At 39.7% G+C, this 57,671-nt stretch carries 45 protein-coding genes and 1 riboswitch (2 of these 46 only partly in view); of the genes, 21 read left to right on the top strand and 24 right to left on the bottom strand.

All coding sequences use genetic code 11. The features are described 5' to 3' along the window. Positions 1 to 2,007, bottom strand: partial view of a glycosyl hydrolase family 95 catalytic domain-containing protein gene (locus tag L1283_RS02850; protein ID WP_145327172.1) — the 5' portion only. It extends 135 nt beyond the left edge of the window; only the first 2,007 of its 2,142 coding nucleotides appear in the window; the start codon lies at positions 2,005 to 2,007; its stop codon lies off the left edge, out of view. A 383-nt stretch (positions 2,008 to 2,390) separates the two neighbouring features. Here L1283_RS02850 and L1283_RS02845 point away from each other — a divergent pair, with 383 nt between their 5' ends. The 3 genes from L1283_RS02845 (at position 2,391) to L1283_RS02835 (ending at position 8,475) form a co-directional block, all read left to right on the top strand. After that, positions 2,391 to 3,659 carry a Gfo/Idh/MocA family oxidoreductase gene (locus tag L1283_RS02845; RefSeq protein ID WP_088160080.1) on the top strand — a complete coding sequence of 423 codons (1,269 nt, stop codon included), beginning with the start codon at positions 2,391 to 2,393 and terminating at the stop codon, positions 3,657 to 3,659. A gap of 12 nt (positions 3,660 to 3,671) precedes the next feature. Then, positions 3,672 to 7,073, top strand: coding sequence for a DUF1080 domain-containing protein (locus L1283_RS02840; protein ID WP_429625736.1), 3,402 nt, complete (start codon positions 3,672 to 3,674; stop codon positions 7,071 to 7,073). 151 nt (positions 7,074 to 7,224) lie between these two features. After that, positions 7,225 to 8,475, top strand: a complete 1,251-nt coding sequence (locus tag L1283_RS02835; RefSeq protein WP_075990861.1) for an ROK family transcriptional regulator — start codon at positions 7,225 to 7,227, stop codon at positions 8,473 to 8,475. On the opposite strand, the gene L1283_RS02830 is transcribed toward L1283_RS02835, so the two are convergent. The 8 genes from L1283_RS02830 to L1283_RS02795 all read right to left on the bottom strand — a co-directional run bounded on the left by L1283_RS02830 (position 8,472) and on the right by L1283_RS02795 (position 17,182). Further along, positions 8,472 to 8,831 carry a CoA-binding protein gene (locus L1283_RS02830; protein ID WP_145327175.1) on the bottom strand — a complete coding sequence of 120 codons (360 nt, stop codon included), beginning with the start codon at positions 8,829 to 8,831 and terminating at the stop codon, positions 8,472 to 8,474. The genes L1283_RS02835 and L1283_RS02830 overlap by 4 nt on opposite strands. A 128-nt stretch (positions 8,832 to 8,959) precedes the next feature. Further along, the gene (locus L1283_RS02825; protein ID WP_075990859.1) at positions 8,960 to 10,150 is read right to left on the bottom strand and encodes a serine hydrolase domain-containing protein; all 1,191 of its coding nucleotides are present in this window, start codon (positions 10,148 to 10,150) and stop codon (positions 8,960 to 8,962) included. 382 nt (positions 10,151 to 10,532) lie between these two features. Next, a complete protein-coding gene (locus L1283_RS02820) occupies positions 10,533 to 12,164 on the bottom strand; it encodes a pyruvate dehydrogenase complex dihydrolipoamide acetyltransferase (RefSeq protein WP_286732338.1) in 1,632 nt (543 codons plus the stop codon). A 29-nt stretch (positions 12,165 to 12,193) separates the two neighbouring features. Next, positions 12,194 to 13,189, bottom strand: a complete 996-nt coding sequence (gene pdhA / locus L1283_RS02815) for a pyruvate dehydrogenase (acetyl-transferring) E1 component subunit alpha (protein ID WP_046674850.1) — start codon at positions 13,187 to 13,189, stop codon at positions 12,194 to 12,196. A gap of 243 nt (positions 13,190 to 13,432) precedes the next feature. Beyond that, positions 13,433 to 14,815: a histidine--tRNA ligase gene (hisS, locus tag L1283_RS02810; RefSeq protein WP_313235952.1), complete on the bottom strand. Its 1,383-nt coding sequence runs from the start codon at positions 14,813 to 14,815 to the stop codon at positions 13,433 to 13,435. A 24-nt stretch (positions 14,816 to 14,839) separates the two neighbouring features. Then, on the bottom strand, positions 14,840 to 15,580 hold the full coding sequence (rnc, locus tag L1283_RS02805; protein WP_088160073.1) for a ribonuclease III: 741 nt from the start codon (positions 15,578 to 15,580) through the stop codon (positions 14,840 to 14,842). Between the two features lie 84 nt (positions 15,581 to 15,664). Then, complete coding sequence (fabF, locus tag L1283_RS02800) at positions 15,665 to 16,918, bottom strand: beta-ketoacyl-ACP synthase II (RefSeq protein WP_120333106.1); 1,254 nt, start codon at positions 16,916 to 16,918, stop codon at positions 15,665 to 15,667. 27 nt (positions 16,919 to 16,945) lie between these two features. After that, positions 16,946 to 17,182, bottom strand: a complete 237-nt coding sequence (locus L1283_RS02795) for an acyl carrier protein (protein ID WP_028070665.1) — start codon at positions 17,180 to 17,182, stop codon at positions 16,946 to 16,948. Positions 17,183 to 17,469: 287 nt separating this feature from the next. Here L1283_RS02795 and L1283_RS02790 point away from each other — a divergent pair, with 287 nt between their 5' ends. Beyond that, complete coding sequence (locus L1283_RS02790) at positions 17,470 to 17,964, top strand: IPExxxVDY family protein (protein ID WP_232475665.1); 495 nt, start codon at positions 17,470 to 17,472, stop codon at positions 17,962 to 17,964. Positions 17,965 to 18,098: 134 nt separating this feature from the next. Then, a complete protein-coding gene (gene pyk, locus L1283_RS02785) occupies positions 18,099 to 19,526 on the top strand; it encodes a pyruvate kinase (protein ID WP_075990855.1) in 1,428 nt (475 codons plus the stop codon). A gap of 48 nt (positions 19,527 to 19,574) precedes the next feature. Here the strand turns inward: pyk and L1283_RS02780 are convergent, their stop codons facing one another. Then, the gene (locus tag L1283_RS02780) at positions 19,575 to 19,904 is read right to left on the bottom strand and encodes a hypothetical protein (protein WP_075990854.1); all 330 of its coding nucleotides are present in this window, start codon (positions 19,902 to 19,904) and stop codon (positions 19,575 to 19,577) included. Positions 19,905 to 20,283: 379 nt separating this feature from the next. On the opposite strand from L1283_RS02780, the gene L1283_RS02775 reads away from it, so the two are divergent. From L1283_RS02775 to metE, 3 genes are all read left to right on the top strand, one after another. Further along, entirely contained in the window at positions 20,284 to 22,116 is a 1,833-nt protein-coding gene (locus L1283_RS02775) for a sensor histidine kinase (protein WP_075990853.1), read from the top strand. Between the two features lie 102 nt (positions 22,117 to 22,218). Continuing rightward, positions 22,219 to 22,908 carry a response regulator transcription factor gene (locus L1283_RS02770; RefSeq protein ID WP_172840643.1) on the top strand — a complete coding sequence of 230 codons (690 nt, stop codon included), beginning with the start codon at positions 22,219 to 22,221 and terminating at the stop codon, positions 22,906 to 22,908. 186 nt (positions 22,909 to 23,094) lie between these two features. After that, positions 23,095 to 23,198: riboswitch (SAM riboswitch) on the top strand. A gap of 78 nt (positions 23,199 to 23,276) precedes the next feature. After that, positions 23,277 to 25,589: a 5-methyltetrahydropteroyltriglutamate--homocysteine S-methyltransferase gene (metE, locus tag L1283_RS02765; protein WP_088160068.1), complete on the top strand. Its 2,313-nt coding sequence runs from the start codon at positions 23,277 to 23,279 to the stop codon at positions 25,587 to 25,589. A gap of 100 nt (positions 25,590 to 25,689) precedes the next feature. Here the strand turns inward: metE and L1283_RS02760 are convergent, their stop codons facing one another. Continuing rightward, the gene (locus L1283_RS02760) at positions 25,690 to 26,220 is read right to left on the bottom strand and encodes a hypothetical protein (protein ID WP_313238872.1); all 531 of its coding nucleotides are present in this window, start codon (positions 26,218 to 26,220) and stop codon (positions 25,690 to 25,692) included. Between the two features lie 422 nt (positions 26,221 to 26,642). On the opposite strand from L1283_RS02760, the gene L1283_RS02755 reads away from it, so the two are divergent. Further along, positions 26,643 to 27,233 (top strand): helix-turn-helix domain-containing protein, encoded by a 591-nt coding sequence (locus L1283_RS02755; protein ID WP_088160067.1) that lies wholly within the window; start codon positions 26,643 to 26,645, stop codon positions 27,231 to 27,233. Positions 27,234 to 27,264: 31 nt separating this feature from the next. Here L1283_RS02755 and L1283_RS02750 read toward each other — a convergent pair whose 3' ends face one another. Next, positions 27,265 to 27,630, bottom strand: a complete 366-nt coding sequence (locus tag L1283_RS02750) for a hypothetical protein (RefSeq protein ID WP_088160066.1) — start codon at positions 27,628 to 27,630, stop codon at positions 27,265 to 27,267. 174 nt (positions 27,631 to 27,804) lie between these two features. Between L1283_RS02750 and L1283_RS02745 the strand changes: the two genes are divergently transcribed. After that, on the top strand, positions 27,805 to 28,200 hold the full coding sequence (locus L1283_RS02745; RefSeq protein ID WP_075990849.1) for a single-stranded DNA-binding protein: 396 nt from the start codon (positions 27,805 to 27,807) through the stop codon (positions 28,198 to 28,200). A 53-nt stretch (positions 28,201 to 28,253) separates the two neighbouring features. Here the strand turns inward: L1283_RS02745 and L1283_RS02740 are convergent, their stop codons facing one another. Continuing rightward, positions 28,254 to 28,661 carry a hypothetical protein gene (locus tag L1283_RS02740; protein WP_145327181.1) on the bottom strand — a complete coding sequence of 136 codons (408 nt, stop codon included), beginning with the start codon at positions 28,659 to 28,661 and terminating at the stop codon, positions 28,254 to 28,256. A gap of 658 nt (positions 28,662 to 29,319) precedes the next feature. Continuing rightward, entirely contained in the window at positions 29,320 to 29,979 is a 660-nt protein-coding gene (locus tag L1283_RS02735) for a helix-turn-helix domain-containing protein (protein ID WP_088160064.1), read from the bottom strand. 91 nt (positions 29,980 to 30,070) lie between these two features. Between L1283_RS02735 and L1283_RS02730 the strand changes: the two genes are divergently transcribed. The 7 genes from L1283_RS02730 (at position 30,071) to L1283_RS02700 (ending at position 40,376) form a co-directional block, all read left to right on the top strand. Beyond that, on the top strand, positions 30,071 to 30,460 hold the full coding sequence (locus L1283_RS02730) for a YbjN domain-containing protein (RefSeq protein ID WP_088163431.1): 390 nt from the start codon (positions 30,071 to 30,073) through the stop codon (positions 30,458 to 30,460). A gap of 4 nt (positions 30,461 to 30,464) precedes the next feature. Further along, entirely contained in the window at positions 30,465 to 31,172 is a 708-nt protein-coding gene (locus tag L1283_RS02725) for a PspA/IM30 family protein (protein WP_313238861.1), read from the top strand. Continuing rightward, complete coding sequence (locus L1283_RS02720) at positions 31,159 to 31,353, top strand: DUF4177 domain-containing protein (protein ID WP_145327183.1); 195 nt, start codon at positions 31,159 to 31,161, stop codon at positions 31,351 to 31,353. The genes L1283_RS02725 and L1283_RS02720 overlap by 14 nt, the downstream gene beginning before the upstream one ends. Before the next feature lie 11 nt (positions 31,354 to 31,364). After that, on the top strand, positions 31,365 to 32,090 hold the full coding sequence (locus L1283_RS02715) for an OB-fold-containig protein (protein ID WP_313238858.1): 726 nt from the start codon (positions 31,365 to 31,367) through the stop codon (positions 32,088 to 32,090). A 115-nt stretch (positions 32,091 to 32,205) separates the two neighbouring features. After that, on the top strand, positions 32,206 to 34,323 hold the full coding sequence (locus tag L1283_RS02710; RefSeq protein ID WP_313238856.1) for a flotillin family protein: 2,118 nt from the start codon (positions 32,206 to 32,208) through the stop codon (positions 34,321 to 34,323). A gap of 96 nt (positions 34,324 to 34,419) precedes the next feature. Beyond that, positions 34,420 to 39,264 (top strand): DNA repair ATPase, encoded by a 4,845-nt coding sequence (locus L1283_RS02705; protein WP_380944504.1) that lies wholly within the window; start codon positions 34,420 to 34,422, stop codon positions 39,262 to 39,264. 155 nt (positions 39,265 to 39,419) lie between these two features. Continuing rightward, positions 39,420 to 40,376 (top strand): Fic family protein, encoded by a 957-nt coding sequence (locus L1283_RS02700; RefSeq protein ID WP_313238851.1) that lies wholly within the window; start codon positions 39,420 to 39,422, stop codon positions 40,374 to 40,376. Between the two features lie 548 nt (positions 40,377 to 40,924). Here L1283_RS02700 and L1283_RS02695 read toward each other — a convergent pair. From L1283_RS02695 to L1283_RS02655, 9 genes are all read right to left on the bottom strand, one after another. Further along, positions 40,925 to 42,631, bottom strand: a complete 1,707-nt coding sequence (locus tag L1283_RS02695; protein WP_145327188.1) for a bifunctional alpha/beta hydrolase/class I SAM-dependent methyltransferase — start codon at positions 42,629 to 42,631, stop codon at positions 40,925 to 40,927. 63 nt (positions 42,632 to 42,694) lie between these two features. Continuing rightward, positions 42,695 to 44,131: a phosphatase PAP2 family protein gene (locus L1283_RS02690; RefSeq protein WP_313238850.1), complete on the bottom strand. Its 1,437-nt coding sequence runs from the start codon at positions 44,129 to 44,131 to the stop codon at positions 42,695 to 42,697. Continuing rightward, a complete protein-coding gene (locus L1283_RS02685) occupies positions 44,113 to 44,868 on the bottom strand; it encodes an SDR family NAD(P)-dependent oxidoreductase (protein ID WP_145327191.1) in 756 nt (251 codons plus the stop codon). Before L1283_RS02685 ends, L1283_RS02690 begins: the two co-directional genes overlap by 19 nt. Beyond that, the gene (locus L1283_RS02680; RefSeq protein WP_313238848.1) at positions 44,865 to 45,893 is read right to left on the bottom strand and encodes a patatin-like phospholipase family protein; all 1,029 of its coding nucleotides are present in this window, start codon (positions 45,891 to 45,893) and stop codon (positions 44,865 to 44,867) included. Before L1283_RS02680 ends, L1283_RS02685 begins: the two co-directional genes overlap by 4 nt. A 50-nt stretch (positions 45,894 to 45,943) precedes the next feature. Further along, positions 45,944 to 46,774 carry a phosphatidate cytidylyltransferase gene (locus L1283_RS02675; protein ID WP_313238846.1) on the bottom strand — a complete coding sequence of 277 codons (831 nt, stop codon included), beginning with the start codon at positions 46,772 to 46,774 and terminating at the stop codon, positions 45,944 to 45,946. Continuing rightward, positions 46,767 to 47,369, bottom strand: a complete 603-nt coding sequence (locus tag L1283_RS02670; RefSeq protein ID WP_313238843.1) for a CDP-alcohol phosphatidyltransferase family protein — start codon at positions 47,367 to 47,369, stop codon at positions 46,767 to 46,769. The genes L1283_RS02675 and L1283_RS02670 overlap by 8 nt, the downstream gene beginning before the upstream one ends. Before the next feature lie 164 nt (positions 47,370 to 47,533). Continuing rightward, complete coding sequence (locus tag L1283_RS02665; protein ID WP_313238841.1) at positions 47,534 to 49,018, bottom strand: TPM domain-containing protein; 1,485 nt, start codon at positions 49,016 to 49,018, stop codon at positions 47,534 to 47,536. Positions 49,019 to 49,198: 180 nt separating this feature from the next. Then, positions 49,199 to 50,521: a gluconate:H+ symporter gene (locus L1283_RS02660; RefSeq protein WP_286732310.1), complete on the bottom strand. Its 1,323-nt coding sequence runs from the start codon at positions 50,519 to 50,521 to the stop codon at positions 49,199 to 49,201. 16 nt (positions 50,522 to 50,537) lie between these two features. After that, a complete protein-coding gene (locus L1283_RS02655; protein ID WP_286732308.1) occupies positions 50,538 to 52,049 on the bottom strand; it encodes a gluconokinase in 1,512 nt (503 codons plus the stop codon). Between the two features lie 11 nt (positions 52,050 to 52,060). Here L1283_RS02655 and L1283_RS02650 point away from each other — a divergent pair, with 11 nt between their 5' ends. Both L1283_RS02650 and gndA read left to right on the top strand, forming a co-directional pair. Further along, complete coding sequence (locus L1283_RS02650; protein ID WP_198386027.1) at positions 52,061 to 52,243, top strand: hypothetical protein; 183 nt, start codon at positions 52,061 to 52,063, stop codon at positions 52,241 to 52,243. Beyond that, on the top strand, positions 52,230 to 53,645 hold the full coding sequence (gndA, locus tag L1283_RS02645) for an NADP-dependent phosphogluconate dehydrogenase (RefSeq protein WP_313238839.1): 1,416 nt from the start codon (positions 52,230 to 52,232) through the stop codon (positions 53,643 to 53,645). Before L1283_RS02650 ends, gndA begins: the two co-directional genes overlap by 14 nt. A 123-nt stretch (positions 53,646 to 53,768) precedes the next feature. Here gndA and L1283_RS02640 read toward each other — a convergent pair whose 3' ends face one another. Then, positions 53,769 to 55,400, bottom strand: coding sequence for an ABC-F family ATP-binding cassette domain-containing protein (locus L1283_RS02640; protein ID WP_075994613.1), 1,632 nt, complete (start codon positions 55,398 to 55,400; stop codon positions 53,769 to 53,771). 84 nt (positions 55,401 to 55,484) lie between these two features. On the opposite strand from L1283_RS02640, the gene trmD reads away from it, so the two are divergent. Together trmD and L1283_RS02630 are read left to right on the top strand one after the other, a co-directional pair. Next, positions 55,485 to 56,162 carry a tRNA (guanosine(37)-N1)-methyltransferase TrmD gene (gene trmD, locus L1283_RS02635; RefSeq protein WP_286732302.1) on the top strand — a complete coding sequence of 226 codons (678 nt, stop codon included), beginning with the start codon at positions 55,485 to 55,487 and terminating at the stop codon, positions 56,160 to 56,162. Between the two features lie 258 nt (positions 56,163 to 56,420). Beyond that, on the top strand, positions 56,421 to 57,671 hold the 5' portion of the coding sequence (locus L1283_RS02630) for an anthranilate synthase component I family protein (protein ID WP_286848172.1). Its footprint extends 153 nt past the window's final position; 1,251 of the gene's 1,404 nt are visible here — the first part of the coding sequence; the start codon lies at positions 56,421 to 56,423; the stop codon falls past the right edge of the window.

Here is a 57,671-nt window from a genome sequence, read left to right as displayed (position 1 = left end):
ACCTCCATATTGACTTTTGATCCGGATGTTGGCCGTTTTTCCATTTTTCCGCTCTGCTGATACGAGATTTCCACCATCTGTCAAAAAATTGGTAAAGGAAACATCCTTCCATTTATGAGGAATAGCAGGAAACACGCGTAATACACCATTCCAATACTGCATACACAATTCTTGAATACTGGCCATCGCTGCCAGTGGGGTTTCTATCACCGGACCGCTTTCAGCATATAGTGTATTGGCTTTAATATATTTCTGCAATAGCACATCCAGCGAAGCCAAAGCCGAGTCTCCTCTTCCCATCATGGCATACATAGAGGCAGCCCCCGTAAATGAATAGCCCTGCAACAATTGCTTTTTGCTCTGCCAATGTGCAATAGAGCGCTCAATAAGAGCTTGATTATTTACCTGATCCCAGTTTATATCGTAAAAAGGATAAATCATCATTAGGTGCGAATAGTGACGATGCGACTCGCCATACGGTAGATCTTTTGCGATCATAAAGCCATCGACATCTTTTGGATAATCAATCAAGTTGGCCAATACGTCTGTCCAGACAGCATGAAGTTTATCCTTGCCGCCTCTTTCTTGATCCAGCTCAATAAGCGTCTTGAGCCCCCATTTGAAAATAGAAAGATCATAATTTGTATCATAAGCATACCCTTTTGAATATTCTGGTGAATAGGTTTTCACACCGATATGGTATTTTCCTGCTTGATTCTTTTCCAATAAGTGCAAATGATAATTTATCGCTTCCTTCAGTAGCGGAAATAAGCGATCATATACTTCCTGCGACAGGGTCGCTCGATAATATTGATAATAACTATGCAACAGCCATACGAGATTACCTAGCTCCTTTTCACCATCGGAAGCCGCATCCAATGAAACATTTTTTGCCAGAAGAACAGGACTCCATAAGCTTGGCCCCGAGGAGCGACCTACAGCCAAACTGTTATAGCGATAAGGCTCGGGAACATTTTGTCTTAAATTATCTTTATTCCGATCAATCATCTGGATCAACGAGTTTGCAATACCGAGCTGGTTCGCTTTGAAAACAGGGGAATAAGCAAGTTGCATATTAAGATTAAGCCAGTACGCTGGCCACGGAGTTGGACTTGTCCAGGGCCCCTGTAAATCCATAGCGGGTTTATCTGACCTTGTTGCACTGGCAAGCTTATACAGTTGCATTTCATAAAACTGCTGGTAAACCGTATCTGGCAGCTCCAGTGTAGATGCTACAAAATAGTCTGTCCACCACTTGCGATGGGACGCCAGTCCCTTCGTTAACTTTTGTTCTTTAAAATTCTGAACATAATTGATCGCCTTTTTGACATAAGCGGTTCCCTGCTGGTTATAATCTACGGTAATTAAATAGGTATCCACTTCTTTGCCGGATCTGCCACAATAAGCCGTCACATACCCTCCCCCGGCTAGAAGAGGCTGATCAAAATATTTTATTTCGCCTTGGGTGCCAAAACTTCCTTTTGGATTTGTCGGATAGTTTTTCGGTTTTTGCGTATAGCTGAATCCCATCCTTGGGCTGATGGCTTCGTCGGGTTTCCATGTAAGATGGTAATTCCCGTTAAAATCTTTTTTAAATACCTCTAGCAAAATAATGTTGTCATTTGATAAGGTGGTCGTCCGAATTCTCACCATCCCTTGGTCTGTGCCGACTTTCGCCTCAGCATAGGCATCTTTTAAATGAATTTCTCCTTGTGCCTGCACAATCGGGCGTTCAAATTCTATTTCAAAATGACCTAACGACATACGCGCCTGATCAAACAATTTATCGGCCGAATTCGCTCGATGATCATAAATATCAGTTCTTCCAATATCCACACGCATCGAATTCTTACCGGCTAAGTAAGTCATCGTTCCCAGGAGACCATTTCCAGTAAACACTCCTTCATAAATCGTATGGCCCAACACTGGAATTCTAAATTGAGCTGATCCTCCAAACGGCTGGCATAGGATGCAAACGAGTAAAAACAGTATTCTTAGATTCATCATTAGGATTTAATGCTATCAGAGCGACCATAAAGATGCTGGATTATTCTCCTGAAATCAAGCCTCTTTTACGAAAACGATTGAGGAAAATCGAGATCAAGTCCTTTTCTGTCTACCACATCGAATAGCTACCACACTGAAATGTAACAATTTAGTAGATAAAACAACACAGCATAGGCAATAATGAGGTAGCTATATATGAAAGAAATGAATTCAACAGTATTCTTTTGTTATTTTTTAACAAAACACAAATAAACAATACGTAAAATTTTAGTTATCAGTTTACATTTATCAGTTTTTTATCTATTTTTAAGATTAAATATCCAATGCCGTTATTTTTAACAGCCTAATAGTGGATCAATTATAAAACAACTAATCCAACCAAAATGAAAGAACAGAATTCATCAAGGCGTGATTTCATAAAAAAATCCGTGGTCGGTGCTGCGGCATTTTCTATTGTACCACGCTTTGTACTCGGAGGACAGGGCTATCTTGCTCCGAGCGACCATCTAACCAAAGGTGTAATTGGTGTCGGCAATATGGGCCGTGGACACTTTGGCTACGCCGGAACTAAAACAGTAGCCATTTGTGATGTGGACAAAACCCATCTAGCGGCAGCACAAGCAGACTTAGGCGGTGGTGTGAAGGAATACCATGACTTTAGGGAGTTGATTAAATCTCCGGAAGTAGATATTGTGCATATTGCTACTCCGCCACATTGGCATGGACTAATGTCCATTGAAGCGGCAAAAGCAGGAAAAGATATCTGGTGTGAAAAACCAATGACACGTACTATCGGTGAGGGTAAAAAAGTGAAAGAAGCCATTGCACAACATGGCAATATCTTCCGTTTAAATACCTGGTTTCGTTTCAAGGATGATTTTTATGGAATGAATGTTCCAGTAAGCAAAATCAAAAAATTAGTTGATACTGGCATGTTAGGTTGGCCTTTGAAAGTTACAATAAGCAAACATACCGGATTTGACTGGAAGTTCTATTGGGTAGGAAAGGAAAATTTACCAGAGGAGAAAGTACCGGCTGAACTTGACTACGATTTCTGGTTAGGTCCGGCGCCATATAAGCCTTACAATAAACACCGCGTGCATACCACTTTTAGAGGATATTGGGATTATGATGGTGGCGGTCTAGGAGATATGGGGCAACATTATATGGATCCTGTTCAATACTTCTTAGGTAAAGACAACGAAAGTCCGATTACCGTCGACGTTGATGCTCCGCAGCAACATCCGGATGCCGTGGGCACATGGAGACGAATTACATTTACCTATGCCGATGGTTGTCAGATCATTTTAGACGGTGAAGCAAAAGATGAAAAGGCAGCCTATATTGAAGGTCCAAAAGGTAAATTATATCGAGGATTCCAATCAGATATACCAGATTTGGAAAGAAAACTTGCACAGTACCCTGAACCTGCACCACAGATTACTGACTTCTTGGAATCCGTTCGCACAAGAGAAAAGTTTGCACTGAATGAGATCAATGGACACCGTTCTTGTACCTTGGTCAATATGGGATTAGCAGCATTGCGACTGAACAGATCACTAAAATATGACTCTCAAAATGAGCTATTTATTAATGACGACGCCGCAAATAGATTAATTCACCAACCAATGAGAGGCCCTTGGTCTATTTAAAAAGATATCCCGATGAAAAGAATATTCAATTCGCTGACCGTATTGCTTCTTATATCTAGTGCAACCTACGCTCAGCAACCACAAAATAGAACGACTGCAACTAAAATAGCAGACGTATTGGCACAACAGCCGGCTGAAGAAAAAGAAAAGTTTTTACTTGCCATGCATGAGCTGGAAGGTTTTTCTTCTGATGACGTCGTTACGTTCCTCAAAGGACTTAAAGCACCAGGTAGCAACAATGCTCCGATAGAATTTGCGGCAAACAGCTATTCGTTCTATGTAAATCAGCCTGGTAAAGAACAACAAAAAAGAGTTTTCGTTGAAGGATTGGCAAAATCCATAGCGCAATTGAGTGAACCAACAAATCAGGTCTTTGCCCTACGCCTGTTACGTCAATGCGCCGATAATACAGCTATACCAGCTGTCGCTACTTGTTTGACAAACGATTATCTCGCCGATGCAGCAGCGAGAACCCTAGTTTCTATTCGTACCCCTGAATCGACAGCAGCCTTAGAAAAAGCTTTAGCAGCATCCACAACAGAGAAAACTGCCATTGCCCTGGTTACAGCACTCGGAGATCTAAAAGATAAAAATGCTGAAAGTGCCATTTTAGGATTAACGCAAAAATATAATTCGGATGGCTTCCAACGAACAGCATTGATCGCGCTGAGCAAAATCGGGGGCACAGCTTCTGAATCGCTATTCCAGGAAAAACTAAATGCCGCCGGCTATAGCTATGACAAATTGGATGCAGTAGGACTTGGTATCGACTATGCTCAAGCATTGATCGACAATAAACACGACCAAGATGCGGTTAAGTTCCTAAACAAGTTTTTCCAGGAATCACAAAAAGCAAAATCGATCAACGGCCAAATTGCATCGCTTAAATTATTGACAACCATCGACCCAGCGAAACAACAAAAGAATTTGTTAGCAGCTGTTAAGAGCGATAATGGTGCTTACCGTAACATTGCATTACAATTACTCGGAAAATATGGAAAAGGCGCCGACGCAAAAAGCTTGCTTGCTTTAGCAAGCAAGGGTACTCCTGAAGTGCAAGAAAGTGTATTGAACTACTTAGCCCACAATGGTTCGGCAAGCAGCTTAAAACTAATCCAGGCATTAGTAAATAAAACACAGTCTCCCGTAACTAAATTAGCTGGATTAAGTGCACTAAATACACTATCTCAGGGTAAAGAAACCAATACCTTAATCCAGGCGCTCAACGCTGATCAACAATTTAACAATTCGGTAAAAGCATTGATCCTTTCATCGAAAGATGCAAATGTCGTTACTGATGTCAACAATGCACTTGCCACTGTAGACGACGACAAAAAGATTCAATTGCTGGATATTTTAAGTAAACGTTCCAACAATGCATCATCCAAAGCTGTATTAGCCATAAAGAGTGCAAACCCTGCTGTCGAAGAAGCGATCAACAAAGCACTCCCAAATGTCGCTCAGGAATCGGACTTAGAAGAACTATTCGGTAGGTTAAACAATACAACAGACAATAAATCTGCCGTGCTATTGCAACGTGCCATTGTCAATGTGGTTCAGTCAAGCACAAATTCAAAGGGATTAACAGAACAACTAGCAGCTAATATATCGAAGTCTGCAGCGCCTAATACCGCTAAGTATTTCCCTATTTTTGCTGGGCTTGGTGACGCCCAGTCATTGAAAGCTGTAACTGCATACCTTAACAACAATAATACAGGTCTACGGTCCGCAGCAATTGAGTCTTTGGCTAGCTGGTCTACCTCCAACGCACTGCCAGAATTGGTATCTCTTTCCCGAACAGAAAAAGACGATAATCTTTTCAATACGGTATACAGTGGATTAATTAAATCAATTTCTTCTTCTTCGAATACGCCTGAACAGAAAACTTTGTTATTAAGAGATGCATTCAACGTTGCCAAAACCACAGATCAGAAAAAAGCAGCATTATCTGCGTTACAACCTACAGGAACATACCAGTCTTTAGTTTTTGCCGCTGATTTAATGAGCGACGCGCAACTTGGCGGAACTGCGGCCAATGTAGCGATGAACATTGCAATGGACAACAAGTTCTATGGCAAAAAGGTTAGAGAGGTTCTTGAACAGGTAATCGGTAAATTGTCGGGTAGTGAAAGTGGATACCTTAAGGAAGCTGTTGTTCGCTATCTCGCTGAAATGCCGATCAAAGAAGGTTATGTTTCGATGTTCAATGGTAAAGACCTAAGTGGCTGGAAAGGTTTGGTAGCAGATCCGATCAAACGCAGTAAAATGAACGAGAAAACTTTAGCAGCAGAACAAGCTAAAGCCGACGATATCATGCGCAAAGGTTGGACAGCATCCAATGGTGAAATTGCCTTCAGTGGTAAAGGCGATAATCTGGCTACCGTAAAGAAATATGGCGATTTTGAAATGCTGGTAGACTGGAAATTGGAAAACTATGGCGGTATAGAAGGTGATGCCGGTATCTACTTGAGAGGTACTCCCCAAGTACAAATTTGGGATATTGCGAATACAAGAGTCGGCGCCCAAGTTGGCTCTGGGGGATTATATAACAACCAGAAAAATGAAAGCAAACCGTTGAAGGTTGCCGACAATGCTACTGGCGAATGGAATACATTTAAAATCAAAATGGTAGACGATAAAGTCACAGTTTGGTTAAATGGACAGTTAGTAACCGATAATATTCCTCTTGAAAACTATTGGGATAGAAACCAATCAATTTTCCCTACCGAACAAATTGAGTTACAAGCGCATGGTTCAGTTGTTTATTATAGAGATCTTTTTATCAAGGAATTCCCAAGAAAACAAATCTTTAAATTGAGCGATCAAGAGAAAAAAGAAGGTTTTGAAGTACTTTTTGATGGAACAAACCTCGACAAGTGGACAGAAAACCAAGCTTATGTTGTCAACGACGAAGGTTATATCTGGGTGTATCCAAATGCAAAATTTGGTGGAAACCTTTACACAAAAGAAGAATATGCAGACTTCATTTATCGCTTCGACTTCAAATTAACGCCTGGTGCCAACAATGGTGTGGGAATACGCGCTCCTCTGGAGGGGGATGCCGCATATGAGGCCATGGAAATCCAGGTACTTGATGATGGTGCAGATGTTTATAAAGACTTAAAGCAATACCAATATCACGGTTCAATTTATGGAGTTGTTCCTGCCAAAAAAGGTCATTTAAAACCCGTAGGTGAATGGAACTCCGAGGAAATCGTGGTGAAAGGAAATCGCATCAAAGTTACACTGAATGGCGCGGTTATCGTGGATGCGGATATCGCCGAGGCAAGCAAAAATGGAACCCTGGATGGCAAACAACATCCTGGGCTTAAACGAACCTCTGGTCATATCGGGTTTCTAGGACACGGTACCGAAGTATTCTTTAAAGATATTCGAGTAAAAAAACTCAAATAGTCTAAACTTATACGTAGAGAGGGGATAAGGAATCTTATCCCCTTTTTGCTAATTAGCCCACTTGCTTGTCAAGTGAGAAAAATAACCAAATGATTCCAAAACTTTTGCTAAATTAAAGCCCTGAGGATTCTATTTCAAAATTTGACGTTTTATGACTAAAGCCGTAAACTTACTGATTAACAAAAAATTGGAGAGTAAACCTGAAAAGAAAAATCTGTTCAACAAAATCTCCATTATAAAATTAATAGCCGAATTAGGATCTGTATCGGTAAATGACATTGTAAAAAACCTCTATTTAAGCCTGCCTACGGTAAATAGCCTTATTGCAGAATTGCTGGAAGATGATTTTATCCGTCAATTTGACAAAGGAGAATCTATTGGTGGACGTAAACCCAATTTATATAAGCTATGTGATGGATTGTTTCAGGTGCTATCGATTGAACTCCAACGTTTCTCCATCACACTGAGCATAATGGACAACAACCAGAACATTATTGCTGAAACTGTTGAGCTGGATAATGAATTATCTCGAAATGGAGAAAATCTAGCCGCTATCACACAAATCGTTGATCAATATCTTATCGATAAATCAGTTGATACTGAGAACCTAACAGGGATTATTATTGGCATGCCAGGACTAATCAATGCTGAAGAAGGTACTAACGAGACTTTTTTACATGACGACAATCAATCCATAACAAACTATTTTGAGCGCATATATAAAAAACCGGTCTTCATTCTGAATGACGTTAAAGGTGCAGCTTATGCTGAATTGAAATTTGGATTGGCAAAAAACACAAAAAACAGTTTAATTATCCTAATGGATTGGGGGATAGGTTTAGGAATCGTGTCCAATGGCGAAGTCTACCTAGGCCGTGATGGCTACTCCGGCGAAGTAGGACATATGCCCTTTATCGACAACGGTGAACTTTGCTATTGTGGGAAAAGAGGCTGTTTGGAAACCGTAGCTTCCGGAATTGCTTTGGTCAACAATGCTAAACAGGAAATCCAAAAAGGAGAGCTGACTAAATTAAATGAATTACAACCCGATGAATTACAACATTTAACACCGACACATATTATTGAAGCGGCAAACAAGGGTGATCAATTTGCAATAAATCAGATTTCAAAACTAGGAACAAACCTAGGAAAAGCATTTGCATCTTTAATACAGCTACTCAATCCCGAATTGATCGTGTTGGGTGGAAAAATTGCAAAAGCAAATGAATTGATCACGATTCCGATACAACAAGCCATAAATTCCTATACCATGGCCATTTTGAAGGAACATTGTGACATCAAAGTGTCAAGTCTAAATCTCGACAGCAATACCGTGGGTCTGACAAATTATTTTATCACGAAGTACCTATCGGTTGAATTGCTTCATAAATCCAAAATCTAAAACTGCCCTGTACTCAACAAGACAAGAGTACAGGCTCTTTCTGTCTTAATACCGTGCTCCATAGCGAGCTGTTCCAATTCTGCATTCTCCGCACCAGGATTAAATATTATTCGTTTTGGCTTCGTCGCTAATATATAATCGTAATATTCTTTCTGATTAGGCTCACTAAGATACATTGTCACAGTATCAATATCTGTATGGATATCACCTTTCTTTTCAATAGGAACTCCGGCGGCTTCCCCTCCACTCAAGCCAATATTAACGATAGCATGCCCATGTTTATGCAACATATTTGCAGCTTTATTCGAATAACGTGAAGGATTGGTACTAGCACCTAAAATCAATGTTTTTTTCATCCCTTTTTATATCTTTTGTGTTTACCTGTTGCATGCATACTCAGGGCATGTAGATTATCTTCTTTGCCTTCTCGTTACAATAGGATAAAGAAGATAATCTAAATTCTCAAAGTAGCATCGCTCAAAAATTACTCATCGATGATAAAATCACCATGGTTGCTATACGCATTTTTACGCAATACTGGCATTCCCATGATTTTATAAAGCTCGTCCAATTTGACCAAGCTTCCATTTGTCATATTAGAAAGTAAAACAATAACTATGTTTCTCTTTAAATCTCTTACATAAATATGTCTAAAACCGTGCCACCAACCTGTATGGTATACGATATGATCATTACCATGCTCAAACGTACGCCAACCATAACCATAGCTAAAAATTCCCTTTTTGGCATCCGGATATCCTCGGTATGCCGAATCCAATGTTGACTGCTTTAACAATCGTCCATCTCTCAAAGCAAGATCAAAACGATAAAGGTCACGCACCGTACTATAAATTCCTTTGTCACCAAGCGGTCCATCCTGAAAATTTTGCACGACCGATCTTCGCCATACCTTGTCATGTCCAATAACGTTAGTCGGAATTTTATCATACACTGCCTTAGAAAGTGCAGCTGTATTTGTCATTCCTGCAACATTAAATACGCTGTCTTTCATATACGTAGCGTAATCTTGCTTTGATATCTTTTCAATAATGGCCCCTAAGACCATAAAGTTGGAGTTATTGTAAAAGAAACGCCCTCCTGGCGCACCATAGCGATTGGGTTTAAATTCAGTCAGCATTTTCATCACATCCTGATTCGTCATTCCTTTCTTACGATCAGGCCAATGTTCCTCGGAAAAATAAACATAATTAGGTAATCCCGAACGGTGTGTCAATAACATTTTTATGGTAATACCAGGATAAGGAAAATCCGGATAGAAGTCATTGATCGTTTGATCTAGACGTAACTTTCCTGCCTCTACTAACTTTAAAATTCCGACAGCTGTAAGCGGTTTAGAAACGGAAGCGAGTTCAAATTTGTCATCAATTTTTAGACTATCCCGTTTTAAGTAATTTGCCCAGCCGAATGTATTCTGATATAAGATTTTACCATCTTTCGCAACAAGAACATTCCCATTGAATGCAGCTTTTGAATGAAGATTTTTCATAAAAGCATCGATCTTCTGATCTGCATTATTTGGATTATAGACGAGCCTTGTGCTATCCACTTTTGCCTGCGCTATCGCTGCTTCCTTCTGTTTTTTCTCTTTTGAACTACAAGCCACTGTAGATACAAACAAAAGAGCGACCATTCCCTTTAAAAAAAATAATTTCACTATACTAAGTCTCCCGGATTTTTGTGTTTTCTGTATTGTATATCAATAAATACCCCCTATTTCCTGTGTCCTAAATAATATCAAATTATTGAAGCTCGTAATAGAAGGACCAGCATACTGATAATAATGCTAAAATGAAGATTTTAGTATAAAAAAACGAATTTTTCCCTACAATAATTGTTATTCATCGTATATGTTACCTTTTTTACGCACAGCGTCTCTTTCACTATAGAGTTGAACAACCTGTACTTCCTTCAACCAAACGGATAACGATAGAAATTATCGGTAAAAAAAGCTTTCCTGTGGAATGAGCTTAATCAATTAAGGCCATAAAAAAAGCCACTTTATTACTAAAGTGGCTTTTAATTCCTCTATTAAAGGATTATGCTAATAATCTTACTGGATTTTCAACCAAAGATTTCAATGTTTGCAAAAATGCAGCTCCAGTTGCACCATCAACCACGCGGTGATCACAACCCAAAGTCACTTTCATTACATTACCAGGAACTACAGCACCGTTTTTAACAACAGGAACTGCTTGAATAGCACCAACAGAAAGAATAGCTCCATCTGGTGAGTTGATAATGGATGTAAATTCATCAATTCCAAACATACCTAAGTTGGAAACTGTAAATGTAGATCCTTCCCAATCCGCAGGCTGTAATTTTTTAGCTTTCGCCTTTTGGGCGAAGTCTTTCACCTCTGCAGAGATATGTGACAATGATTTACCATCTGCAAAACGCACAACAGGAACTAATAAACCATCTTCAACAGCCATTGCAACACCAATGTTGGTATGCTCATTGAAACGGATTTTATCGCCTTGCCATGAAGAGTTTACAGCAGGATGTTTTTTCAAAGCAACAGCAACAGCTTTTACAACGATATCATTGAAAGAAACTTTTACTGGAGCAACCTCATTGATCTGCGCACGAGCAGCCATTGCATTGTCCATGTCAATTGATACAGTCAAATAGAAGTGTGGAGCTGTAAACAATGACTCTGCTAGACGACGCGCAATAGTTTTACGCATTTGGTTAACTGGTTTTTCAGTATAGCGCTCTTCACCAACAAATGTAGGCAAAGTGATTGCTTTTGCTTCTGTTCCAGGAGCAGCTACAGCTTTTGTCTCCGCCGGTTGTGCAGCAACAGGAACAAACGATTCAACATCTTTCTTCACAATGCGGCCACCATCTGCAGAACCTTTGATATCACTTAAATTGATACCTTTTTCTTGTGCAATTTTACGTGCTAAAGGAGAAGCTTTCACACGAGAATCATCGCTTGAAGACGATGCTACCGGTGCAGCAGTTACAGCAGCAGCTGAATCAGCTTTAGGAGCTTCAGCAGTTTCCGCCTTTGCAGGTGCAGATTTTTGATTTAACAAAGGTGTGATATCAGTTCCAGCAGGACCAACGATCGCGATGATGTCGTTTACCTTTGCAGCTTGTCCAGCTTCAAGACCAACATATAACAAGGTGCCATCAGCATAAGCTGTAACCTCCATAGTCGCTTTATCAGTTTCTACATCAGCAATAGCATCGTCAGATTTTATCGTATCACCAACTTTGAAGTTCCATTGCGCAATGACCCCCTCTTTCATGGTATCACTTAACAAAGGCATTGTAATAACAGTACATCCCAATTCTTCAGGAGTTACAGTACTAGCCGAAGATTCTGGACCAGAAACTTCTTCTGCTTTTTTTTCTTCGGTTTTTTCTGGTGCTTTTTCAGCAGCAGGTGCATCACCACTCAACAATGCTTGAAAATCTTCACCCGGTTCTCCTAAAACAGCAATAACAGCATCAATAGCTACTGCTTCGCCTTCTTTGGGACCAATATATAAAAGAGTTCCTTCTTGGTAAGACTCAAAGTCCATCGTAGCTTTATCTGTTTCAATCTCAGCTACTAAATCACCAGAATTTACTTTATCACCAACTTTTTTGTGCCATTTCGCGATGACCCCTTCGGTCATTGTATCGCTCATTTTCGGCATTCTTACTACTTCAGCCATTCTTTATTATATTATCAAGTTAAAGAGTATTAATCTAAAATAAATGGATAGTCTTGTTGTACATATACATCTTTGTACAATTCATCTGCAGTTGGATAAGGAGATTCCTCTGCAAATTTCACCGACTCCTCAACGACCTTTTTCACATCAGCCTCAACTTCTGCAAACCAAGCGTCATCTGCATAGTTGTTTTCTAAAATAGCATGTTTAGTCGACAACAATGGGTCACGGTCTTTATACGCTTCTAGTTCTTCTTTCGTACGATATTTAGCTGGATCAGACATTGAGTGTCCTTTGTAACGGTATGTACGAATTTCTAGGAATGTTGGACCTTCACCTGCACGAGCACGTTGAACAGCTTCGTCCATCGCATTGTGTACAGCAACAACATCCATTCCATCAACCGGAGCAGAAGGCATATCGAAACCTAAGCCCATTTTGTAAATATCCTGCATGTTCGTTGTACGTTGTACAGAAGTACCCATTGCATAACCGTTGTTTTCACACACGAAGATAACAGGGAGTTTCCACAACATCGCCATGTTCAATGTCTCATTGAATGCACCTTGACGCACAGCTCCATCACCCATATAACAGATATTTACATTATCTGTACCAAGATATTTTTCAGCAAATGCGATACCAGCACCTAAAGGAATCTGACCACCAACAATACCATGGCCACCCATGAATTTGTGTTCTTTGGAGAAGAAGTGCATAGAACCTCCCTTACCTTTTGAACAACCCGTGATCTTTCCATATAATTCAGCCATACAAGCATTTGCAGAAACGCCTTTAGCCAAAGCGTGGGCGTGATCACGATAAGCAGTGATTAAAGAATCTTCCGGTTTGATTACTGACATCGTTCCAGCGACTACAGCCTCTTGTCCTATGTACAAGTGACAGAAACCACGAATCTTTTGCTGTCCGTAAAGTTGACCTGCTTTTTCTTCAAACTTACGCATAAGTAACATAGACTTATACCACTCCAAATATGTCTCTTTTGTTATAGGTGTTGAACTCATTTCAAAGTTTTGATTTTCTTACTATTCTAGACTACAAATCTAATAATTTTGGACGAATTTCCTTGCCCAAAAATCAATTTTATTTATACTTTAAGACACTTCTAAGACATTTGATTTAAAGTATATAGCATTTGATTACAAATAAATGAACGGCACAATCAAATAAATCAAAAACTTATGAAAATAAAAAAGCCAAAGGACTTAATAATCATTTGGCTTAATCTATTTTATGCAAACTGTTTGCTATCGAAGTTTTTGTATCAGCTCACTTTCAGTTACCTTTACCTGTTCCCCGCTTTCCATGTCCTTTAATGACAATTGCCCTGAAGTAGCCTCTTCGTCACCCACTAATAATACGTAGGGGATTCCTTTCCCATCCGCATAACCCATTTGTTTCTTCAATTTTACAGGAGAAGCATAGAGTTCCGAAGCGATATTTTCCTTCCGAAGCTTATTGAGTAAATTCAGGGTGTAACTTTCCAGTTGTTTATCAAAATTTATAATCAGGAGTTTGGTAGAATCGGCCTTACCGATAGGAAATAAGTCCAGCTCTTCCAACACATCATAGATACGATCCGCACCAAAGGAAACACCGACTCCGGTCAGCCCCTTCAGACCAAACATACCCGTGAGATCATCGTAGCGACCACCGCCACCGATACTTCCCATGGCAACCTCATTCGTCTTGACCTCAAAAATACAACCTGTATAATAATTGAGGCCTCGAGCCAATGTAATATCCAGATCTATGATTTGATTAAGCAATTTTTCTTCAGCACCTAATTTGCCGACATAGTCAAACACTTCCTCAATCTCAGCGATACCATTTAAACCGACAGCAGAAGTTGCTAAAATCGTTTTTAAGGAAGACAGTTTCTCATCATTCGAGCCTTCCAATAAAATTATAGGTTTCAAAATAGCAAGATCTGCCTCGGTGAAACCCCTTTCCAACAACTCTTTGTTGACACCTTCCAACCCGATTTTATCCAATTTATCGATCGCGACAGTCATATCCACAATCAGTTCCGGTTTTCCGATGATTTCAGCAATACCTGAAAGAATTTTCCGGTTGTTGATTTTAATATTAAAATCTTTCAGTCCAAAACGTTCGAAGGCTTCTTGATAAATCAAAATAAACTCAGCTTCATTCAATAGACTTTCTGACCCGACCACGTCGACATCACATTGATAAAACTCACGGTATCTTCCGCGTTGCGGACGATCTGCACGCCACACAGGTTGCACCTGAAAACGCTTAAATGGTAAGGTAATATCATTTTGGTGCATCACAACATAGCGTGCAAACGGCACCGTAAGATCATATCTTAATGCTTTCTCTGATATATGAGGAATGAGCTTATTGGAATTTTTATCATGAAGCAGGTTATCTGGCGCTTTCGCCAAGTAATCACCCGAATTAAGAATCTTAAAGATCAATTTATCACCCTCGTCACCGTATTTACCGGTAAGGGTTGTCAAATTTTCAAATGAAGGGGTCTGTATTTCATTATAGCCATATTTTCTGAATACCGTTTTCAGTGTATCGAAAATATAGTTACGTTTGATCATTTCGGAAGGTGAAAAATCACGCGTTCCTTTTGCCAAAGAAGGTTTTACTGCTGCCATATTTGGCAAAGTTAATAAAATCCTTTATTCTACTTCCAGAATTTTAAGGAATTCACAGGCTTTTTCGGCTGCAGATTTCTCTGCAGATTTCTTATTAAAATCACGGCCAAGTCCACAAACAATACCATCAACGACCGCTTCAATACTAAACATTTTAGAAGACTCTCCTTCCGGATTGTCTGTTTGCCGAAATACGATCTCTTTGCCCGTATGTTGACACCACTCAATCAACCGACTCTTAAAGTTTGTTTCCGTCTGTTCCAATAGATGAATATCGACGTGCGGTTTAATAATTCGATTCAACAAAAAGCTCTTTGTAAAAACATAGCCCCTGTCCAGATAGACTGCCCCTACCAATGCCTCAAAAGCATCACCCAATAAGGATCCCTGTTTATTCGGAAAACTGATCATTCGCGCATCAAACTGGATAAGCTCATTAAAACCCAACTTTCTAGAAAGTTGATTTAGGTTTGCTCTACTGACAATTTTTGAGCGCATTTCAGTCAGGAACCCTTCATCTTTATAAGGATACTTCTTAAATAACAGCTCAGCCACAACCGAACCCAAAACAGCATCACCCAAGAATTCTAAACGTTCGTTGCTATTCTTTGCGCCCTCTTTAATTGTAACGGCAACAGACTTGTGTCTAAAAGCCATCTTGTACAGATGTACATTTCCGGGGACAAATCCAAGCAGGTTTTTTAGTTTTCTAACGTATTCCCGATCTGGCGAAAAATATAATTTATATATCCTTGCAAAAGGCATCTCTTCTAAAAATAAGGCGACAAGTCCTAGTTAAAGAACCTGTCGCTAGCTCATATTATCAAACCATGTTTGAAGGATCAAACATTAAGCTTTATATTTTTTCACAATAACGGTAGCATTATGCCCACCGAAACCGAAAGTGTTGCTCAACGCCGCATTAACTGTACGTTTTTGCGCCTTGTTGAATGTAAAATTCAAGTTGTTATCAATTTCCGGATCGTCTGTAAAGTGATTGATTGTCGGAGGGACAATATCATTTTGAACAGCCAATATAGAAGCGATAGTTTCTATAGCTCCTGCAGCACCCAAAAGGTGACCTGTCATTGATTTAGTTGAACTGATATTCAGTTTATAGGCATGTTCACCAAACAGGTCAACAATAGCCTTCGTTTCACTAATATCACCGACCGGTGTAGAAGTCCCATGAACATTGATATAATCAATATCTGAAAAATCCATCTCTGCATCATTTACAGCCATTGTCATAGCCAATTTTGCGCCCAATCCTTCAGGATGCGATGCTGTGATATGATGTGCATCAGCACTCATTCCACCCCCTGCAATCTCTGCATAGATTTTTGCTCCACGTGCTAAGGCATGCTCCAAACTTTCTAAGATCAAGGCACCTGAACCCTCTCCCGAAACAAAACCATCTCTATCTTTATCAAAAGGACGTGAGGCTGTTTTAGGGTCGTCATTTCTAGTTGACAAAGCATGCATAGCATTGAACCCACCAATTCCAGCCTCATTGACTGTAGCTTCTGATCCACCCGTAACAATCACATCTGCTTTGCCCATACGAATATAGTTAAAAGCATCTATCATTGCATTGGTAGCCGAGGCACAAGCCGATACGGCAGAAAAGTTAGGCCCACGAAGACCATGACGCATTGAAATATGTCCTGGAGCAATATCAACGAGCATCTTAGGAATGAAGAAAGGATTGAAACGAGGTGTTCCATCTCCCTTTGCAAAGTTTGCAACTTCTTCAGTGAAAGTTGTTAACCCCCCTATTCCTGAGCCCCAAATTACTCCGATACGATTTGTATCTAATTTTTCAAAATCTAAGCCAGCATCTTTAATTGCCTCATCTGTTGACGCAATTGCATACTGGACAAAAGGATCGACTTTACGAGCTTCCTTACGATCCATAAATTCATGCGGATCAAACCCCTTTACCTCACATGCAAACTGAGTCTTGAATTTTGACGCATCAAAATGCGTAATAGGAGCAGCTCCGCTTACACCATTTATTAACGCCTCCCAGTAAGCTGAGACGGTATTTCCAATTGGTGTAAGGGCGCCTAATCCTGTTACTACTACTCTTTTAAGCTCCATTTATTACGATTAGCCTAATTAAATTAGTTAGTTAACGTTTTTTTCTAAATAAGCGATTGCTTGACCAACAGTACCAATAGTCTCTGCTTGATCATCAGGAATAGCAACGTTGAATTCTTTTTCAAACTCCATGATCAACTCAACAGTGTCAAGTGAATCAGCACCTAAATCATTAGTGAATGAAGCTTCTGGTGTTACTTCGTTTTCGTCAACACCTAATTTTTCAACGATAATTGCTTTTACTCTTGAAGCGATATCTGACATGATTTTATAGTTTAATTGTTTAATAAATCTGTGCAAAGAAAAATAAATTTCATCAAAATTCAAACCTAAATTGATATTTAGATGAAAGTCACCACGTTAGGCGACCGAACTTATTCGCGTCTTATACTAGCTAACCCACTCTATATTAACTTAGTTCAAGTATAACAAAAAATATTTTGTATTCCAAACGCTCAGCTAATTAACTCAAATTTTACACAAAAAGTATATTCCAACCTTAAATTTATTAGTACCTTCGTTAGCAGAGGAGCATATATTTAAGCATTAAAGTGGTCAATAAGTTAGTAGCAAGATTAGATATGGATATGGACGAAGAGTTGGATTTTACCCTACTCGCCATTACCTGTTCTCTGAAAGATTACCGACTCTGCCATTTTATCAACAAGGAGACTAATCTGAATTTTTCCAGAGGAAAAGAAAGTAAATACGACCATGATGGTCGACAAAAAAACAAACCCGAAGAAGAACTTGAATATCATATTATCTTTGACACAAAGAAAAAAATAAGCTACCACTTCACTGCTTTTCATTACCTTATCCCCGATGCTGATACGGAATATTTTCTTATCAACAATAAGAGCATCGAAGGAACTTATTTAATTCCCGAAAACCCCCACTTTGATTTTTTTATCATTATCAAAAACTACATCTGTGAGGATGACGTGGAACATATTATCAAAAGGATCAGCAAATTACCCGAAGTCGTCATTGCAAAAGAAATATCGCCAAAAATATTGAAATCTAAAGAAAATCTCATATTTTAGCAAACTGTAGGTTAGTGTAGCAAATACACCCCAGTTTAGATCTAAATTAATTCGATTTAGTTTTGACAAAACACAACAATATAGTGAGCTATTTGTTGTGATTAATGAAGAACATTTAAAATACAAAATAACAGATGGAAAAAGTTCAAAAAAGGACTAAAATTGTCGCAACATTAGGCCCTGCCTCGGCAGACAAACAAGTTTTGACCAACATGATTGCCAAAGGGGTTGATGTGTGCCGGTTGAATTTCTCTCATGGCAGCCAGGAAGATCACCTTAAGGTAATCGAAACTATAAATGCAATAAATAATGAAACAGGATTCAATGTTGCCATCTTAGCCGATTTACAAGGTCCAAAAATTAGGATCGGAAAAATGAAAGAAGGTGGCGCTGTTCTCGTGAATGGTTCAAAAGTTGAAATCACAACACACGAACTTATCGGAGACGAAAACAGAATCTACATTACATACGAAAACTTTCCTAACGATGTTGAAGCCAACGAAATCATTTTACTTGATGACGGAAAACTTCAACTTCGTGTTTTAGAGACCAATCATAAAGACACTGTTACCTGTGAAGTTGTACACGGAGGTGTCCTTACTTCACGTAAAGGCGTTAACTTACCAAATACTAAAGTATCGATCCCTTCGTTGACCGAAGAAGATTTAGACAACTTGAATTTTGCCTTGGATCATGGTGCAGACTGGATCGCTATGTCTTTCGTCCGTTCGGCAGAAGATATTTTTCAATGTAAAAAAATCATTGAGGCAAAAGGAAGCCATGCACGTGTAATCGCAAAAGTTGAAAAACCAGAAGCGATTGAAAATATTGATGCAATTATCGAAGCTACAGATGCTGTTATGGTTGCTCGTGGAGATTTGGGTGTTGAGCTTCCAATGGAAGAGGTACCAGGACTTCAAAAGATCATCGTACAGAAATGTAGAGATCTTTCAAAACCAGTGATCATTGCGACACAGATGTTGGAAAGTATGATCACTACACCACGTCCTACACGTGCTGAAGTAAATGACGTAGCCAACTCCGTATTGGATGGAGCGGATGCTGTGATGTTAAGTGGCGAGACTTCAGTCGGTGAATTCCCTGAAATCGTTATCGAAACAATGAGCAAAATCATTATCCACGTGGAACAAACTTCTTATCCTTATTATAATGAGAAAGTTAGTGAAATCCACGACGGAACACTTATTCCGGATGCGATTTGCGCTTCTTCGGTTTACCTTGCTCAAAAAACAAATGCATCTGCAATTGCGGTATTGACATCATCTGGTGCAACAGCGTTTGAAATTACAAGTTATAGACCAAATGTAGATATCTTAGTTTTCACAGGAACACAAAAATTGCTGAAACAACTCAGCCTACTTTGGGGAGTAAAAACTTTTATCTACGACAAGTTCGAAAGCACGGATGGATCTATCCATGATGTTAACAAATTTATTGTAAAAAATAACTACGTTAAACCTGGATCTATCATTATCAATACAGCTTCGACACCGTTAATCGAAAAAGGCAAAACAAATACAATCCGTGTTTCCCAGCTATAATGGACAATAAGGATTAAAGCAAAAAAAAATAGCGTTCTAGATAGAACGCTATTTTTTTTGCTTGTTTGGATACAAGGAGTCGATTTTTAATTTAAAGTCCTTCACCTTTAGCGAATCATTCAAGCGGCTAAAAGGAAGATTGTTTTCTTTCTCATCACCTTTGGGCATTTTTTCCGTTCCCGGCATTGGGGCTAGACCGTCCACACGATTTGGCTTCTTAATGGGCATATGATACTTTTCATCTGAAGAATCCAATTTAAAGACAGGCATCTTTGATTCTTTTTCCTCCATCAAAGGAATCTGCGGCTTTACCTTTACCTGCCCCAAAGCAATCGTGCCTAGCGAAGATAATACCAATAATAATACGTAGCTTTTCATTTTTATATAGTTGTTAAAGAGTATTTGCACTCATTTTCACCAATGAACACGTTATACTCGGCTTATTCACTTCTACAGCAGCAGACTCAACTGCGTAGATTTAATTTATCAATAGGCCAATTCAGCATATAATTTATTTCTATTCACTAATTTACAAACAACAGCACCTATATTTAAACAGATTGCTGTTAAACATTGTTAAAACAGCTTCAAAACACATTAGCATCTTTATATTTGTAACAATTTAAGAAAATATGAGCTACCGGACCTTAAATGGCCACTCACATGGTATAAGGGATGGATACGCAAAAGGTAAATAAACTGAGTGCTATAAACTTTGTGATATATTCAAAATACATTTATTTAACACCCAACCCTAATGAAGAAAAATAGCATTGTATTAATCATTGGACTGATGTCTCTAGCTCTAATTGGGGTATTGGCTATGCAATTCTATTTTCTGAGAGATTCATATCGTCAAAAATCCCAATTATTTGATGAGTCCGTCAATGCTGCGATTACAGCTGTTGCCGGAAAGCTTGAACGACGGGAGGTGGTCGACTTTGCTAAAGTTCAACAGGAACGTAACATTGAAAAATCCAAGCAGGAACAGGCCAAACAACGTCTGTTGGCCGAGCAACTCGAAATACAGTATAGAATTGAAGAATTAAAAAACAAACAACATGTTGTTTTCTCAAACTTCAAAGAGCAAGAAGACCAATTACGTGCTTTGTATCCAAATGTAATTGAAATCAAAAATTCCTTTTACGAAACATACATCAAAAGACCGGAGTACCAGAAATTTATCAAATTTTCTGTTTCAAATGAGCTTACCGACGATAATCTGGTACAAGCTTTTATCATGTTAAATGCGTCCAAAGTAGATGATCAGGTGAATGGGAAAGATGACAGCACGCGGTTTGTTATCCCACTAATGGACCCATTGGTCAATCAACAGACAAAATTCAGGGTAGCCACCTTACCACCAAGAGAGAATGCAAAACTTGCAAAAACCATCTCTGATTTGGAAAAAAGGCTCGATGTGCTAAACAGAAAGAATTCTTGGTCCGGTTTCAACGTTTACGACTCCGTTGCTATGCTCGGTGGTAAAAAGGCAGATTACATCGAAGATGTTGCTATTGGAATGGAGCTAGCAAAGCGTCCGTTAAAGGATCGGTTGAATGTCATCATTGTCCAGGAACTGATCAAAGATGAGTTGGCTCAACGCGATATTAAAGCTCCTTTTAATATTGAAATATGGAGTACAAACAATATATTACTAAATAATATTTTAAACGAAGCCGCTCTAAATAACCCGACAAATACAACAAAATACTCGACCGCACTTTTTAAAGGTGATATCGGTGCTGCGCCAGGGAAATTAACAATCTATTTTCCCAATAAAAAGGCGATAATCGCAGATAATATGGGCTATCTGTTACTACCTATGCTGGCACTACTTTTCTTGTTGGTGGGTTGTTTTGCTTATACACTGATTATCATCTTCAGACAAAAGAAAGTTTCGGAAATGAAAACAGATTTCATCAACAACATGACGCATGAGTTTAAAACACCTGTTGCAACAATTATGATTGCCAGCGAGTCACTTAAAGATCCAGACATCAATGCCGACCATAAGCGCGTTCAGAAATTGGCTAATATCATCTACGACGAAAATGTTAGACTCGGAAATCACATCGAACGTGTGCTTGACCTAGCCCGATTGGAAAAGGAAACATTAAAGTTAGACCAGGTGGATGTGCATATTAATGATCTTGTCTCAGCAGTTACCGACAGTATGCAGTTAAGGATGCAAAATATCGGCGGAAAATTTTCCATAGATCTAGCGGCGGCGAAAGATGTTGTTGTTGGTGACGAGCTGCATTTTTCAAATGTATTTTATAATCTACTGGATAATGCAATTAAGTACAACAAAGGAGATCTGCATGTGAATATTCAATCCAAAAATGTTGGTGATACCATTGTTATCACCATTGCCGACAACGGTATTGGGATGAGTCGGGATCACCTGCAAAAGATTTTCGACCAGTTCTACCGTATTCCAACTGGAAATGTTCATAATGTCAAAGGATTTGGTCTTGGCTTAAGTTATGTCCAGGACATCCTGAGAAGGCTGAACGGAAAAATTACAGTTAAAAGTGAAAAAGATAAGGGCACGACCTTTGAAGTAATTTTGCCTATTAAAAAATAAAACGTTCCTTTTTTGTATATTTCCTCTTTAAAAAATTTCAAAGGTTGAGGAAAGCTGATTTATCAGCATCAAGGGACATTGGTGAAAATTAATATAATCATTATGCAAAAGATATTATTAGCAGAAGATGATCCTAATTTGGGGGATCTTTTAAAAGACTATCTCGAATTAAAGGGAAAATTTGACGTCACATTATGCACAGATGGAGATGAAGCGATTTCTCAATTCAAAAAAAATAACTACGACCTCTGTATTTTCGATGTCATGATGCCAAAAAAGGACGGATTTACAGTTGGACGTGAAATCAGAAAAACAAACAATACTGTTCCTATTATCTTTGCCACAGCAAAGGGGATGATGGAAGATAAAACCGAAGCCTTTGAATTAGGGGGAGATGATTATATCACAAAGCCTTTTCGAGTGGAGGAATTATTGCTCCGCATCAATGCTTTGCTGAAACGCAGTGTTCGAGACAAAGAAGAGGAAGTGGTTGCTGATAAATTTGAAATTGGTGATTATTTCTTTGATTATACAAGTCAGCAAATTTCTTACAAAGGACAGATGCAAAAACTATCCACCAAAGAAGCGGAACTACTACGCTTGCTTTGTTTAAAGAAAAATGATGTGCTGACCCGGGAAGAAGCTTTATTAAAAATATGGCATGATGACAACTACTTTACAGGTAGAAGTATGGATGTATTTCTCAGTAAACTTCGTAAATATCTAAAAGAAGATAGTAAAGTTGAAATTGTCAATGTGCACGGAAAAGGTTACAAACTTTTGGTGAGCTAAAAGAATGGGGAATGAGAAACAGTCATTCCCCATTTTTTATGCTACACGGCGTATTGAAACATGGCATACACTAAATCATGGATGAAAAGAAAAGAACAAAACAATTTTATCCATAGTAGAATATAAAAAATTGACGCACTTTTATAAAAAATTTGCATTTCAAAAAGAAATGTTCTAACTTAGCGTCGCTTATAGAGAAAGGCAGAGGGAATAGACCCGATGAAGCCTTAGCAACCTGTCCCTTGACAAGGTGCTAAATTCTACCCTACTTGATATGGGAATGATAAGCCGAAGTCACCAAATTCTAGTGTGTCCTTCTCTCTCTAGCAAGAAATATAGTTGAAAAAGAAATATTAAAAACATTCATTATGTTATTGACTAACAATTTAGGTTACCCTCGTGTGGGCGCGTTCCGCGAATTGAAAAAAGCCAATGAGGCCTATTGGGCTAAAAAATCTTCTGTTGAGGAATTATTGGACACAGCAAAAAAAATTCGTGAAGGCAATTGGAAAACACAAAAAGATGCTGGAATAGATTTGATCCCTTCCAATGATTTCTCTTTTTACGATCAAGTATTGGATTTAACCCTTACTGTTGGTGCAATTCCTGCTCGTTACCATTCTTTGTTGAATAAAGTAGACAACAACTACAGCTTAGACTTATATTTTGCCATGGCGCGCGGATTCCAACAAGAAGGAATCGATGTGACTGCAATGGAGATGACCAAGTGGTTGGATACCAACTACCACTATATGGTTCCTGAATTCACAAAAGATCAAGAGTTTAAATTGACTTCTGAGAAATTCTTAAATGAATACAACGAGGCAAAATCATTGGGTATTGAGACAAAACCTGTTTTATTAGGCCCAATCACTTACCTTTTGATCGGTAAAGAAAAAGAAGCTGGTTTCGACCGTATCGACCTATTAGACAAATTAATTCCTGTATATGAGCAAATCTTGTCTAAATTGGCAGAAGCTGGAGCACAATATGTTCAGATCGACGAGCCTTTCTTGGCATTGGATTTAGATGCAAAAGTAAAAGCATTATACCAACCTACGTTTGAGAAATTGGCTGCTGCTGCCAAAAACATCAAATTAATCGCGACGACTTACTTCGAAGCTTTAAAAGACAACGAAGATATCGCAGTTAACCTACCTATCCATGCTTTACATTTGGATTTGGTACGCGGTGAAAACCAGTTGGATACGGTACTAGCTAAGGTTCCTGCTTCATTAACATTATCTTTGGGTATTGTTGAAGGCCGTAACATCTGGAAAAATGATTACGAAAAATCATTGGTTAAAATCAAACAAGCTGTTGATGCATTAGGAAAAGACCGTGTATGGGTAGCTCCTTCTTCATCATTGTTGCACGTTCCTTTTGACTTAGACAATGAACACAATGAGCAATCGCTACCAGCTGAAGTAAAAAACTGGTTAGCTTTCGCTAAACAAAAATTAGCTGAGGTAAAAGACTTGGCCGTATTAGCAGAAGGTGAAGTTGATACTGAAACAGCAAAACGCTTCGAAGCGAACAAAGCTGCAGCTGAAAGCCGTCGTACTTCTCCACTGATCCACAAACCAGAGGTTAAAACACGTACAAGCAATATCACTGATGACGATGCGAAACGTACTTCAGCATTTGCTGACCGTAAAGCAGCGCAACAAGCGAAGTTCAACTTGCCGGCATTCCCTACCACAACTATTGGTTCATTCCCACAAACGAAAGATGTTCGTAAATGGAGAGCAGACCTGAAAAAAGGTGCTATCACGCAGGCAGAGTACGATAAAGCAATCGCAGAAGAAACTGAAAACACAATCCGTCTTCAAGAGCAATTGGATATCGACGTATTAGTACACGGCGAATTCGAACGTAACGACATGGTTGAATACTTCGGTGAACAATTGGCTGGTTACGCTTTCACACAAAACGGCTGGGTACAATCTTACGGTTCACGTTGTGTAAAACCTCCTATTATCTATGGTGATGTATACCGTCCTGAAGATATGACTGTCCGTTGGTCTTCATACGCTCAATCATTGACTAACCGTCCGGTTAAAGGTATGTTGACTGGTCCGGTTACCATCTTACAATGGTCTTTCGTACGTAATGACCAACCGCGTTCAACAACGACTTACCAAATTGCATTGGCGATCTTAGACGAAGTACAAGCGTTGGAAAAAGCAGGTATCAAAATCATACAAATCGATGAACCAGCAATCCGTGAAGGATTACCGCTACGTAAAGCTGATCAAAAAGATTACCTGAACTGGGCAGTACGTGCTTTCCGTGTTTCTTCATCAAATGTAGAAGACGATACACAGATTCACACACACATGTGTTACTCTGAGTTCAATAATGTAATCGAAGATATCGCTGCAATGGATGCTGACGTCATCACAATTGAGACTTCACGTTCTCAAATGAAATTGTTGAATGCTTTCGCTGGTGATTTCAAATATCCAAACGATATTGGTCCAGGTGTTTATGACATTCACTCACCACGTGTTCCAAGCAAAGATGAGATGGTAGATCTATTGCGTAAAGCAAAAGCAGTAGTTCCAGCAGAACAACTTTGGGTTAACCCTGACTGTGGTTTGAAAACTCGTGCTTGGCCAGAAACCAAAGCGGCTTTAGAGTCGATGGTTGAGGCTGCGAAAATCTTAAGAGCAGAATAATTCTTAAACTATATTGATAAAGCCCTAGATGAAATTTCATCTAGGGCTTCTTTATTGGACCTTGGTTCAAAACAAAAACCGTCATTCGGATAATGTGAGACTATTTTCGAGTGTTCTTCCTTTCTTTCTTGTTTTCCTTTTCTTTCCCGTTCTTAATTTCCTGTTTCCCCTTAATCCGATCTTCAATCGACTTCAGGCTTGACGAAAAATCAAGATCAACATTCTCAAGTTGTGCCATTTTTAACGCCTTCAATGCCTTTTTGTATTTTCTCAATTTTTCAAATAAAAGTGCTTTCTTGATCCATATCCCTGTCAAGGGCATCGCCGGAAGTGTCAAAGCAAATTTAATCGTCTTTTTTACAGCTTCATACTCCCCCATATCAATCAGTGTCTGAATGAAATAAGGATATACCTCCAGTGCCTGCACATTATGCACCAAAGCTTCCTGGAAATACCTTTTTGCCTGCTCATAGTCCAATAGCTGTTCGGCATGAACTCTTCCCATCAAACACAGCGCCATTGTATTGGACTCATCATAAGACAGCGCATAGGATAAGGATTCCATGGTCTCCTCCAAATACATTGGATAGTTATCCAGTGCCTGAAGGACATATTTATTTACTGAATTCATAAAATTTTCTAAAACATAACATTCATATCCAGCTTTCACAATCATCTTGAAAGTAACTGGATTTCTAAAACTCTATAATAAGCTAAGCATATTGGAACAGTGGGCCACCATTTAGAGAGCCAATTTTTAGCCAATATCAACGTAGGTTACTTAACGTATTAAAAAAAAAGATTAGGAAAGGGCCGTATTCCGAAGAATATTCCCGAGAATCTTCTCTGTGGACGAAGCGGGATTTTCTAATATTGCAAACATATTCTTCCGTTTTTATTAATTACTCTGTTAAATTGCAAAGATTCAAAATATTTACCACATTCCCAAAAACTTTTGATTATTAATCTGTTATATCTCACAGCACGATATTGGCATATTATTGTCGCATCAATTTTGCTGAAATTCAATGACTATTTCCCCATCTTTAGACTATGGAAAGTCAATCAGCTAATCAATTAATCAAACTATCAAGAAAACGTAAGGGACTAACGCAGCAGGAACTCGCCGATCAGGCGGGTGTATCCCTAAGAACAGTGCAACGCATCGAAAAAGGCACTGAAGAAATCAGCGGATTTAGTCTCAAACAGATCAGTCAAATCTTAGAAATACCTTTAGAACAACTCATTATGCCAAATGTAAATCAAATCAGTATCGACAACAATCAAACAGGAAGTATTAAAGCGCTATATTTAGCATCGCTCACCTTTCTGGTCAATCCATTATTAGGATTATTGGTCCCAGCGATTATGGGCTATACGAAGCAAAATAAAGACGCCTTTTACAGTAAGCACCTAAAAAAAATAATTGTAATACATGCTGTTGGACTATTTTTTCTCGGAAGTTTCATAGGCTATATTATTATTGCAGATTTTTTTAAGATTTCACTACCGTCTTTTTTAAGCGATATATTCAATAGCGCCTATTTTTTACTCATCCCAGTATGCTACTACATATTGATTCTAACCTTCACTATTTTTAATTATATCACAATAAGGAAGGCCAAGCTCAGTGCTGCAAACTAAACCAATACAAATGAATTTGTTGCGTTCAAAATCATAGCGGTTTCTTTTGAACGATCAATACCCAATCATTCTCCAGCAACAGATAGCCTGTTTCATAAATAAAGTTATAGGTCTGTCCCTTGTTATTGGAAAAAGTATGTGTATGGAACTTAAAATCAAATCCCAATCGCTTTAACTTTTCCCGTTGTATCTTGATCATACCCTCCCCACTCAACGCTTCCAATAAAATACGACGGTTTTTTCGTAGGATATTATTCACATTGCGCACCATATTGGTCTGGTCGCTATTTAATTTATTGTTATAGGCGTTCCGGCAAGCATCATCACAAAATCGCTTGTCAGAACGGCCATATATATCCTTGCCACATTCAAGGCAAACTTTCTCGACAGAACTCATAACGGAAGATTAAACGACAACAAACGGTTACAATCGACTATAGTCGAATACAAATGGTAAATAGACGACTATAGTCTTTTCTCCGCCCCACCTTTGCTTAAGATCATCTGGCATCAATAGCCAATGACCGTCAACTAAAATAAGAATTATTAAAAACATTTAAAAATTAGACGCATGAGCACATTACGCAACAAAGTACAATTGGTTGGTCATTTAGGAAACGACCCATTAATCAAAACAACTTCCACCGGCACCAATTATTCCGTATTACGTCTCGCCACCAATGATCTCTTCAAGAACAAAGCCGGCGAGTGGGTTGAAGAAGTTCAATGGCATACACTCGTGGTTTGGGGTAATCAAAACAATACCATTGAAAAGAAATGCCAACGTGGGACCAAACTCATGGTTGAGGGCAAACTCACCTATCGTAATTATGAGAATGCAGATGGGGTAAAACAATATGTCACAGAAATTAAAGTAGATAATTTCTTGGTTTTATCAGAGTCAAACGGTGCCAAAGAAGACAGCCCAACACTTCCGGATGAAAATGAAGATGACCTCCCCTTCTAGTAGGGTCGGCGAGGTAGATTTTTCAAGCCTCTACCTCGTCGATTGTTCACAACTTATTTTGTTAGGCTTGCTGTCAACGCTCTTCCTAGGTTCTCAGCATAAGCCTTCCATAATTTGGCATCTTCCGGTGTAAACTTAGAAACAGCTTCAGTTTCTTTGGTCGCCCATTCCTGTCGTTTGGACGCAAGCTCCTTAAGCTTAACAACATCGCCACTTTTAGCAACAGTGATAAATTCCTTAATATATTTTGTGTAATCCTCCGCTAATTTTTGTGTCTCAACAGAACTAAATTTAGGTATTGGCACTTCGCCGCCTCTATTTTCCAACAGCGTTTTAGCCGTATCTTTTTTAATGTCAATAGCGGCAGTCGTATCTTTTACTTCGACTTTTTTAGTCGTGGAATTATTACAGGAAATAACAAAAAATCCAGCAATTAATGCTAATAAGGTTACTTTCTTCATCTATTTAAATTTAGTTTTTTATCCATGGTAATTTAGCCGTTTATGCATGTTGTACTGAAACTAAATAAATCACACTACTTTTAGCGGATCGACAAGTTCATCATTATCTATCTTACTTATAACATTACCGATTTATAACATTACCGTCCTTGAGATTTATTCTTACCAATAAAAACTAACTCTCTGTTGATGATACATTATCGTACTATCCAGGTACTGACTCCTTATCTTGGATCGGATCCTGCACAAATTTCCATTTTTATTGTGAGATAACAGTTTAGAATAAGCTATCATGAACCAAAGACGTGAATCAACAGCGCAAAAGTTTTACTTTATTGTCGAACTAATTTAATTACAATGCCCGACTTCACAAAATTTTTTGTGGGCATTCACATCTTCAGACCTGATTTAGTAGTCTTCTTTTCTTGCAGGAAAGTCAGCATCAGATCAACTTCAAAGCCGCTTTTAGCAGGTGTATTACAAGGGGTTAACAGGGGGGGGGTAACAGGGGTATAGCAGGGGTAAATCCCTGCAAACCCCTTGTTAACCCCCTATAAGTATAGTACAACAACACCATTAACCTAGAATATGGTAACAATATGTAAATACGCTCGATACCGGCAATACCAAATAAACAGCAGGGAAAAGTTCCACGCAATTATATTCGCTCAAACTTGGCATACAATTTCCAGAAATATGCTTTCTCTCCCAAAGTGAAATCAACCTTCTTCCAGACATTTAAGGCTAAACTAATCTCCTTTTCCTGCAAACTGTATTTTCCAATAAAGAACTCTTCCTCGGAAAAATACAAACCAAAGGCCTTATCCAAAGTATGTAAGCTCTGAACATCAACTTCTTCAAAAAACAAAATGGATTGAGGGCTAGCCAAAAAATCGCTCGGTACCGGAATAGCGTCAGCATATTCGATTGCGATGAGACGGTTCCTACTTTGCAAAGGAAATTCAATTATTGGAAGCTCATCTAATTTCGAAAAATGAGTACTCGCTTCAAAAATAGCATCCCGTTCCAGCAGCGGGATTTGTAACAATCTTTTACGTCCAATAATTGAAACATTTGGCTCAAAATAATCATTGAAATTAAGAATTTCATTGACAGATAGATTTTTTTCAATAAGATGCTGCACAGGAATGCCAAAATAATTTGCAATCTTAAGAACAATCTCAATTTTTGGTTCCGCACGCATTTCTTCGTAAGACGAAATATTACCTCTAGTAAGATTAAAAACATCCCCAAATGCCTGTTGGCTCATTCCTTTCACTTTTCTTAATTTCTTAATATTGTTCCCTACGTTACTCATTTTAAAAAAAATTGAATTTTTATTGCAAAATATTTTTGCATTTTTATTACCTTTATGCAAAGAATATGTGCAATATATAAAAAACTTGATTATGTACTTCTCAAAAATTGAAAATTATATCGCCAACATCGGTTACAACATTACCCATAAGGATACAAAAGAAGGAATCTTTGTCATCGAAAATGAAGACGACGGAATTCGTAACCTCATTGTAGGCATTGCCCAACCCATCCTGATTTTTGAGCAATACCTTTTTACAATCAGCAATGACAGCATGGATATGTTCAAATCACTATTGATAAAAAATAGAGATATTATCCACGGCGGATTTGCGTTAACGGAAGATGGTACCAAAGTTATATTTCGGTATACGTTACAAATACATAATCTCGACCAGAACGAATTCGATGCAGCCATCAATTCGCTGAGTCTGTTGATGAGTGAATATTATAATCAGTTAATAAGTTTTTCAAAATTATAGAATAATGAATATTTTTAAGAGAATTTTCAGAATCGGTCAAGCAGAGATCCACGCAGTCGTGGACAAAATGGAAGACCCCATCAAAATGACGGAACAGGGTATCCGTGAGATGAAAGAGGACCTGGAACAATCGTTGGAAGCCTATGCTAAAGTGAAGGCCTTAGCCATACGGACCCAAAACAATTGTGAAAAGAAAAAAGAAGAAGCCAATGAATTTGAGAACAAAGCTATTCTATTACTCCAAAAGGCACAAAAGGGAGAGCTAACGGCAGAAAAGGCCGAAGGTCTGGCAAAGGAAGCGCTGTTGCTGAAAAAACAGTTATTAATCGAAGCTAGTGAATTGGAGAAACAAGCTATGATTCATCAAAGTTCAGCCGATGAGCTACACAAAAATGTAGACATTCTCAAATTCAATATATCGAAATGGGAAGGTGAACTCTCCACATTAAAGGCACGTGTAAAGGTCTCTAACGCAGCTAAAATGGTCAATCGGCAGCTCGCTAATATCGATTCCAATAGTACGATTTCCATGTTAGAACGTATGAAAGAGAAAGTCGAGGAAGACGAGGCACTAGCGAAGGCCTATGGCGAGATTGCGCTAGGCAACAAAAGTAAAGTTGATGAGATTAACGAGACCATCGGCGGGTCTGAAGCCGTCAACAACGAATTAGAAGAACTAAAAAGAAAATTAAATAGTGATGAAAAGATTTGAGTATAAAACGCTAAAAATTGAGCCTAAGGGTTTCTGGGGAACAAAGTTGGACTCCGAAAAAATTGATGAAATCTTAAATGATCTTGGAAATCAAGGCTGGGAATTGGTAACCATGCAAGACCTTGAGGTCAATGGCAATTCCTGGTCGTTCCATTACACATTCAAAAGGGAGAAAATTTAAACAATAACACGATGACAGAACTAATCAATATCTTATTCAATCCATTATCCAATGGAATTATGACAGTCTTAACTGGCATGTCTGTAGTGTATTGGTTATTTATGTTTCTGATGGGTGATGGAGTACATCTCTTTGATGCCGATGCAGATATAGACCTGCATCCTACGCCTGATGTCACGGACGTCGATGGCTCACATGATATCGCATCTGAGGGGGGCGATCATGCGCACCATCATCATACGGATACGGACGCTAATACAGAAACCGGCTTTTTTGCAAAAGCAATGGATTACATCAATGTTGGCAAAGTACCCATCATGCTTATTGTAACACTATTCAAATTTATAGGCTGGATAATTACCATTGTTTCTTCGCTCTTTATCGATGTTGCTTCTTGGGGAATAAAGTCTGTATTAATCCTAATCCCCGTTTTCATTGTTACATTTATATTAATGCATTTTCTGACCAAACCCTTAGCTAAAATGTTTAAAACTATAGGTTACAATGGCGAAGAAAGTCACGATTTTCTTGGTCGCATGGGTAAAATGAGAGCCAGTATTGAAGGCAAGAAAATAGGTTCTGCCGAATTTATCATCCAACAGGACCCTATTCGCCTCAATGTTGTCAGCCACAATGGGGAGAAAATAGGCTACGGAGACGATGTCATTATTGTTGACGAATCCAAGGACAAGAAATATTATTATGTGACCAAAGAAATCACGATAGACAATATTTAATGAAAAAAGAAGAAAGGACTCGACACCTAAACAACTGTTCTAAAAGAACGGGTTTTTATTCCTTTACATCCTAATCGTAAACCCAACTATTAAAATCTAAATAAATACAAATCATATGCTATATCAACCTCTTTTATTTTTAAGTGGCTTAAACGGAATTATACTTTTAATTGTCGGATTGGCTGTCTTTTTAATTTTTGCATTCTTTGTTGTATTGAGTGCATTCTATAAGAAAATTCCACAAGGGAAAGCAATTGTCCGTACTGGTGTTGGTGGTACAAAAGTAGCATTCAACAAAGGAATGTATGTTGTACCCGTATTTCACAAGATGGAGATCATGGACATCTCAATCAAAAAAATTGAGATTGCCCGTATGCAAGGTGAAGGTTTGATCTGCAAGGACAACATTCGTGCAGATATCAAAGTTGCTTTCTTCGTTCGCGTCAATAAAAGTGTGGATGATGTGATCAATGTTGCCCAAAATTTAGGTTGTGATCGTGCAAGTGAGCCAGAAACATTAAAAAGCATTTTTGAATCTAAATTCTCCGAGGCCCTAAAAACAGTCGGTAAGAAATTTGATTTCATCGAATTGTATGAAGCCCGTCGGGAATTTCGTGACGAAATTTTGGATATCATCGGAACTGACCTGAACGGTTATATTCTAGATGACTGTGCAATCGACTATCTTGAGCAGACAGATATTGAGCATCTCAATCCAAACAATATCTTAGACAGTGAAGGCATTAAAAAAATAACGGAGCTAACAGCCAAGCAAAATATCAATGCCAATTTTATCCGTCGTGACGAAGAGAAGTTGATCAGAAAGCAAAACGTGGAAGCTCGTGAAGCGATTTTGGAACTTGATCGTCAACTTGCTGAAAAAGAAGAAAAACAAAAACGGGAAATTGATAACATCAGAGCACGCGAAGAAGCAGAAATAGCAAAGGTCCGTGAAGAAGAACGTCTCAAGTACGAAAGTGTCCGGATTTCTACCGAAGAGCAACTGGCAGTACAGGAAGAAAATAAGCTGCGTCAGATTATCATTGCTGAGAAAAACAAACAGCGCACGGACGCAGTGGAAGCAGAACGCGTAGAGAAAGACCGTGCTTTGGAACAAACTGAACGTGAGCGCATTGTTACTTTGGCTCAAATCGACAAAGAACGCTCTATCGAGACGGAGAAGAAAAGTATCCAAGGTGTTATCAAGGAACGCGTACAATTGGAGAAAGGGGTTATTGAAGAGCAACAAGGCGTCCGAGACATCGAAGTATTCCGTGAAGTAGAACGAAAGAAACAAGCGGGTGTTATTGCGGCATCACAAGAAGCAGAAGAAAAATTAATATTCACTGTTAAGGCGGCCGAAGCTGCAAAAATCGCAGCAGAACAGGAAGCGGAGAAAAAAGTAATCGATGCAGAGGCCGCTCGTAAAATTGCCGAAAAACGTGCTCAGGAATTATTGATCGATGCTGAAGCGAAAAAAGAAGCATCGCTGAAGGAAGCCGAAAGTCGTAAGATTATTGCTGAAGCACAAGCCAAAGAAGAAGCCGCGCTTGGCTTATCCGAAGCTGAAGTAATGGTTGCAAAAGCCGAAGCCGAAGAAAAACAAGGTACCGTTGAAGCTAATGTGATCGAGAAGAAAGCTGAAGCAATGCGTAAAGAGGGCTTAGCACAAGCGGAAGTTGTTCGTGAGAAAGCACTTGCTGAAGCAAAAGGTATCGAAGAGAAAGCTGAGGCGATGAAGAAATTGGATGGTGTGGGCAGAGATCACGAAGAATTCAAATTGCAATTGCAAAAAGAACGTGATATTGAACTCGCACACATCAATATCCAAAAAGACATTGCTCAAGCACAAGCTGGCGTATTGTCGGAAGCACTTAAAACGGCAAAAATAGATATCGTTGGTGGCGAAACCATGTTCTTTGAGAATATCGTCCGTCAAGTTTCCAATTCCAAAGGTTTTGATCACTTGATTGACAACTCTAAACATGCCACAGCTATTAAGAATTCACTGATAGGTCCAGATGGACAAGGAGACCTTGCAGAGAAGGTGCGTGGATTAGCCGATAAATATGGAATTTCCACAAACGATATAAAGAACCTCACAGTTTCAGCAGCATTGATTAAACTTCAACAAGCGGCGACTGACGCTGAAAATGGCGAAGACAAAAGCTTTATCAATTCTTTGTTCGGATTGGCGAAAAACTTGGGCATATCCAATAAAAAGCTGTCGTAATTAATACCCATTATTACCTGCAGATAATGTTCATAATCACTGCAGGTAATAAATAATGATTCTACCACATATACAAAGTCGATAAAGCTCAGTTTTATGCCAGAAGAAAACGTAATAAATCAGAACGACTCCCTTGATCAAGGTGCATACGAGATTATTCGGAAGCGACTTCTTACACAAAAAGAAGAGCTTTCTATCAAACTCCAGCAACTAAATAATGCCCGCAAGGAAGTCTTTAATGCGACAAGTTTTATACTCAAGGCCAACCAACGGATCACCACAGAAAATAACTGTGTTGCTCGCGGTATTTTAGCCCTGGATAATCTATGTATATTCGGTTATAACGTCCATTTTGGGTTACGTACCGAAATTAAACTCGAAGATGTTTTCAGTGTATATACGTTCGAAAACAATCAATTTATCCCACAATCGCTCGAGCTGATCAATGATCCTAATTTCATTGGCGATTATCAAAATTTATATAAATACTATCGCGACTCGATCTTCTCCAAGTTTCGACGTACGGAAAACTATCTTTATATGATCTTTCAGACCAGCAAAAATCCTGCTGACCTGAAGGCATTCAAGTGGTTGATTAAAGACGGAACGCTCCAATATCAGGACGACCGCAGCATTCATGAGGTTAAATTGCCTAATCAGTTTGAGTTTGACTGGACGAAAACAACCTTAGAAGACCGTCGCCTCGGAAAACACCCGCACATTTCCATTAAGGACAAGATCTTTATAGAAGCGATCAATGGCGATATTACTTTTAAAATTGAAAACAATACCGATACGGGAAAAGGAATCTTCTCCGAAAAAGTTTCAAACGCAGACCAACAACTGGATGATGCGGATTACTATTATGCAGACCTTGGCAATTTGATTGCCGTTCGCATTAAACCGTATCAAGAAGATTTCCGTGCATTTGTCTTTAACCAACGGACAAAAGAAGTTGTGAACCTTAAATCACTTAATGAATCGGCCATTCTACTGCCCGATAGTCAAGGAATCATTTTTTCTAACGGATACTACCTGCAGAATGGCACCCATAAAATCTTTGACGTCCAGTTTGACCAGGTTAGTTTCCTTAGACGCATAGCATCACCAAACGGCGAAGACTTTCTCTATATCTTTTGTCAGGAGGAAACGAATACCTACATCTTACTGTCTTATAACATCATTCAGCAGCATGTCGAAACTCCGATCATCTGCAATGGCTTCACCCTTTTCAAAGACGGTAGTTTAATTTACTTTCACACAGAGGCCGAAGCAACAAGGCATCATCAGGTTCAGATCTGGGAAACCCCTTACATGGCCGTACTCAAAGAAAATGAGCTAAAAAAAGACGATCCGCTTTATAAGGTCGGCAATAAACAGATCGTACAAGCCATGGCCGAGGCACAAGAAGTCATACAGCTCATCAACAAAGAAGACAGTTATGAAGGCCTTTACGAGGATATACTCAAAAAATCGACTGTCCTACTTGACTCCTATTTTTGGATAAAGGATGAAGCCTTGTCAAATCTTGGGCAGCCACTGGCACAGATCAAGGAGGTCGCCAATACAGCAATTGACGAATTTGTTAAGGTCCAAGCCCAACGTAAATACGCCACAGAGCTCAATAGCAGTGCCGAGAAGAAAATGGAGGAGCTTACCTTTTCCATCAATAGTACAGTAGTCGAGAAGCTTGATCAACTTGTTCATCAACTGGCAGATTCACGTCGTTTACAAGGCGAAATCATTGACCTCAAAAATGTCAAATATATTGATGTAGTCCGCATCGATGCTTTACTCGATAAACTACAGTCAATCACCACCGAACTCGCCGAAAAGACAATTGCCTTCTTGCTTCGCGACGAGGCTTTACACCCCTATGAGCAGAAAGTGGAGCAACAGAAAAACAATGTTGCTGCAATTATCAAAGTCTATGACGCCAAGGCGATCGAGGAAGCCAATTCGGCTATATCGAGCGAGCTGGAGCTGTTGATCGATATTCTAAACAGTTTAAAAATCGACGACTCCACTCAAACCACCAAAATCATCGAAAAGATAGCTGTTATTTTCTCTTCCTTGAATGAAGTCCGGTCGCAGCTTACACGCAAACTCAATTCATTAAAAAGTACGGAAGCCATTGCAGAATTTTCTGCCCAACTTACGTTACTGGAGCAGTCTGTCACCAACTACCTTGAACTCTCTACGACAACAGAAAAAGTAGACGAGTATTATACCAAGGTCATTGTTCAACTGGAAGAACTTGAAAGTAAGTTCTCAGAATTTGAGGACTTCGCCCTGAAGATAGCAGATAAGCGCGATGAAATCATCAAAGCATTTAATTCCCGCAGAGAGCAAATCGTTGAACAGATCAACAAACGAAGCTCTTCACTCGAACAAATTGGCCTTCGTGTATTAAAGAATATCGAAAACAAGTCAAAGACATTTGCAACGCGTGAGGAAATCCTAAGTTTCTTTGCTTCAGATTTGATGATTGACAAAATCAGACAACTTGTGCAAGAACTGAAAACGCTCAGTGATGTTTCAAAAGCTGAAAATCTTGAAAACCTACTCAAAAAATCTCAAGAGGATGCATTACGCGTTTTACGTGACAAGAATGATCTTTTTGTAGATGGAGAGAACATTATTGCTCTTGGTAAGCATAAATTTGCCGTCAATAATCAGTCACTCAGTTTAACGCTCTTGCGCAAAAATGACGAAATATACTTCCATCTTACCGGAACGAGCTTCTATCAAAAAGTCAAAGGTTCCGAAATTGAAAACTTTAGAGATATTTGGGATCAGGAACTGATTTCCGAAAACAAAGATGTATACCGAGCTGAATATCTCGCTTATAAAACATTCCTTGCTTCTAAAGGACAGCACGATTTTGATGCCAACCTGTTTATCAATCAGACTGTCGAGCAAAGTTATTCGGAAGGTTATGTCAAAGGAGTGCATAATTTTGATGCCCTGGTAATCTATGATACCATCAAACAGCTAGACAGCAAGCTTGATCTTTTACGTTACGATCCTCATTTGCGTGCTATGGCGCAGTTGTTTTGGCATTCACTGGCCCAAGACCAACAGGAAAAACAGAAAGCGTTGATCCAGTCTACACACGCCGTATTAAAAGCATTTCCAAATTCCACACGCTACCAATCTGTCGTTGAGGAACTCACAAAATTATTTAACAATTGGGACACGCAATTGGATCGCTCGACAATTAATGGAGAGGAGATCGCGAGCTATCTTTTCCAGACTTTCACAAGCTACAGCAAGTTTGTCGTCAGTGAGCAATCGGATGAACTGAAGAAGGCTTTCATCAGGCTATTGGAAAACAAAAAGAGTTTCAAACTCTTTGAAGCAGATATTCAGCATACACAATTTAGCCTCGTAGACCGTTTCTATTTGACTTTAAATTGGCTAAATTCTTTTATCGACGAGAACAGTGACTACCAGGCTTTCCACAAGTACATTGAGGAAACTGCAGTCACACTTCTTTATCCAAAAGATGAATACCAATTGATCATCGCCAAAGACAATGCCCTCATCCAGGGATTAAAGGGAAATCATCCTATCTTGAACAATGGAGAAGAACAGATTCAATACCATCAATTTCTGCGTAGGTTGAAGACATTTACCGAATTGAATGCCCCTCGTTTTCAAGAATTCGCTTCTTTGAAGGAGCAGCTTGGAAAAACATATGCCAAGGAGCTGAAAATCGGAGAATTTGAACCAAAAGTCTTAACATCTTTTGTCCGAAATAAGTTGATCAACGAGGTTTACTTTCCATTGATCGGAAATAACCTGGCTAAACAACTTGGGGCAGCTGGCGACAATAAACGTACCGCCAGAATGGGTATGCTTCTCCTCATTTCTCCACCAGGTTACGGAAAGACAACATTGATGGAATACCTCGCGAAAACAATGGGATTACATTTTGTGAAAATCAACGGACCTACAATTGGACATTCCATTACTTCGATTGATCCTGTGGAGGCCAAAACTTCCGGGGAACGTGAGGAACTTAAGAAGATTAATCTTGCTTTCGAAATGGCCGACAATGTGATGCTCTACCTCGATGATATCCAACATTTGAATCCGGAATTTCTACAGAAATTTATTTCATTGGCTGACGGGCAACGTAAGATCGATGGTATTTTTGAAGGCGAGAGTAAAACATATGATTTGCGCGGGAAAAGATTCTGCATCGTAATGGCTGGAAACCCCTATACAGAAAGCGGGTCCAAATTTCAGATTCCAGATATGCTTGCCAACCGTGCCGATGTCTACAATCTAGGGGATGTGATCGGTGATACCGAAGCACTATTCAATCTAAGCTTGATCGAAAATACGGCAATTGAAAACAGCTACCTTGAAAAAATAGCAAGCAAATCCTTCAACGATTTTTATGCTTTAGTGAACTACGCGCAATCGGTGGTAGACCAACTTCCCGATTTAGAAGGCAATTACCTGAAGCAAGATATCGATGATTTTATAACGGTATTAAAACATGTATTAAAGATCAGAAATGTTGTCATCAAGGTCAATCAAAATTATATTCAAAGTGCGGCCATGCAGGATAATTACCGAACAGAACCGCCGTTCAAAATGCAAGGATCCTACCGGAATATGAGCAAGCTCGTTGCGCAAGTTGTGCCCATGATGAACGATCAGGAAATCGATCAAGTTATCCTCGCACATTATGAAAGCGAGTCACAAACCCTTACTGCCGATACAGAAAGTAATCTTCTAAAATTGAAAGAACTCGCCGGATTGATAAACAATGTGGAACAAGAGCGCTGGGAACACATCAAACAAATCTTCCGCAAAAACAATAAACATGGTGGTTTGGCCAAAGATGATAAGGTGTTTGCACAAATGCAGGACTTTAATGAAAACCTAGAGGGTATCATACAGGCCATTCGTGCTTATAAGAACTAATATTTAACATTGCTATTCCAGTGGACTTTACCTATCTATTCAGCTGGAATAGCAGTATTTCTGATACGAGTACTGTCAAATATTTTTTAAGCATTAGCTATTTTTAGGTTGATTAATGATTATCTTTGATAGTATCAAATGATAGTATCATCATAATGAAACCACCGTATATTATTACAAGTGAAACTTTAAAATTAGTTAGTTCTATTTCAGAAAGAATAGGAGAAATTAATGCTGCTCATTTATATAAACCCACCACGGAGCTACGAAAAAAGAACCGTATAAAAACGATTCAATCGTCTTTAGAAATCGAAGGTAACACGTTAACTGAGGAACAAATTACCGCATTATTAGAAAATAAAAGAATTATTGCACCCAAAAAGGATATTTTAGAGGTACAAAATGCTATAAAAGTTTATGACAAATTAAATGATTTTAATCCTTATGAATTAAAAAATTTAGAAAAGGCTCATTCTCTCCTGATGAATGGGTTGATCGATAATGCAGGAAAATTAAGAACTACGAATGTGGGTATTGTAAAAGGTTCAAAGGTAAAACATATTGCCCCAAGTGGGACAATGGTTAAAGGTTTGATGAAAGATCTTTTTGCTTATCTAAAAAAAGACGCAGATTTAATTCTAATCAAAAGTTGTGTATTCCATTATGAATTTGAATTTATACATCCGTTTATCGACGGCAACGGCAGAATAGGGAGATTATGGCAAACATTGATTTTAATGCAGCGATATCCTGTTTTTGAGTTTTTACCCATTGAGAGCCTAATCAAACAAAAGCAAGATGCGTATTACGCAAAGCTCTCAGAGTCGGACAAAGAGGGTAGCTCAACACCATTTATTGAGTTCATGCTTGGGATTATTCTGACCGCTTTAGAAGAACTTTTACAAGCTCAAAATAAAACACTTCGTTTAGAAGACAGAATAAGTCTGTTTAAAGAGAAAATCGGTCAAAATAAATTTCATCGAAAAGACTATCTACAAACTTTTAAGAATATTTCCGCTCCCACTGCAAGCAGGGATCTAAAATGGGCTGTTGAACAAAATATTTTAAAGAAGTTTGGAGAGCAACGATTGACAGAATATCAATTCAAGTAATTTACTATATAATGAAAACAGCAAATCTATATTTAACATTCGGCTATACATTTAGTTCTTCTTGTTGACATTCGATGATATAATCACCCTCCTCAGGATATTTAGTATAATATTTCGTTTCCATAATTGTTTTGCACTCTATAATACTATTTCATTAAAACCAAATAATACGACCATCTTCTGCGCGAAGGCTATCTTAGCAATGTCCAATAAACGTTCAAGTTCCACCATATCTGGAATGTGACGTTTCATACGCAATGTATCTTCATCTAAATCTTCAAAATCGGCTACACGCCAATTTATATAAGCATCATGGACTTCAATGGAAATTTGGAACATATTGTTCAGGAGATCAGAGAATATAAGAACCGGATATCCATTTTACTTACCTCCATTTAAAAAAACCTGAGATAAGCAAAATCAAAGCTATTTCAATAAAAAGTTCCCAAAATGGGAACTTTTTATTGAGTTTGTTATAAGATTAAAAAATATTGAGAGTAAGATTAAAGAAAATACTACTAGGCTATGAGCTTTTCAATCTTTTACAATTATCCGCCCTTCACAGCCCCCGAAGAAACTGTAAATATGCCAAAGTCGTCGATCAGCATACGTTCCTTAACGACTCCATTGTAGGCCATCAGACGGTCTAATTCTTTCTGCGAACGACGGCGCATCACCCAGTCTTTTTTCTGATGACTGTTTAACACGTAAGCAATCATCTTTAACTGTGGATGCCATGGCTGTCCAGTATAAACCAAATGACTGCTTTCTTCACAAATCGAAGTTGCACCTTTTACAGCTCTACTTGCCATTTCGTTATCACCAAAAAGTTCAAAGATACCTGAGATAATAACAATGTTAGGCTTGAATTCCAGTTTGGAATAGGTAGCTGGATCAAAACAATCGTAGTTGGTAAATCGTATTCCCTGCAATCCGTTTCTACGGATAATCTTCTCTCCTACCGCAATATTTGACAACAGGAATTCATTAATCACGATTTCGGCCTCGGGATATTTTTCTTTAATATCAAATAAGTAATTTCCGGTCCCACCCGCAATGTCCAATATCTTAACGGTTTTCCCAGCAGCTTTAACTTTTGTTATATGCTCTTCCAGCAACTGTAACAAGTGTTGTTTTCGAATGCGAATTCCTTTCCAGCCGATGGCCTCCAGATAACCACGGTCGAGGATGCGGCCAAAGCGGTTTTTACCCTGCGATTCATTGCGATAGACGTAATCCAGCGATATCCCAGAATCAAATCCAAACTGCAGGCCTAAATTCATTCCTTTACTTAAGGAACCTATTTTACCCAATGCCCATTTCTGGACCGCATAATTCAATTTTTCACCCGCAGGAAGTAACTTATGGTATAATTGTTCATACTCTTTCACCGAAAACTCATCGGGTTCAAGCGTCAGCTCAGGACTTTGTCGGGCATAGGCCTTGTCGATAAAGTTTCGCAGATACTGGTACACCTTTTGCCGGTTTGTTTCAAATAGAATCCCATGGTAGAAATTACGTAATGTAATAAAGGTCTTCAATTTTGAAGCAATTGTCACAAAGAATTTTTTCTGCACCGAATTTTTGACCACATAATCTTTTTCAGCAGAAAGGACAATCACAGGAATATCAATCGCCGTAGCGTCTTCAACGATACGCTCGCCAGCTTTTAATAGATCAACCAACAAAGCGCCATTGATAGATTTGGAAATCAAAGGATCGGCATCGTAAGCCTTCTGCTGGTCTATATCGTGAGTCAACACTTTAGATTTGACATAACTCTGGATAATCAGATCTTTTTTTAGCTTTGTTCCCAAAGCAATCATCTGATTTGCCAAGGGCACATATAATTTAATTTCAAATGCAGGTGCCAACAATGCAATACCTGCGACTTTAGGAGCAAAATCATGTACCCAGGCACTGACAACAACTCCTGCAATACTATTGGCGATAACGAAAATGTCTTTCGAATCAACCAAATATTCACGGCCTATATAATGAACGAAACTATCTAGATCCCGCACATAATCCATAAAGATCGGTGAAACTGGTTCTTTCGTATAACCATGTCCGCGCAAATCAAATGCAAAGATTGAATGATCGGCAAACTGTGGATCCGTAGCCATCTCCTGCAGACGTTCCGAATGCTCATGCCCACGGTGCAGTACAATCAATGCCCGCTGTCCAGCCTGATAATTCCAGACGCGATATAATAACTCCCCTTGATCAAAACTCTTGAAGTAACCTGATTTCATGTATAATTTTACTGACTAATATCAAATAGTATATTTAACAACAAAGATCATGCAAATGACCGTCTAGCTATTTCTCTCGACTAGCACCTTCATCAACTTAAGTGCATGTTTATGCAATACAAGATGTTTATTATGAGATTTAACCAAATCTATAGCATCCATTAAATCTAAAGATAATATTTTTTGTGACAATAGAACAGCAAAAATCATACTCCTGCTGTAGCCCATTGTACAATGTATAATCATATTTTCACCTCGCTTCAATTGCTGATAACGGATGACGAGCGCAGCCAATATCCTTTCGGCATCAGCCAGCGTAATTGCCGCTATATCCAACAATGGAAATGAATGATAGTTTTCCTGTACATGTAGGATCGCTATTTCTTCCAATTCGGCAGCCAGGTCAAAAACAATCAGATGCTTATTCAGACCGAGCACACGGAGATCTCCTGCTGTCGTCCTCGGGCCTACATAACAACCTGGTAAAATCTCAAGCAATGGCAGATTATTACGACGTCTTGCGAATCGCCACAACAACCAATAAATCCATTGGTATGGGCTATAAAACAATTTCTTAAAGCCGGATATCCAACCTTTTTCATTTTTCAGAAACCTTGGATTATTGATAACATAATTCCTTCCTACCGCAATACAGACTAAGGATGGCCAACACAAAAGATATAATCCAAATGCATGAGTTCCGCCCCACAATGCCAGTAACAGTAAACACCAGCCGATGGCGTAGTAAACGTTGCCAATTCCCTGGTTTCTACGACAAACCTCGGCCTCCAAGTCTAATTTCGCCTTTTCGTCTAATTTCATCTTTTCGGTACCGGCCAAAAAGGGCAAATCCCCCGCCTTTAGCCTCAATAAAGCGTTGTCATGAAGCAATCCCGATGGTGATGGGAATAGGACAAATCCAACATGAACCAGAATCAACGCGGTCAACACATCCACCAGATGGTGCTGATAAACGGTGAGTGTAGCAATCCCCATGAATAGCAGCCAAATCCCCACTACCCAGCGTGTCCAACCTTTTAGCGCCCTACCGAGCACAGACCAAAACAGACATGCATACGCCACATGCAACGAAGGTGCTTGATTAAATGGAGAGTCATGCTTACTTAAAAAGGCGAAGAAGAATTTAAAAACAGGATGCTCAACGCTAGGCCTATCAAAAGAAAATCGCAAGGGAAAAATAGAAAAACAACAAATAGAGACGATGGTAATGAAACTGAAACGCTTCGTATAGACCCAAAGCTCTTCTCGACTTCGACAACAGAAAGGAACCAAAGCGAAGAACAAACCGCTACTCATGTAGGGGATAATCATCCAAGAAACGAACGGCATAAAGTGTTCAAAAGGAAACACAAACGAAGATACAGTAGCCTGATTTGCAGCATGGACCGCAGCAGCAGAATAAGTCAACTGGAAAAATAGCGCACAATAAAGGAAAACAGCAAATTGCAGCCCCCTATTTTTCAGTCGTTTTTCATCCATTTGGCCTTCCTTGACATAATTTTATTCAACACAATATTTGGAAGTAGTCCCAGAGATGCCATCAACCACTTCATACGCTTCGGAAAAACGACTTGCTTCTTCTTCTGTTCGATAGCTGTCATTATACGCTGTGCTGCATCGTCTACAGCGATTAAGAATGGCTTTTTAGACAAATCTTGCTTATTGAGGGCTCTCAGTTTATCTGTATCAACATAGCCCGGAGCAATAACAGTAACCGCAATTCCATATGGATAGAGTGCCCTACGATACGCATCAGCCACTTGGATTGCAGCACGCTTTGTCTTACTATATAGGCTTGAATTGGGAAAATGGAGCGTTCCCGAAACTGATGCAACGATTGCAATTTGTCCTTCCGACTGACCTTGCATAGCAGTTCTTGCCGCTTCAAAACAATTTAAAGTGCCCATCATATTGACCTGGAGCATAGCCACCGCCTCCTGATAGCTTATTTGTTGAGCAACGTCATCCGCGTAACTCCCTGTACAATTGATAAAGAGGTCTAAAGGCATATGCGCACAAAATGAACTGACTGCATTTTGCAGGCTGCTCAATTGACATACATCGACTTCAAAACTTCTGATGCTATGTCCCCAGGAATATGCTGACATTTTCGTCAGATCGCGCCCACATACCGCTACCTCTGCTCCTTGATCAAGATAACGCTTGGCCAAAGCAAGGCCTATTCCACTTGTACCACCGGCAATAAATACTTTCATTTCAATGAATTTAATGTCGCCTCATAACCATAGTTCCATTGCGCTTCCATCGCTTCCGCAAATTCTTGTTGATCAATCGGGAAAGACAGCGTAACTTCAAATTTAGACCAATCAATTCCTTTTTTACAGTATTTCCCAGCTAATTGTTCCGCGGCATCCTGTGTATCAATCCAATGTTCATACGGAAACTGCTGTTCCAAATCTGTTAATCGTTTATTTCCGCTAAAGCCTAATACTGCCCGAACCAACGCTTCTTCTTGCGGTTTATAAGGTTGTTTTCGCTCACATATGATGTTTTGAGCAAGCGACTTTGCTAGCTCCATTGGTACAAGATCAATTGCTCCACCCGTATAATACGTTTTATTGGAGCATACAGGTTCAATATAAAACATATCGGACATCGAAATACGGGCCGCCTGTAGCATAGAAAACTCAGCACTCAAATGAACCGCTTTAGCCACTGCACTATGCTCGTAATTACTAGCCGAAATTCCTATTGCCTCAACGGGCACGTTTGCCAATACATCCTGAGTTCCCATCAATATCTTTTGATAGAGTTTCCGGTCCCCACGCCGCTGCCCAACTTCAGACGGACTGAACAGCACTTTAGCGCCGACCACAAGTGCTGGAATTGCTGTTGAGAATGGTCTATCCAATGTAGGCAATAGTAAGGAAAGATCCTGTTCCATATGGACGAGATAGCGATTAAAAACGTCTTCAATAAAGGGTGCCCGTTTCTTATTAAACTGTTTTTTCAAAACATACACGCCCAGCCTCCCCAAACGACGCTGTTCTGTAAGCCGATGATGCAGGAAAAACTGATAAAACTCGTCTGATTGCAGATAGGACTTGCGAGCTTCATGTGTAGCAAAGGCCTGTATAACAGCCACTGCCATTGAACCACCGCAGCTCGCGATAAGCAGATCTGGCTTTAAGCCCAGCTCATCCAGCGCAGCGTACATACCAAGATATAGACTGAACCGAGTTCCACCCCCCGAAAATAAAACAGCACGTTGATAAGCCATCAGATTGAAATTTTAGTTAGCCTTCTCACTACCACATTCATCAAATCCTATTAATTCCCCAACAACAGGATAATCAAAGCATAAAACAGGGGCGCATTGAAGATCAGACTATCGATACGATCCAATAAACCACCATGCCCAGGAATCAATGTTCCAGTATCTTTAACTCCTGTCTTTCTTTTCAGATAGGAAAAAAGGACATCTCCCCAGAATCCCAAAATACCGAAAAACAAACCGAACAACGAAAAGTATAGAAAATTCTGAAATGGCAGTAAAAAATAGCCCAATAAATTACTCAATATAATTGTTAAGCTGATACCGCCCACACATCCCGCAATTGTCTTATTTGGACTAATACGCGGAACGATTTTACGTTTGCCAAAAAACTTACCCATCAGGTATTGAAAGACGTCATTCAGTTCCGTTAACACAACAATATATCCGATTAATTTTAGTCCTAGGAACGGGTTGCCATCCACTTTAATGGATCGGATAAAAGCTAAATGGCTAAATGCAAGCAAACAAGCTACCGCGCCCAAAAATAGTCCAAATACTGCTCCCTTCTTAACCTTTAAACCATATTTGAAAAACAAAGCAGTCACCAAACACAAGAAGCTAGCCAACAATAGATATGCTCGATAGGAACAAAAGTATAGGAGCAACGCTTGCAACAATGCCATGCAAAGAAAAACCAATGGTTGCGTCTTACATTCAGGGATAAACATACGAGCAAACTCGCGCATCCCTTGAAAGGTTATCCAGGCCACAAACAAGGGTGATATTGTTGGTGGAACGAAGGCAACCGCCAACACCAAGACAATATAACCCCAGCTTCTAACACGAACAGGAACATCTGCGAACTTGCTATTGGCATCAGCCATGCACCAAAGCCTTTCTCAATCGAGTTACCGAACTCAAAAGTAAGAGTAAGCACAAAACACCAAAAATATAACCTGAAACAGTAACCATTGAAATATGCAATAATGCTAAAATTCCATATACCCCCAACAGCAAAGCACGATCACTTTTACCCATCGGCCCATCGTAACGACGATCATTGGCAATCACCTTCCCGATCAATCCACAAAATTCATTCACAACACTTAATACGATAAAAGCGACGATAAGATATATGCTTTCTGGATGAAACTTCAGCAAAGGAAAAAATAGCACGACATCCGAAACAATATCTCCGACTTCGTTCAAGACTTCGCCCGTCTTGCTAGTCTGATTAAAAAGTCGTGCCATCATGCCATCTAAGGCATTCAAGGCCATTCGTAATAACAATCCGATTGGCAGGGCCAAAAAGAAAATCGGGAAACGATCAGCATACCAAAACAGTAAAGCAATGATCAAAGACAATACAATAGATCCGATCGTGATCTGGTTTGCCGTTACCTTTTTTCTATGTAAAAAGTTCAAGATCGGCATCAGCAACTGCTGAAATTTTGGTTTTAATTTATAAACAGAAATCATCTCGCGCTAGCTGTAATTTATTTTTTCATTTTTTTTAAAAAAAAAATTTGCATAGTGTAATATATACACTATATTTGTGTCATCATAATTTAGGTTTATAATTGGTTATTTAAGGTTTTCATTCTCCCCGTTTGGAAACCTTTTTTTTTGCCCTAAATTACCGATTACCATCTTCCACCGGCACCACCCCCACCAGAAGATCCGCCGCCAAAGCTTCCACCGCCACCACTACTGCTAGATCCTCCACCAGAGCTACTCGATGTTGAGCGCACTTTAACTGGAGTCGAGTGTTCACCATGAGATACCCGATGTCCACAATTCTTACATAAGTCAAAGCGTTCCTCCAATCCCTGCGAACTATAAGTTGCTGCACGTATCGTCTTGGTACGTCCAGTCTCAAAAGTTCTATAATGACATGCAGGACATTCACTGAACCCAACATTCTCGTCCCAGGGAACCAGCTTTGTTTCATTGGTCGCCTGATCTATCCAGATTTCATACGAACGACTACCGATTTTTTCCTCCAAAAGCTGCCCCTTATCCAGGTACGCACTTTCACGGGTAGATACATCATCCTTATTCATGCGCAACCAACGACCAGATTGATCTGGCGGCATCAATCGAAGTTGATTCTTCCGAATGCGCTTGTTTAATCCAATGAGATCAAATAGTGCCAATGGACTCAGTAATAGCGGAACCAAACCCCAGACACGAAATTTACGTAGAGCCCTTTGAATATTTTCCTCATCCTGATAGGAATTAACAATTTGCGTGCGGCTTGCATTGTATTTCATGGCCAGGGTAATACTACCAAAAACAACTATAAAATAAGGTAGATTTTTCCACTGATAGACCTCCTCAAAATTATTGAGGGCAAATGCACAGATAAACACCGAGATAAACATTAATATCCCCATACAGCCGCATCCACTGACTAAAGGCGGAAAATATTTACTTTTTTTGGTCAACTTTCCTTTGATCGCTCGCGTCACCTCGCCCAACCAGATATAACAGATCGCAAATAAACCTAAAACCAACAGAGAATTTCGCAGAATAGGACTTTTAAAACTCCAGACCGGCGTTGCCTCTGGCATCAAGCGTTCCAGCTCCGCCTTACTATCCGGTGAGGTAAGAATTGTCTTAATAAATTCTGCAGCCTCCGTAACACCGCGGTCGTAATCTTCATTCCTAAAATTGGGTACGAGATATTTTTCGCCAATACGTTTTAAATAAGCATCGGGCAAAATACTTTCCATACCATACCCTGTAATAAAACGGTATTCATGCCGGTCTTTAGCAATAAACAACAAAAGCCCATTGTTACTTTCCTTCTTACCGACACCCCAGGTATTGAATAATTTTAGGGCAAATTCGAAATCACTGTCGCCAACATAATCATTCACAACAACGATTGCAAATTCACCTTTTGTAGCAGCCTCAATCTGCGTCGATAAGCCATCTAATTCGGTCACTGTACCCGAGGATAGAATCCCATCAGGATTGGAGACAAAATAATCCTGTCCCTGTAATTTGGGGCTTGGCAAATTGTCGACGGTATAGGCGATAAATTGCCCGAAAGCTGACAGCCCGGGGAGGCAGCTTCCTACCCAAATCAATAAAAAAATATAAAAACGATGTAATCTCTGCATAGTTTTAGAACAACAAAATTTGGCTCATTGTCACGATATTAAGAAAAAAAAATCAAACAAAGGTTTTCATCAAAAAAAAGCCCATAATCAACCGATTATGGGCCTATATAATTCAATATTCGTTTAAGACGCTTTGTCCTATTAATGTATCCTAGCAATATGAAACTTTCTCATTCGCTGTCAATGGCCAAGCCAGTGTAAAATCAAGACACCGATCAATCCAATAACAGAAACGAGCGTTTCCATCACCGTCCATGAGCGAAACGTATCCTTCATGCTCACTCCAAAATAAGATTTAAACATCCAAAACCCCGGATCGTTGACGTGTGAGAACATGAGACTACCCGCTCCCGTCGCTAGCACCATTAATTCAGGAGTAACCTCTCCTGCCTGCACAATGGGAAGCATAATGCCCGCTGCCGTGAGCCCAGCAACACTAGCCGAACCGATAACTAGGCGAATGATACCGGCTATTAACCATGCTAGCACAAGAGGCGACAGGCTCAGGTCTGCGGTTAGGTCAGCGATGTAGTTCGCTACACCACTATCTACCAAAATTTGCTTGAAAGCGCCTGATGCTGCAATGATAAAAAGGATCATCATTATCCCGCGGATTGCTTCTTCCACACTTGCTGACTGCTCCCGCAAACTTTTGCCTTGGCGGATACCCATTGTGTACATCGCCATTAGCGATGCAATCATTAAAGCCACCACCGGGTCACCCAAGAAACGTAGTGCCTTCAGCCAAGAGGAGCCTTCTGGAAATATTAGATGGGAAAATGAACCAAAAGCAATTAAAATTATTGGAAAAAGCCCCGTAAATATACTAATTGCAAATCCGGGGAGCTCTTTTCGATCTGCTTGATTGTGTTCAGGAAAAAACTCAGTGGGTGGGTTGGTCGGAATACGCTTAAGCATCCTGCCAAAGAGCGGTCCACCGATAATTATCGCAGGAATTGCCACAATAATGCCATACACCATTGTTAAACCTATATCCGCTTTGTAGGTAAGCGCTATGGCGGTAGCTCCCGGATGTGGAGGCAAATAACCGTGTGTCACGGACAGCGCTGCCAGCAACGGAATAGCGACGTAAAGCAAGGGCATTTTATTGGAAGCACATACCATGAAAACGAATGGTACTAAGACGATAAAACCGACATTGTAGAATAAGGGAATTCCTACTAAAAAGCCCGTGAGAACCATTGCCCAAGGTAAGTTCTTTTTGCCAAATACAGCCGTTAGTACCGTTGTAATCTTTTCTGCAGCACCACCCTCCGCCATCAATTTCCCCAGTAGAGCCCCGAAAGCCAACAATAGTGCCAACTGGCCCATAGTGGTACTCACTCCAGTTTCAACAGATTTAAGGATATCGACGGCACTCATATTCATCGCAAAACCGACCGCAACAGAGGTTATCAGTAATGAAAAGATCGTATTTAACCGAACGACAGTGACTAAAAGAAGTAGTAAAGCTACTCCCAAAATAACGATGATTAGAGGCATAATAATTTATATCTAGTTAAAACTCACCTTCCAATAAATGGTACAGGCGTTCAAATTTTTGGAAGTTTCTAATATATACAGCGTGATTCTCCGCACTCGGTTTATAACAGTGCTCGGTATCTTGCTTTCCTTCCGTTTGTTTGTTTTTTATAGTAGGACCACCTCCCTGTATACCCAATGCTTCCAAGCCTATCAAGGCTGCTCCCCAAGCAGAGCTTTCTACTGTATTTTTGGTAAATACAGGTTTATTGAAAATGTCTGCAAGCATCTGCACCAACAACGATGAACGCGCTAAGCCGCCGCTTGCAAAGATCGTATGAATGGGACCGGTGTTCTCCTCTAATGCGAGTCCTACACTGTAAATTGCAAACAACATCCCTTCCATCATGGCACGCGCAAAGTGCGCCCTGCCATGATGCAACTGTATTCCAAAATAAACGCCTTTTGCATTGGAATTCCAATGTGGTGCCCGTTCACCAGTTAGATAGGGCAAGAATATCAAGCCCTCCGCCCCGGGAACGACGGAGTCGACCAAAGCATTTAACGCCGCAGAAGGATCTCCATCTGCTTGCATTTGGGTAAATTCGCACAAAAAGTTGTCTCGAAACCAGTTGCGTAATACACCGCCATTGTTAACCGCACCACCAATTATATATTCATTTGGTCTCAGCAGGTATGTAAATAGTCTTTGTTTTTTTTCTTGATTTGCCTGCGAACTTGCTACGCGAATAGCCCCACTGGTACCGATTGTTACCGAAGCCACTCCGGGACTTATAGCCCCTACCCCAAGATTAGCCAAACAACCATCGCTACCACCTATAACAAAAGGGGTATCTTCAGGGATCTGCATCAAGGCCGCAATTTTTTGGCAAGGCATATTTAAAATATAATCGACCGGAACTGGAGATGCTAGTTGCTCTTCCGATATACCTGCCAAGCTTAACGCCTGATCAGACCATGTTAGGTGATGTATGTCGAAAAGCCCTGTTGCAGATGCGATGGAATGATCGACCACGTAAACTCCAAAGAGCCGGTAAAAAAGAAATTCTTTGATACCGATAAACTTGTGCGACTGCGCAAATAATTTTTGATCGTTGGACTTTATCCACATTAATTTGCAAAGCAAAGACATGGGATGTATTGGTGTACCCGTCTGCTGATAAAGCAACCTGCCCGCCTCGCTTGCTTCCAAGGCAACCGCAATATGCTCGCTTCTGCGATCTGCCCATATAATGCAATTGCTAAGTGGCTGCCCCGCCGAGTCAACAGCGATCAGTCCGTGCATAGCACTGCTCACCGAAATACATTCGGGTTTCGGTATCTCTGCACGAGATTGCCTTAAGTTAATCATTACATACCGAATAGACTCAATACATGCTGCATAAACAATCTCAGGATCTTGCTCGTACCAGCCTTCCGACGGGTTTAATATAGGATAAGGTACACTATGCTGGCATAAGATGTTACCTTCGTAGTCAAATGCAACAGCTTTCGCAGATGATGTCCCAATGTCTAATCCAATGATCATAAATAAAATTGATGTTTAGGAGAGCTCAATATACGGATTATCTGTTGGTTTACAACAAAAGGCTCAATACCAGCAAACTAATTGAAGCGAGAGAAGTGCCACATACCGATCTGCTGATAATTGTCTTTCATAGTATAAACAAAAATGGTAAATTTCATCTTAGAAAAACAGCATTAAACGATGAGTATAGATAAAAATAATAACTACGATTTTGGAATAGTTGGGCTCGGCGTAATGGGACGTAATTTATTGCTGAACATCGCCGACAACGGTTTCGCAGTAGCAGGACTAGACCTAGATCCACAGAAAGCGGAGTCATTGGAAGCTGAAGCAAGCGAAGGACATCGCATCAAAGTGACGACCCAAGTAGAAGAGTTTATCGGGGCTTTGCAACAACCCAGAGCAATTATGCTATTGGTGCCGGCCGGAAAGCCGGTTGATATGGCAATTGCCAGTCTTGTTCCGCTTTTGAATAAAGGAGATATCATCATCGACGGCGGAAACACGTACTTCGCGGATACAGACAGAAGGTTTAATGAGCTTTCCGCTATGGGTATACATTTCTTCGGAATGGGCATATCGGGAGGAGAAAGTGGCGCTCGTCGCGGGCCAAGCTTGATGCCCGGTGGCGACAGAAAGGCATACGAAAGACTAAGGCCAATATTTGAGGCAGTTTCGGCCAAGGTAATCGGCGAACCCTGTGTAGAATTTTTAGGCAACGGGTCGGCCGGAAATTATGTAAAGATGGTGCATAACGGTATCGAATATGGTATCATGCAGTTAATTGCAGAGACCTATGACCTGATGAAAAGATTATATGGTTTTGACACCCAAACCATACAGCAGACCTTCGAAGAATGGAACAAGGGCGAACTAAACTCATTCTTGCTTGAGATTACCGCTCAGATTCTAAAGAAAAAAGAAGGTGACCAGTATTTGGTGGACCTGATTTCAGATTGGGCAAGATCAAAAGGAACGGGTAAATGGACTTCGCAAAATGCGATGGATCTACAGGTGCCAGTTCCGGTGATTGATGCAGCGGTCAATATGCGCGATATGTCCAAATACAAACCTGAACGTTTGGAGGCGGCAAAATTACTTCAATGGGATGGACAAGCGGTTGATCTCCCCGCAGCAACACTCATTTCTCGCTTAAAAAATGCATTGTACTTTGTGATCATCACGACCTATGCGCAAGGTTTGGCACAGCTTACTGTTGCATCGGAAAGCTATAGCTATGAGTTAGATTTACAGGTGGTAACCAAAGTCTGGCGAGGCGGCTGCATTATTCGCGCGGCTTTGCTCGAGGATTTTAGAAAAGCCTATGCGGCTAATCCTGACTTGTGTAATATCCTACTCGATAACACCATTGCACAAAAGTTGCTGAGCACGCAGGCCAGCCTTCGCGAGGTATTGAAAGATGCTATCGCAAACGGGATACCCGTATCCGGATACGTAAACGCACTCTCTTATTTTGATGCCTATCGATCGGAAAAATTACCTACAAATATTATACAAGCACAACGAGACTATTTTGGTGCACATACCTATGAACGTATTGATCGGGAAGGTATCTTTCACACGCTTTGGGATTAAGAAAAAAAAGCTTGAAGATTCGATTAATCTTAATTTAAAACGCAAAAAAGCGGCTTTTATATAAAAAAGCCGCTTTTAATAACTGAATCCCCTATTGGGTTTTATACTACGTTTATTTAGATGCTAACGTTCAATATCCTTCAAGCTACTCATCTTCTTGTATTCCAAGAAACCTTTAATATCTTCAAAATGCTCCCGTACGCGTTTATTTCCGAATTCAAAGACTTTCTCTGCCAAACCATCCAAAAAGTCACGGTCGTGTGAAACAAGGATCAGCGTACCATCGAAATCTTTCAAAGCATCTTTGATAATGTCCTTTGTTTTCATATCCAAATGGTTTGTCGGCTCATCGAGAATCAATACATTTACCGGTTCCAACAACAATTTTATCATCGCCAGACGTGTTCTTTCTCCTCCGGACAGCACTTTCACCTTTTTAGTTGTATCATCACCACTAAACATAAAGGCTCCTAAAAGATCTTTCATTTTAACACGCACTTCACCTACAGCGATTTGATCAATGGTATCAAAAACGGTCATCTCTCCATCAAGCAATGCGGCCTGATTTTGTGCAAAGTACCCAATTTTTGCATTGTGCCCTACTTTCAGCGTACCTTCGAAATCGATTTCCCCCATAATTGCTTTGATCATGGTCGATTTACCCTCACCGTTCTTCCCGACAAAAGCGACCTTTTCACCACGTTCGATGACCATATTTGCTTTTTGAAATACGACGTGTTCATCATAAACCTTGGTTAGATCCTCAACGATAACAGGATATTGACCCGAGCGCGGGGATGGTGGGAATTTAAGACGCAGTGCGGAAGTATCTACCTCGTCGATTTCAATGATTTCCAATTTCTCCAACATCTTGACCCGTGATTGCACCTGCAATGTTTTAGAATAGGTACCTCTGAAACGATCGATAAACTCCTGATTGTCCGCAATAAAGCGTTGCTGCTCTTCATACGCTTTTAGCTGATGCTGGCGACGCTCCTGACGTAATTCCAAGTAATGACTATACTTGGCACGATAATCATAAATCCTTCCCATCGTCACCTCGATGGTCCGATTGGTGATATTGTCGACAAATGCCCTGTCGTGCGAAATAACGATAACTGCTTTAGCCGAATTGACCAAGAAATCTTCCAGCCATTGGATACTCTCGATATCCATGTGGTTGGTTGGCTCATCCAATAAAATCAAATCGGGCTTTTTCAATAATATTTTAGCTAATTCGATACGCATCCGCCAACCACCGGAAAACTCAGAAGTCTGTCTTGTAAAATCCGAACGCTCAAAACCGAGCCCCTTCAGGACCTTTTCAACTTCTGCATCATAGTTAACTTCCTCAATCGAATAGAACTTTTCACTTAATTCGGATACACGTTCGATCAATTGCATATAATCGTCAGACTCATAGTCTGTACGGATATTTAATTGCTCATTCAGGTTTTCCAACTCATCACGCATACCATAGACTTCTTCGAAAGCCTTTGATGTTTCTTCAAAAACAGTCACGTTATCCTCTGTTAACAAATGTTGCGGTAAATAGGCTATAATGGCATCTTTCGGACCAGCAACATTACCTGTAGTAGGTTTACCCACTCCAGCGATAATTTTCAGTAAGGTGGATTTACCGGCACCATTTTTACCCATCAATGCGATCTTATCATTCTCATTGATGGAGAAAGATACATCTGAAAAAAGAGTTGTTCCCCCAAAGGAAACAGAAATATTATTTACGTCAATCACTGTATATACACTTAATTTTGGCACAAAGATAAGCGAATCAATCTTATAAATAGACAATGGTGCATTTTTGTGTATCTTTGCCCCATGCGTTTTGATATTATTACGGTCTTACCTGACCTCTTGGAAAGTCCATTTGCACACTCTATTTTGCAACGAGCAAAGAACAAAGGCTTGGCTGAAATATATGTCCACAATTTAAGAGACTATTCAACAAATAAACACAAAAGTGTCGATGATTATCCGTACGGTGGCGGATCGGGCATGGTCCTTCAAATAGAACCCTTTGCCAAGTGTATAGAGCAATTGCAAGCTGAACGGGAATACGATGAGATCATTTACATGACTCCCGACGGTGAAACATTCAATCAGGATATTGCGAATGGATTATCTACAAAGGGAAATATGATGATTCTCTGTGGGCATTACAAGGGAATAGATCAACGTATCCGTGATATTTATGTAACAAAAGAGATCTCAGTCGGTGATTATGTACTGTCCGGAGGTGAGCTTCCAGCGGCGATTGTTACAGATGCTGTTATCCGTCTGATTCCCGGAGTTTTGTCGGATGAGACATCCGCGCTTTCAGATTCTTTTCAGGATGGATTACTAGATGCGCCTATCTATACACGCCCTGCAGACTGGAAAGGCCACAAAGTACCTGATATTCTCCTCAGTGGTCACGAGGCAAAAATCGCTGAATGGAAAGATGAACAACAGTTAAAAAGAACGCAAGAAAGACGTCCTGATTTATTAAATGATTAAGAAATAAGGTGAATTTTTGTTTTTTTGTCACAAAAAGTTTGCTTATTTATTTTTTTTTATAAATTTGTGTAATAATGACACGAAGATATACAAATACAAATTGGTGGTGGCCTGAAGCAATAAGCATCGGGAACTAATTGGTATTGTCATAATATTTCATAATCAACCAAAACCATTTATGGAAATTCCAACCCCGATGCTGACCAGTATCGGGGTTTTTTTATGCATAGTTTACAACAAGAAGATAAGACACAAAAAATGAAGTATACATTCAAAACAAAAACCAGAAAGTTGCTTGCGGATACAACTACACCAGTGAGCATCTATCTTCGCCTAAGAGATATCTTTCCAAATTCATTGTTACTGGAAAGCTCCGACTACCATAGTCGCGACAACAACATCAGTTACATCTGTTGTCAACCAATTGCCGGAATCCAGCTCGATGAGAAAGAGCTGACACTCACTTATCCGGGTAGAGAACGTATCGTAAAAAATGCGCACGAAATCGAATTACGTCAAGAAGTTTCCGATTTTAGAAATTCCTTCGAAGATCATACAATTGCTGAACTTAACTTGATCTCCAATGGCCTATTTGGTTATTTCACCTTCGATTGTATTGAACACTTTGAGGACATCAAACTAACAACAACGGTAGATCCGGCACGGAAAATACCGTTTATGCAATATCATGTTTACAAATATGTCATTGCCATCGACCACTTCCGTAATCAACTCTATATTTTTGAACATCTGCTGGATGACGAAGAATCAGAACTTGAAAGAATGCAGTTCCTTATTCAGAACAAAAACTTTCCTGAATATACCTTCAAACTAGCTGGCGAGGAAAGCTCCAATCGTACCGATGAAGAACACCGTGAGTTGGTTAAGAAGATGAAAGAGCATATCCAACGTGGTGATGTATTCCAGATCGTTCCATCCAGAGGCTTTAAGACACCGTTCTCCGGTGATGAATTCAATGTTTATCGTGCGCTCCGCTCCATCAACCCTTCGCCCTATCTTTTCTATTTTGATTATGGTGACTTTAAACTTTTCGGATCATCGCCTGAGGCTCAACTGCGTATCCACGGGAAACAAGCGACGATTTTCCCTATTGCAGGAACATTCAAACGGACAGGTAACATGGAGGAAGATCAAAAGATAGCCACCAAGCTCAAAGAAGACCCTAAAGAAACTTCCGAACATGTTATGCTCGTCGATCTTGCCCGCAATGACTTAAGTAGACATTGCACCCAAGTTAAAGTTGAGTCCTACATGGAACCACAATATTACTCGCATATTATCCACTTGGTCTCCAAAGTAACAGGCACATTAAAAGATAATATCAACCCATTTGACATCGTAGGTGATACATATCCAGCGGGTACGCTTTCAGGAGCTCCAAAACATATGGCATTGACATTGATTGATCGTTATGAAGGATTACAACGCTCATTTTATTCGGGTGCAATTGGATTCATGGGTTTTAACGGAGACTTTAATCATGCCATT

The organism is Sphingobacterium sp. HSC-15S19 (assembly GCF_050433745.1).
Lineage (GTDB): Bacteria > Bacteroidota > Bacteroidia > Sphingobacteriales > Sphingobacteriaceae > Sphingobacterium > Sphingobacterium siyangense.
This window is presented reverse-complemented; position numbering and strand designations above follow the sequence as displayed.

Excerpts from the sequence above, each read along its gene's own strand:
- L1283_RS02845 (WP_088160080.1), top strand. The coding sequence starts at position 2,391 with ATGAAAGAACAGAATTCATCAAGGCGTGATTTCATAAAAAAATCCGTG.
- L1283_RS02840 (WP_429625736.1), top strand. The coding sequence starts at position 3,672 with ATGAAAAGAATATTCAATTCGCTGACCGTATTGCTTCTTATATCTAGT.
- L1283_RS02835 (WP_075990861.1), top strand. The coding sequence starts at position 7,225 with ATGACTAAAGCCGTAAACTTACTGATTAACAAAAAATTGGAGAGTAAA.
- L1283_RS02830 (WP_145327175.1), bottom strand. The coding sequence starts at position 8,831 with ATGAAAAAAACATTGATTTTAGGTGCTAGTACCAATCCTTCACGTTAT.
- L1283_RS02820 (WP_286732338.1), bottom strand. The coding sequence starts at position 12,164 with ATGGCTGAAGTAGTAAGAATGCCGAAAATGAGCGATACAATGACCGAA.
- pdhA (WP_046674850.1), bottom strand. The coding sequence starts at position 13,189 with ATGAGTTCAACACCTATAACAAAAGAGACATATTTGGAGTGGTATAAG.
- hisS (WP_313235952.1), bottom strand. The coding sequence starts at position 14,815 with ATGGCAGCAGTAAAACCTTCTTTGGCAAAAGGAACGCGTGATTTTTCA.
- rnc (WP_088160073.1), bottom strand. The coding sequence starts at position 15,580 with ATGCCTTTTGCAAGGATATATAAATTATATTTTTCGCCAGATCGGGAA.
- fabF (WP_120333106.1), bottom strand. The coding sequence starts at position 16,918 with ATGGAGCTTAAAAGAGTAGTAGTAACAGGATTAGGCGCCCTTACACCA.
- L1283_RS02795 (WP_028070665.1), bottom strand. The coding sequence starts at position 17,182 with ATGTCAGATATCGCTTCAAGAGTAAAAGCAATTATCGTTGAAAAATTA.
- pyk (WP_075990855.1), top strand. The coding sequence starts at position 18,099 with ATGGAAAAAGTTCAAAAAAGGACTAAAATTGTCGCAACATTAGGCCCT.
- L1283_RS02780 (WP_075990854.1), bottom strand. The coding sequence starts at position 19,904 with ATGAAAAGCTACGTATTATTATTGGTATTATCTTCGCTAGGCACGATT.
- L1283_RS02775 (WP_075990853.1), top strand. The coding sequence starts at position 20,284 with ATGAAGAAAAATAGCATTGTATTAATCATTGGACTGATGTCTCTAGCT.
- L1283_RS02770 (WP_172840643.1), top strand. The coding sequence starts at position 22,219 with ATGCAAAAGATATTATTAGCAGAAGATGATCCTAATTTGGGGGATCTT.
- metE (WP_088160068.1), top strand. The coding sequence starts at position 23,277 with ATGTTATTGACTAACAATTTAGGTTACCCTCGTGTGGGCGCGTTCCGC.
- L1283_RS02760 (WP_313238872.1), bottom strand. The coding sequence starts at position 26,220 with ATGAATTCAGTAAATAAATATGTCCTTCAGGCACTGGATAACTATCCA.
- L1283_RS02755 (WP_088160067.1), top strand. The coding sequence starts at position 26,643 with ATGGAAAGTCAATCAGCTAATCAATTAATCAAACTATCAAGAAAACGT.
- L1283_RS02750 (WP_088160066.1), bottom strand. The coding sequence starts at position 27,630 with ATGAGTTCTGTCGAGAAAGTTTGCCTTGAATGTGGCAAGGATATATAT.
- L1283_RS02745 (WP_075990849.1), top strand. The coding sequence starts at position 27,805 with ATGAGCACATTACGCAACAAAGTACAATTGGTTGGTCATTTAGGAAAC.
- L1283_RS02740 (WP_145327181.1), bottom strand. The coding sequence starts at position 28,661 with ATGAAGAAAGTAACCTTATTAGCATTAATTGCTGGATTTTTTGTTATT.
- L1283_RS02735 (WP_088160064.1), bottom strand. The coding sequence starts at position 29,979 with ATGAGTAACGTAGGGAACAATATTAAGAAATTAAGAAAAGTGAAAGGA.
- L1283_RS02730 (WP_088163431.1), top strand. The coding sequence starts at position 30,071 with ATGTACTTCTCAAAAATTGAAAATTATATCGCCAACATCGGTTACAAC.
- L1283_RS02725 (WP_313238861.1), top strand. The coding sequence starts at position 30,465 with ATGAATATTTTTAAGAGAATTTTCAGAATCGGTCAAGCAGAGATCCAC.
- L1283_RS02720 (WP_145327183.1), top strand. The coding sequence starts at position 31,159 with ATGAAAAGATTTGAGTATAAAACGCTAAAAATTGAGCCTAAGGGTTTC.
- L1283_RS02715 (WP_313238858.1), top strand. The coding sequence starts at position 31,365 with ATGACAGAACTAATCAATATCTTATTCAATCCATTATCCAATGGAATT.
- L1283_RS02710 (WP_313238856.1), top strand. The coding sequence starts at position 32,206 with ATGCTATATCAACCTCTTTTATTTTTAAGTGGCTTAAACGGAATTATA.
- L1283_RS02705 (WP_380944504.1), top strand. The coding sequence starts at position 34,420 with ATGCCAGAAGAAAACGTAATAAATCAGAACGACTCCCTTGATCAAGGT.
- L1283_RS02700 (WP_313238851.1), top strand. The coding sequence starts at position 39,420 with ATGAAACCACCGTATATTATTACAAGTGAAACTTTAAAATTAGTTAGT.
- L1283_RS02695 (WP_145327188.1), bottom strand. The coding sequence starts at position 42,631 with ATGAAATCAGGTTACTTCAAGAGTTTTGATCAAGGGGAGTTATTATAT.
- L1283_RS02690 (WP_313238850.1), bottom strand. The coding sequence starts at position 44,131 with ATGGATGAAAAACGACTGAAAAATAGGGGGCTGCAATTTGCTGTTTTC.
- L1283_RS02685 (WP_145327191.1), bottom strand. The coding sequence starts at position 44,868 with ATGAAAGTATTTATTGCCGGTGGTACAAGTGGAATAGGCCTTGCTTTG.
- L1283_RS02680 (WP_313238848.1), bottom strand. The coding sequence starts at position 45,893 with ATGGCTTATCAACGTGCTGTTTTATTTTCGGGGGGTGGAACTCGGTTC.
- L1283_RS02675 (WP_313238846.1), bottom strand. The coding sequence starts at position 46,774 with ATGGCTGATGCCAATAGCAAGTTCGCAGATGTTCCTGTTCGTGTTAGA.
- L1283_RS02670 (WP_313238843.1), bottom strand. The coding sequence starts at position 47,369 with ATGATTTCTGTTTATAAATTAAAACCAAAATTTCAGCAGTTGCTGATG.
- L1283_RS02665 (WP_313238841.1), bottom strand. The coding sequence starts at position 49,018 with ATGCAGAGATTACATCGTTTTTATATTTTTTTATTGATTTGGGTAGGA.
- L1283_RS02660 (WP_286732310.1), bottom strand. The coding sequence starts at position 50,521 with ATGCCTCTAATCATCGTTATTTTGGGAGTAGCTTTACTACTTCTTTTA.
- L1283_RS02655 (WP_286732308.1), bottom strand. The coding sequence starts at position 52,049 with ATGATCATTGGATTAGACATTGGGACATCATCTGCGAAAGCTGTTGCA.
- L1283_RS02650 (WP_198386027.1), top strand. The coding sequence starts at position 52,061 with ATGTTTAGGAGAGCTCAATATACGGATTATCTGTTGGTTTACAACAAA.
- gndA (WP_313238839.1), top strand. The coding sequence starts at position 52,230 with ATGAGTATAGATAAAAATAATAACTACGATTTTGGAATAGTTGGGCTC.
- trmD (WP_286732302.1), top strand. The coding sequence starts at position 55,485 with ATGCGTTTTGATATTATTACGGTCTTACCTGACCTCTTGGAAAGTCCA.